The sequence below is a fragment of the Streptomyces sp. NPDC060035 genome, from assembly GCF_042736635.1.
Taxonomy (GTDB): Bacteria; Actinomycetota; Actinomycetes; order Streptomycetales; family Streptomycetaceae; genus Streptomyces.
The window spans coordinates 115344-171065 of sequence record NZ_JBHWVO010000017.1 but is presented as its reverse complement, the minus strand read 5'-3'; the positions used below and the strand labels follow the sequence as shown (position 1 = coordinate 171065).

50 protein-coding genes and 8 pseudogenes (1 of these 58 cut by a window edge) are annotated in these 55722 nt (G+C 69.7%); 20 read left to right on the top strand and 38 right to left on the bottom strand.

Annotated elements, in window-relative coordinates; genetic code table 11:
• Positions 1-10: 10 nt before the first annotated feature.
• The 9 genes and pseudogenes from ACFWBQ_RS25690 to ACFWBQ_RS25650 all read right to left on the bottom strand — a co-directional run.
• Complete coding sequence (locus ACFWBQ_RS25690; RefSeq protein WP_385496846.1) at positions 11-805, bottom strand: SDR family NAD(P)-dependent oxidoreductase; 795 nt, start codon at positions 803-805, stop codon at positions 11-13.
• 96 nt (positions 806-901) lie between these two features.
• A complete protein-coding gene (locus ACFWBQ_RS25685; RefSeq protein ID WP_385496816.1) occupies positions 902-1519 on the bottom strand; it encodes a DUF6629 family protein in 618 nt (205 codons plus the stop codon).
• Positions 1520-1683: 164 nt separating this feature from the next.
• Complete coding sequence (locus ACFWBQ_RS25680) at positions 1684-2181, bottom strand: peptidylprolyl isomerase (RefSeq protein ID WP_385496765.1); 498 nt, start codon at positions 2179-2181, stop codon at positions 1684-1686.
• Positions 2182-2362: 181 nt separating this feature from the next.
• Positions 2363-2899 (bottom strand): lamin tail domain-containing protein, encoded by a 537-nt coding sequence (locus ACFWBQ_RS25675; protein WP_385496738.1) that lies wholly within the window; start codon positions 2897-2899, stop codon positions 2363-2365.
• Positions 2900-3572: 673 nt separating this feature from the next.
• Positions 3573-3998, bottom strand: coding sequence for a DUF6221 family protein (locus tag ACFWBQ_RS25670; protein WP_385496733.1), 426 nt, complete (start codon positions 3996-3998; stop codon positions 3573-3575).
• Between the two features lie 211 nt (positions 3999-4209).
• Positions 4210-5016 (bottom strand): PP2C family protein-serine/threonine phosphatase, encoded by an 807-nt coding sequence (locus tag ACFWBQ_RS25665; RefSeq protein WP_385496699.1) that lies wholly within the window; start codon positions 5014-5016, stop codon positions 4210-4212.
• Positions 5013-5153 carry a hypothetical protein gene (locus ACFWBQ_RS25660; RefSeq protein ID WP_385496672.1) on the bottom strand — a complete coding sequence of 47 codons (141 nt, stop codon included), beginning with the start codon at positions 5151-5153 and terminating at the stop codon, positions 5013-5015. Before ACFWBQ_RS25660 ends, ACFWBQ_RS25665 begins: the two co-directional genes overlap by 4 nt.
• A 94-nt stretch (positions 5154-5247) precedes the next feature.
• Positions 5248-7698: a SpoIIE family protein phosphatase gene (locus ACFWBQ_RS25655; RefSeq protein ID WP_385497038.1), complete on the bottom strand. Its 2451-nt coding sequence runs from the start codon at positions 7696-7698 to the stop codon at positions 5248-5250.
• Positions 7699-7707: 9 nt separating this feature from the next.
• Positions 7708-8026 (bottom strand): annotated as a pseudogene (locus ACFWBQ_RS25650) (alcohol dehydrogenase); the annotation flags it as partial.
• Positions 8027-8367: 341 nt separating this feature from the next.
• Here ACFWBQ_RS25650 and ACFWBQ_RS25645 point away from each other — a divergent pair.
• From ACFWBQ_RS25645 to ACFWBQ_RS25635, 3 genes are all read left to right on the top strand, one after another.
• Positions 8368-10062 carry a lysyl oxidase family protein gene (locus ACFWBQ_RS25645; RefSeq protein ID WP_385496646.1) on the top strand — a complete coding sequence of 565 codons (1695 nt, stop codon included), beginning with the start codon at positions 8368-8370 and terminating at the stop codon, positions 10060-10062.
• 148 nt (positions 10063-10210) lie between these two features.
• Complete coding sequence (locus tag ACFWBQ_RS25640) at positions 10211-11029, top strand: SAM-dependent methyltransferase (RefSeq protein WP_385496632.1); 819 nt, start codon at positions 10211-10213, stop codon at positions 11027-11029.
• Complete coding sequence (locus ACFWBQ_RS25635; protein WP_385496621.1) at positions 11022-11654, top strand: class I SAM-dependent methyltransferase; 633 nt, start codon at positions 11022-11024, stop codon at positions 11652-11654. The genes ACFWBQ_RS25640 and ACFWBQ_RS25635 overlap by 8 nt, the downstream gene beginning before the upstream one ends.
• Before the next feature lie 53 nt (positions 11655-11707).
• Here ACFWBQ_RS25635 and ACFWBQ_RS25630 read toward each other — a convergent pair whose 3' ends face one another.
• From ACFWBQ_RS25630 to ACFWBQ_RS25610, 5 genes are all read right to left on the bottom strand, one after another.
• Positions 11708-14416, bottom strand: coding sequence for a SpoIIE family protein phosphatase (locus ACFWBQ_RS25630; protein ID WP_385496586.1), 2709 nt, complete (start codon positions 14414-14416; stop codon positions 11708-11710).
• 84 nt (positions 14417-14500) lie between these two features.
• A complete protein-coding gene (locus ACFWBQ_RS25625; RefSeq protein ID WP_385496558.1) occupies positions 14501-16651 on the bottom strand; it encodes an MMPL family transporter in 2151 nt (716 codons plus the stop codon).
• Positions 16652-16969: 318 nt separating this feature from the next.
• Complete coding sequence (locus ACFWBQ_RS25620) at positions 16970-17983, bottom strand: NAD(P)/FAD-dependent oxidoreductase (RefSeq protein ID WP_385496519.1); 1014 nt, start codon at positions 17981-17983, stop codon at positions 16970-16972.
• Entirely contained in the window at positions 17980-18507 is a 528-nt protein-coding gene (locus tag ACFWBQ_RS25615) for an isoprenylcysteine carboxyl methyltransferase family protein (protein ID WP_385496514.1), read from the bottom strand. The genes ACFWBQ_RS25620 and ACFWBQ_RS25615 overlap by 4 nt, the downstream gene beginning before the upstream one ends.
• A 13-nt stretch (positions 18508-18520) precedes the next feature.
• Positions 18521-19579: a type III polyketide synthase gene (locus ACFWBQ_RS25610; RefSeq protein ID WP_385496500.1), complete on the bottom strand. Its 1059-nt coding sequence runs from the start codon at positions 19577-19579 to the stop codon at positions 18521-18523.
• A gap of 119 nt (positions 19580-19698) precedes the next feature.
• Between ACFWBQ_RS25610 and ACFWBQ_RS25605 the strand changes: the two genes are divergently transcribed.
• On the top strand, positions 19699-20568 hold the full coding sequence (locus ACFWBQ_RS25605) for a UbiA family prenyltransferase (RefSeq protein ID WP_385496499.1): 870 nt from the start codon (positions 19699-19701) through the stop codon (positions 20566-20568).
• Between the two features lie 91 nt (positions 20569-20659).
• On the opposite strand, the gene ACFWBQ_RS25600 is transcribed toward ACFWBQ_RS25605, so the two are convergent.
• From ACFWBQ_RS25600 to ACFWBQ_RS25590, 3 genes are read right to left on the bottom strand one after another with little or no spacing between them, the layout of a single operon-like run.
• Positions 20660-21559, bottom strand: a complete 900-nt coding sequence (locus ACFWBQ_RS25600; protein ID WP_385496498.1) for a carbohydrate ABC transporter permease — start codon at positions 21557-21559, stop codon at positions 20660-20662.
• Positions 21556-22521, bottom strand: a complete 966-nt coding sequence (locus ACFWBQ_RS25595; RefSeq protein WP_385496497.1) for a carbohydrate ABC transporter permease — start codon at positions 22519-22521, stop codon at positions 21556-21558. The genes ACFWBQ_RS25600 and ACFWBQ_RS25595 overlap by 4 nt, the downstream gene beginning before the upstream one ends.
• On the bottom strand, positions 22518-23858 hold the full coding sequence (locus ACFWBQ_RS25590) for an extracellular solute-binding protein (RefSeq protein WP_385496496.1): 1341 nt from the start codon (positions 23856-23858) through the stop codon (positions 22518-22520). Before ACFWBQ_RS25590 ends, ACFWBQ_RS25595 begins: the two co-directional genes overlap by 4 nt.
• Before the next feature lie 522 nt (positions 23859-24380).
• On the opposite strand from ACFWBQ_RS25590, the gene ACFWBQ_RS25585 reads away from it, so the two are divergent.
• On the top strand, positions 24381-24533 hold the full coding sequence (locus ACFWBQ_RS25585; RefSeq protein ID WP_385496495.1) for a hypothetical protein: 153 nt from the start codon (positions 24381-24383) through the stop codon (positions 24531-24533).
• Positions 24534-24696: 163 nt separating this feature from the next.
• On the opposite strand, the pseudogene ACFWBQ_RS25580 reads toward ACFWBQ_RS25585, so the two are convergent.
• Positions 24697-24771 (bottom strand): annotated as a pseudogene (locus ACFWBQ_RS25580) (hypothetical protein); the annotation flags it as partial.
• Between the two features lie 92 nt (positions 24772-24863).
• Between ACFWBQ_RS25580 and ACFWBQ_RS25575 the strand changes: the two are divergent.
• Entirely contained in the window at positions 24864-25013 is a 150-nt protein-coding gene (locus tag ACFWBQ_RS25575; RefSeq protein ID WP_385497027.1) for a hypothetical protein, read from the top strand.
• Between the two features lie 76 nt (positions 25014-25089).
• On the opposite strand, the pseudogene ACFWBQ_RS25570 reads toward ACFWBQ_RS25575, so the two are convergent.
• A pseudogene (locus ACFWBQ_RS25570) lies at positions 25090-25191 on the bottom strand (hypothetical protein); the annotation flags it as partial.
• A 116-nt stretch (positions 25192-25307) separates the two neighbouring features.
• Between ACFWBQ_RS25570 and ACFWBQ_RS25565 the strand changes: the two are divergent.
• Positions 25308-25805: a hypothetical protein gene (locus tag ACFWBQ_RS25565; RefSeq protein WP_385496494.1), complete on the top strand. Its 498-nt coding sequence runs from the start codon at positions 25308-25310 to the stop codon at positions 25803-25805.
• A gap of 5 nt (positions 25806-25810) precedes the next feature.
• Here ACFWBQ_RS25565 and ACFWBQ_RS25560 read toward each other — a convergent pair whose 3' ends face one another.
• The 3 genes from ACFWBQ_RS25560 to ACFWBQ_RS25550 all read right to left on the bottom strand — a co-directional run bounded on the left by ACFWBQ_RS25560 (position 25811) and on the right by ACFWBQ_RS25550 (position 27587).
• Positions 25811-26011, bottom strand: coding sequence for a hypothetical protein (locus ACFWBQ_RS25560; RefSeq protein ID WP_385496493.1), 201 nt, complete (start codon positions 26009-26011; stop codon positions 25811-25813).
• A 198-nt stretch (positions 26012-26209) separates the two neighbouring features.
• The gene (locus ACFWBQ_RS25555; protein WP_385497024.1) at positions 26210-26281 is read right to left on the bottom strand and encodes a putative leader peptide; all 72 of its coding nucleotides are present in this window, start codon (positions 26279-26281) and stop codon (positions 26210-26212) included.
• 100 nt (positions 26282-26381) lie between these two features.
• Positions 26382-27587: an ROK family protein gene (locus tag ACFWBQ_RS25550; protein WP_385496492.1), complete on the bottom strand. Its 1206-nt coding sequence runs from the start codon at positions 27585-27587 to the stop codon at positions 26382-26384.
• A 514-nt stretch (positions 27588-28101) separates the two neighbouring features.
• Here ACFWBQ_RS25550 and ACFWBQ_RS25545 point away from each other — a divergent pair.
• Positions 28102-29067 (top strand): TauD/TfdA dioxygenase family protein, encoded by a 966-nt coding sequence (locus tag ACFWBQ_RS25545; protein ID WP_385496491.1) that lies wholly within the window; start codon positions 28102-28104, stop codon positions 29065-29067.
• 94 nt (positions 29068-29161) lie between these two features.
• Here the strand turns inward: ACFWBQ_RS25545 and ACFWBQ_RS25540 are convergent, their stop codons facing one another.
• The gene (locus tag ACFWBQ_RS25540; protein ID WP_385496490.1) at positions 29162-31654 is read right to left on the bottom strand and encodes an ABC transporter; all 2493 of its coding nucleotides are present in this window, start codon (positions 31652-31654) and stop codon (positions 29162-29164) included.
• 405 nt (positions 31655-32059) lie between these two features.
• On the opposite strand from ACFWBQ_RS25540, the pseudogene ACFWBQ_RS25535 reads away from it, so the two are divergent.
• Positions 32060-33910: pseudogene (locus tag ACFWBQ_RS25535) on the top strand (hypothetical protein); the annotation flags it as partial.
• Positions 33911-33964: 54 nt separating this feature from the next.
• Positions 33965-34573: pseudogene (locus ACFWBQ_RS25530) on the top strand (DUF6250 domain-containing protein); the annotation flags it as partial.
• A 344-nt stretch (positions 34574-34917) separates the two neighbouring features.
• Here the strand turns inward: ACFWBQ_RS25530 and ACFWBQ_RS25525 are convergent.
• Positions 34918-36372, bottom strand: a complete 1455-nt coding sequence (locus ACFWBQ_RS25525) for an MFS transporter (protein WP_385496489.1) — start codon at positions 36370-36372, stop codon at positions 34918-34920.
• Between the two features lie 163 nt (positions 36373-36535).
• Here ACFWBQ_RS25525 and ACFWBQ_RS25520 point away from each other — a divergent pair, with 163 nt between their 5' ends.
• Both ACFWBQ_RS25520 and ACFWBQ_RS25515 read left to right on the top strand, forming a co-directional pair.
• Positions 36536-36991: a MarR family winged helix-turn-helix transcriptional regulator gene (locus ACFWBQ_RS25520; RefSeq protein ID WP_385496488.1), complete on the top strand. Its 456-nt coding sequence runs from the start codon at positions 36536-36538 to the stop codon at positions 36989-36991.
• 158 nt (positions 36992-37149) lie between these two features.
• Positions 37150-38595, top strand: a complete 1446-nt coding sequence (locus ACFWBQ_RS25515; protein ID WP_385496487.1) for a glyceraldehyde-3-phosphate dehydrogenase — start codon at positions 37150-37152, stop codon at positions 38593-38595.
• A gap of 129 nt (positions 38596-38724) precedes the next feature.
• On the opposite strand, the gene ACFWBQ_RS25510 is transcribed toward ACFWBQ_RS25515, so the two are convergent.
• From ACFWBQ_RS25510 to ACFWBQ_RS25495, 4 genes are all read right to left on the bottom strand, one after another.
• Positions 38725-38991: a hypothetical protein gene (locus ACFWBQ_RS25510; RefSeq protein ID WP_385496486.1), complete on the bottom strand. Its 267-nt coding sequence runs from the start codon at positions 38989-38991 to the stop codon at positions 38725-38727.
• A gap of 167 nt (positions 38992-39158) precedes the next feature.
• Positions 39159-39956 carry a DUF5984 family protein gene (locus tag ACFWBQ_RS25505; protein ID WP_385496485.1) on the bottom strand — a complete coding sequence of 266 codons (798 nt, stop codon included), beginning with the start codon at positions 39954-39956 and terminating at the stop codon, positions 39159-39161.
• 65 nt (positions 39957-40021) lie between these two features.
• Complete coding sequence (locus ACFWBQ_RS25500; RefSeq protein ID WP_385496484.1) at positions 40022-40573, bottom strand: GNAT family N-acetyltransferase; 552 nt, start codon at positions 40571-40573, stop codon at positions 40022-40024.
• 69 nt (positions 40574-40642) lie between these two features.
• A complete protein-coding gene (locus ACFWBQ_RS25495) occupies positions 40643-41572 on the bottom strand; it encodes an oxidoreductase (RefSeq protein ID WP_385496483.1) in 930 nt (309 codons plus the stop codon).
• A 276-nt stretch (positions 41573-41848) separates the two neighbouring features.
• Here ACFWBQ_RS25495 and ACFWBQ_RS25490 point away from each other — a divergent pair, with 276 nt between their 5' ends.
• Entirely contained in the window at positions 41849-42388 is a 540-nt protein-coding gene (locus tag ACFWBQ_RS25490; protein ID WP_385496482.1) for an NUDIX hydrolase, read from the top strand.
• Positions 42378-42863, top strand: coding sequence for a hypothetical protein (locus ACFWBQ_RS25485; RefSeq protein WP_385496476.1), 486 nt, complete (start codon positions 42378-42380; stop codon positions 42861-42863). The genes ACFWBQ_RS25490 and ACFWBQ_RS25485 overlap by 11 nt, the downstream gene beginning before the upstream one ends.
• A 161-nt stretch (positions 42864-43024) precedes the next feature.
• Here ACFWBQ_RS25485 and argG read toward each other — a convergent pair whose 3' ends face one another.
• From argG to ACFWBQ_RS25465, 4 genes are all read right to left on the bottom strand, one after another.
• On the bottom strand, positions 43025-44470 hold the full coding sequence (argG, locus tag ACFWBQ_RS25480) for an argininosuccinate synthase (RefSeq protein ID WP_385496475.1): 1446 nt from the start codon (positions 44468-44470) through the stop codon (positions 43025-43027).
• A gap of 270 nt (positions 44471-44740) precedes the next feature.
• Positions 44741-45994: an MFS transporter gene (locus tag ACFWBQ_RS25475; RefSeq protein WP_385496467.1), complete on the bottom strand. Its 1254-nt coding sequence runs from the start codon at positions 45992-45994 to the stop codon at positions 44741-44743.
• A 172-nt stretch (positions 45995-46166) separates the two neighbouring features.
• On the bottom strand, positions 46167-46493 hold the full coding sequence (locus tag ACFWBQ_RS25470; RefSeq protein WP_385497020.1) for a peptidase inhibitor family I36 protein: 327 nt from the start codon (positions 46491-46493) through the stop codon (positions 46167-46169).
• A 526-nt stretch (positions 46494-47019) separates the two neighbouring features.
• Positions 47020-47217 (bottom strand): hypothetical protein, encoded by a 198-nt coding sequence (locus tag ACFWBQ_RS25465; protein WP_385496465.1) that lies wholly within the window; start codon positions 47215-47217, stop codon positions 47020-47022.
• A gap of 202 nt (positions 47218-47419) precedes the next feature.
• Between ACFWBQ_RS25465 and ACFWBQ_RS25460 the strand changes: the two genes are divergently transcribed.
• Both ACFWBQ_RS25460 and ACFWBQ_RS25455 read left to right on the top strand, forming a co-directional pair.
• Positions 47420-48331, top strand: coding sequence for a phosphotransferase family protein (locus ACFWBQ_RS25460; RefSeq protein ID WP_385496463.1), 912 nt, complete (start codon positions 47420-47422; stop codon positions 48329-48331).
• Positions 48332-48530: 199 nt separating this feature from the next.
• A complete protein-coding gene (locus ACFWBQ_RS25455; protein ID WP_385496462.1) occupies positions 48531-49067 on the top strand; it encodes an SMI1/KNR4 family protein in 537 nt (178 codons plus the stop codon).
• A 35-nt stretch (positions 49068-49102) separates the two neighbouring features.
• Here the strand turns inward: ACFWBQ_RS25455 and ACFWBQ_RS25450 are convergent, their stop codons facing one another.
• The 6 genes and pseudogenes from ACFWBQ_RS25450 to ACFWBQ_RS25425 all read right to left on the bottom strand — a co-directional run.
• Positions 49103-49465: a DUF6193 family natural product biosynthesis protein gene (locus ACFWBQ_RS25450; RefSeq protein WP_385496457.1), complete on the bottom strand. Its 363-nt coding sequence runs from the start codon at positions 49463-49465 to the stop codon at positions 49103-49105.
• An 84-nt stretch (positions 49466-49549) separates the two neighbouring features.
• Positions 49550-49650: pseudogene (locus ACFWBQ_RS25445) on the bottom strand (IS5/IS1182 family transposase); the annotation flags it as partial.
• Positions 49608-49976, bottom strand: coding sequence for a hypothetical protein (locus ACFWBQ_RS25440; protein WP_385496454.1), 369 nt, complete (start codon positions 49974-49976; stop codon positions 49608-49610). The pseudogene ACFWBQ_RS25445 and the gene ACFWBQ_RS25440, both read right to left, overlap by 43 nt.
• Positions 49977-50184: 208 nt before the next feature.
• Complete coding sequence (locus tag ACFWBQ_RS25435) at positions 50185-51330, bottom strand: SMI1/KNR4 family protein (RefSeq protein WP_385496450.1); 1146 nt, start codon at positions 51328-51330, stop codon at positions 50185-50187.
• Between the two features lie 571 nt (positions 51331-51901).
• On the bottom strand, positions 51902-53080 hold the full coding sequence (locus tag ACFWBQ_RS25430; protein WP_385496442.1) for an epoxide hydrolase family protein: 1179 nt from the start codon (positions 53078-53080) through the stop codon (positions 51902-51904).
• A gap of 425 nt (positions 53081-53505) precedes the next feature.
• A pseudogene (locus tag ACFWBQ_RS25425) lies at positions 53506-53985 on the bottom strand (short-chain fatty acyl-CoA regulator family protein); the annotation flags it as partial.
• Between ACFWBQ_RS25425 and ACFWBQ_RS25420 the strand changes: the two are divergent.
• The 4 genes and pseudogenes from ACFWBQ_RS25420 to argB all read left to right on the top strand — a co-directional run.
• Positions 53985-54278, top strand: a pseudogene (locus ACFWBQ_RS25420) (5-methyltetrahydropteroyltriglutamate--homocysteine S-methyltransferase); the annotation flags it as partial. The pseudogenes ACFWBQ_RS25425 and ACFWBQ_RS25420 overlap by 1 nt on opposite strands.
• A 218-nt stretch (positions 54279-54496) precedes the next feature.
• On the top strand, positions 54497-55153 hold the full coding sequence (locus ACFWBQ_RS25415; protein ID WP_385496437.1) for an isochorismatase family protein: 657 nt from the start codon (positions 54497-54499) through the stop codon (positions 55151-55153).
• Between the two features lie 55 nt (positions 55154-55208).
• A complete protein-coding gene (locus ACFWBQ_RS25410) occupies positions 55209-55415 on the top strand; it encodes a hypothetical protein (protein WP_385496420.1) in 207 nt (68 codons plus the stop codon).
• Positions 55412-55722: the 5' portion of an acetylglutamate kinase gene (gene argB, locus ACFWBQ_RS25405; protein ID WP_385496381.1), read on the top strand. The gene runs 598 nt beyond the window's last position; only the first 311 of its 909 coding nucleotides appear in the window; it begins with the start codon at positions 55412-55414; its stop codon lies beyond the right edge, outside the window. The genes ACFWBQ_RS25410 and argB overlap by 4 nt, the downstream gene beginning before the upstream one ends.

Here is a 55722-nt window from a genome sequence, read left to right as displayed (position 1 = left end):
GCACAGGGACTCAGGGCACGATCGAGTCGATGTAGCCGCCGTCCACCCGCACTGCGGCACCTGTGGTGGCCGATGCCTGCGGGGAACTGAGGTAGACGACCATGTGCGCGATCTCCTCCGGCTCGATCAGCCGCTGCAGCAGGGACTGCGGGCGGTGCAGCCGCATGAACTCGCGCTGCGCCTCGTCCCACGGCAGGTCGTTGCTCACCAGTTCGTAGACGAAGTCCTCGACACCACCGGTATGCGTCGGACCGGCGATCACCGAGTTCACGGTCACCCCGGTGCCCGCAGCCTCCTTGGCGAAGCCCCGGGAGACCGCCAGCAACGCGGTCTTCGACGTGCCGTAATGGATCATCTCGGCGGGGATCACGATCGCGGAATCGCTCGCGATGTTCTGCACCCGCCCCCATCCTCGCTCGGTCATTCCCGGCAGATAGCGGCGGATCAGCCGCACGGCGCTGAGGACATTGGTGTCGAAGTAGGTGCGCCACTCCTCGTCCGTGATCTCCAGGGGCGGCCTGGAACCGAAGATGCCCAGGTTGTTGACGAGAATGTCGGCGGCCGGCAGGGCCTCGTACAGCTCGGCCGCTCCCTGCTCGGTGGTCAGGTCGCAGGCGATCGTGAGGACCGCCGCGTCCGGCACAGCCCCGCGCAGCACGTCCGCCGCCGTCTCCAGACGGTCCAGGCCACGCCCTGTGAGGACGACGCGCGCCCCCGCATCGGCCAGCCCGGTGGCGATGGCGAGGCCGATGCCCTGCGAGGAGCCGGTGACGACCGCAGTCCTGCCGGCAAGATCGATGCGCACCTTACGGTCCTTCCCTCGCCCGTCCACGGTGTACGGGGCCGTCTCCACCCTGGCACCGCTCGGACCGGAACGCCTTTCGGGAGCGGCGACGCCGTATCAGCCCGCGGCGGCCGCGTGCCGTGCCCAGCCGAGGAGCACGACCGAGCACACCGCCGCGAGGGCGCACCAGGTGGAGATGAATTCCGTACGCCACAGCGCGACGCAGACTGCCGCACCCACGGCGATCAGGACGCCCAGCACCACGAGCCGCCGGTCTCCCGAGAGCAGCAGGGAGCCGACCGTCGCGAGCAGGTATCCCGCCACCAGCAGTTCCGGGAGGGCCAGGTCGAGGACGTAGCCGAGCGTGTGGCCGCGGATGTCGGCTGCGACGGGGCGTGTGGCCAGGCTGTACGAAAAAGCCGCCGACGTCGCGATTCCGGCCGCCAGAGGGACCGACAGCCGACGGCGGGCACGGCGCGGCGCCGCGCACAGCACACCCAGCGGCACCCAGAGCGCCAGCAGGGGAAGCGCGATGACCGCCCAGACGACGGTGGCGGTCCCGCTGCCGCCCCCGGAGCGCCAGATGACCGATTCGACGATCTGGTGCGCCCCGAGCAGCAGGGGCAGCGAGGCGAGCGGCAGATCTCGGGCCCGTAGCGGTCGCGCGACGCAGGCCACCCCGATCGCGATGACTCCCGCGCCCACGACGAGATCGGCGTTCGCACTCCAGCACATGGCGCCACCCGGGTCAGGAACCGCACGCGTCAGTGGTTGCCCGGGCCACGCTACGGTTCCACGCGCCCGCGATCGGGCCGACACGGCGGCCGCGACGTCTTTTCACCGGCTGCGTGCGGGGCCCCGGCCTGCGGCAAGCGCGGCCGGGAGCCCCGTTGCGAGCGTCAGAGGACCCCGGACGCGGAGACGGCGATGCTGGCCTTGGTCTTGCCGGTCGACGAGCCGTACGTCTCGATCTTGCGGACCAGCGCCATGCTGGGCTCGTCGGCGACCTCGCCGAACACCACGTGCTTGCCGTCCAGCCACGGGGTGAGGACGGTGGTGATGAAGAACTGCGAACCGTTGCTGTTCGGGCCCGCGTTGGCCATCGAGAGCAGACCCGGCTTGTTGTGCTTCAGGGTGAAGTTCTCGTCGGCGAACTTCTCGCCGTAGATGCTCTTGCCACCGGTGCCGTCGCCCCGGGTGAAGTCGCCGCCCTGCAGCATGAAGTCAGGGATGACACGGTGGAACGGCGAACCGGCGTAGCCGTAGCCGTTCTCGCCGGTGGCCAGTGCACGGAAGTTCTCCGCGGTCTTGGGTGCCACGTCGTCGAAGAGGTTGAACACAATCCGCCCAGCGGGCTGGTCGTCGATGGTGATGTCGAAATACGCCTTGATGGTCATGGGGCCATCCTGACATCACCGACCGCCTCCCGATGCACAGACCCCGCCCGACGCGGCCCGCTCCGCCGTCCGACGTACTCGCCCCCTCGTCCCGCGCGGCTCAGCATCTGCCCTCGCCGGTGGAACGGGCTGCGGCGTACCACGGCGGAGAGTCCGTGGTACGCCGCGTCAAGCCGTCGGCTCAGCGGTTGCCGCCACCACCGCCGTTGTGGTGGCCGCCGCCGTGGTGGTTGCCGCCACCGTGGTTGCCGCCGCCGTGGTGCCGGCCCCAGGACTCGGAGTCGACCTTGTGACCCCGGTTGTCGCGCAGGGTCGCGGTGTCACTGTCGTCCCAGATGTAGTGGCGGCGGTCCTGGTACACGTCGTGCCTGCTGTCCCTGCCGACACCGGTGTGGACCCGGACGGAGGAACGGCCGGGCAGGCGGAGGTCGAACCGATAGGAACGGCGGCTCTCGTCCGTGAGCGTCCAGCCACGGAGGTTGACGGCATGGCGTCCGGTGTTGGTCACGGTGACCCACTCCGCGTTCAGGCTGCGGTTGGACCCGTTGTCCCGGCCGGGACTGTCGTACTGGATCTCGCCCAGGACGACAGCGGAGCGCTGGGCCGGCCGGTTGTTGCCGTGGTCCCGGCCATCGGCGCTGGCAGGGAGTGCAGCCGCGGCAAGAAGAGCGCCTGAGGCGAGAACGGTAGCGGTGATCCGTCGTGCGGAACGGGACATGGAAACCCCTCATCGTGCGGGCCCGGAACGGAGTACCGGGCGTTGTTCGGCCCCGGCGTAGTGCCGGGAACGCAAACTTTGTCCCGCTTTCGAGGTGGCCGGAAGATGCCCTGGTTCGTGTGACAAAGTGCGGACATTTCTGTCACACACGACTGCACTCGGCACGGATCCCGCCGGTCGTATACCTGTCAACCGTTGATCCTTGCACCGACCCCTTCAGCAAGCCGTTCCCCTGGTCACAGCGCCCCCCGTCACTCCTCGCTCCGCCCCCGCACTCCCCCGCCCGGCCCGCACGCATCGTGTAACGAGAGCAATAGCGCTTTCCTGGACAGGAGTTCTATTCCGCCGAGCCAGCAGCTCACGCGTTCGAGCATTCAGCGCCCAGCGCGTCGGCGCGATACGGGCACGCTGCCCACCACTGGTGACCATCGCGTTGACAGATGTCATCGGATCCAGCGCCATCGTCCTGGCCAGCAGCACCCCGGCAGCCAGCGGGAGAAGGGTCACGGCCAGGGCCGTACCGACGGTCGTCAGATTCTGGATACGGGGGCGCCGCGGCGCGTCGGGGAGCATGGTTCCCATTCGATCAGCGGCGGTCGGCCGCGGGATCGGGCAAGGTACTCACTCCGGCCACTTCCCGTACTCATTCGCCGCCGCTGCGAGTCCCGACCGGTCACGCTCCGGGCGCAGCGGGCGGGCCCCAATGGGAGTACCTGGGCAGCCACTTCACCCGGTAGTCGGGGTGCCCGGCGTACTCCGCGGCCATCTGCCTGACGACGAACCCCAGCCCGACGGCACGGCCGGAGACGAAGTCCTGGCCCGGACGGTCCGTGTCCATGGACGCGATCTCCTCGTACTCGTCCAGCAGGACCCTGTTCGTCTCGATGCGGCGCAGCGTGCGTGCGGGATCCTGCAGAGCGATGTGCCGGTCATAACCGCGGGACCGCACGACGAACGCGATACCGCTCGTACGGTCGTGGACCTCACCGGGCGCCTCTGCCGGACACCGCCAGCCCTCGCCGCCGGCTTCCTGCGCAATGTGCTCCTCCTCGGAGAGGCGCGCCCGTACAAAGGCCAACAGTTCCGAGTTCTCTGCCATCTGGTTCCAAATCCTTCTCCGTCACGGGCACGTACCGGCGGCGCACTCGACGTGCACCCACCGCTCCGGGCCCGTTGTACCCAACCAGCAGAGGATGCCTCACGAGCACGTCCCCGGCGCAGTCCGCACCCGGCCCCGTCCGTATGACGGACACAGCGCCATGAAGGACACGGCGCCGCCGCGCGCCGCGCGGGTCGGCTGCGGAAGAGCGTCACATACCGACAGGAATCAGCAGTGCGGTGACGTTGTCGTGCCCTCCCGCGTCGAGGGCGAAGTCCACCAGGGCCCGCGCGTCCTCGATCAGGCCGTCACCCCGGTCCGATGCCCTGCGCCGCCGGTGCGGCAGCGCCGACCGCAGCGCCTCGGCGCCGGGCAGGTACCGCCACAGCCCGTCGGTGCACAGCAGCAGGCGGCCGGGCACCGACGGCCGGTAGCTCCGCACGTGCGGAGCCGGTTCCTCCGCGTCCGCTCCCAGCCAGGCGGCGAGCGCCTCGTGCTCACCGGTGTCGTCCTCGGTCAGCGCCATGCCCGGCCCCTCGTCCGGGAGCCAGTAGGCGCGGCTGTCGCCGATCCAGGAGCTCCAGACGCCCTGGGGACCCGCGATGCCGGCGACATAGGTACAGGCCGGGGCGGCGTCCTCCGATCCGTTCAGGGCCGCAACCGCGTGAGCCGCGCGGACGGCGGCGTCGTCGAGGGCGGTCTCCGGCAGGCCTCCGGCGAGCAGGCTCTTCGTCAGCCACCTCGCGCCGACATCGGCCGCGACCTTCGCGGCACGCTCCGCACGGGGTGACATCGACACGCCGTCGCAGACCACACCGATCGTCCACCGGTCGGCCCGGGTGAGCACCATGGCGTCCGCGTTGATCGCGCGCCGGCTACCGCGGTCGCTGATCCCCGCCGCACCGGTGTCCGCCGTGATCTCCACATGCGAGCGGAACCCCGGCTGGGCTGCGCCGCAGTCCCAGCAGTGGCCGTCGGGGGCTACCGTTCCGCCGCACTCGCCACATACCGAGGTCATCGCGCCACGCGCTGTCCGGGGAAGTCCGAGTGGTCGCTGATCGCGTCCACCGCCGGGAGCGGGTCGGTCTCCTCGAAGCCGACGCCCACGGGCGGGCGTCCCGGGCCAGGGGCCAGGATGCGCCAGGCCGGCAGCACTGATCCTCGACGGCGTCTCCCGAACCCGGTCGGCGCCGATCGATGCACCGGTTCGTGCGGTATACCCATCGGGCGAATCTACCCGGCCGATCGATCAGCCGGACGACATCTGGCGAGCGGCCAGCAGGAGCGCGATGTCGTCGGGCCGGTCCTCGTCCTGGCCCGCCTGCGCGATGACCCGGTCCGCCATCACGGCAAGGGGCGCGTGAGCCACGTCGGCGAGGGTGCTGCGCAGACGCTCGATCCCCTCGTCGATGTCTGTTCCCGCCTTCTCCACGAGTCCGTCGGTGAACAGGGCCAGCACGCACCCCGGGGTGAGCTGAAGTTCGGTCACCGGATACGACGCCTCGGGGTCGATACCGAGCACGACGCCGCCCGGGAGATCCAGGACCTCGGTCCGGCCGTCGGGGTGCCGCAGTACGGGCTGGGGGTGGCCGGCCCGTACGGCCTGGGTGAATCCGGTGCCGGGGTCGAGCACGACGTAGCAGCAGCTGGCGAACTGGCCCGGATCGAGGTCGATGAGCAGCCGGTTGGTGGCGCTCATGATCTCCTCAGGCTCGTGCCCGCTGAGGGCGAACGCCCGTACCGCGCTGCGCAGTTGCCCCATCGTCGCGGCTGCTGCGACGCCGTGCCCCTGTACGTCCCCGATGACCAGGGCCAGCCCGCTGCCGGTTTCGATGACGTCGTACCAGTCGCCGCCCACCTCCATGCCCTGGGTACCGGAGAGGTAGCGTCCGATGGTGTCGACGCCGTCGACCACGGGCAGCCGGTGCGGCAGCAGGGCATCCTGCAGCCCGCGTGCCAGGGCGGCCTCGGTGTCGTAGCGCTGGGCCCGTTGGAGCGCCTGGGCGATGAGTCCGGCCAGGGCGGTGAGCACGGTGCGCTCCTCGGGACTGAAACCCCGAGGCTGGTCGAAGCCGAGGATGCACGAGCCGACCGGTCGCCCGGAGGCGATGAGCGGCAGGAAAGCGCGCGCGCCGACGCTCGTGTCCATGGGAATGCCGGGGTAGGCGGCCGCCAGTTTCTCCATGGACTCGAAGAACAGCGGCCGGCCGGTCGTGAGTGTGTCCACTCCCGGGATACGGGCGTCGAGACCGACGCCGTCGAACCGGTCCAGGAAGCCCTTCGGGAAACCGGTCTCCCAGGCCAGGTAGAGGCGCCGCTCGTTCTGCAGGTAGATGGCCAGCTGTCTGCCGCCGAAGGCCGGCAGCAGTTCCTCCGTGACCACGGCGGACACCTGCCGGGCCGTGACGGCCTCAGTCAACGCGATGGCCAGCGCGACCGGGCGGTACAGGACAGCTGCACGGTCGCCCACGGATCCGAGTCCCGCACCCGGTGTGCTGACGGACTGCGGCGCGTAGTCGGGCTGCGGCGCGGGACTCACCGTGACCGTGACGCCGTCGCGGCCCGGGAACATCGCAATGGACAGCCATTCGGTCGGGGCGCGTCTGGCGCGGAAGTACACGGGGTCGTCGGAGAAGAGGGCCGCCCGGTGGTGGTCCTCGTACGCGGGGTTCGCGAGCCAGGGCAACGCATCCCACAGGAGCCGGCCGACCAGCTCCGCTCGCGTCTGCCCGAAGATCTCCTCCGCGATGCGGTTGACGTAGGTGATCCGTCCGAGCCGGTCGTGGGAGAGCACGCCGCGCGGGATCCGGTCGGCCGCCTCCGGGACGACCGGCTCGGCACCCAGGTCGAGCAGCACACCGGTCAGATGGTGTGCGGGCCCGGCACCGGGCCCGTGGCCCGAGAGCTCGAGCAGGAGCGACCGGCCGTCGGGGCCGCGCAGTCGCATCCGGCGTACGTGCGGCTGTGCCGACCGCGCGGCCCGGCTGCCCAGGGTCCACAGTCCGTACACGTCCTCCGGCAGCAGTCGGGCTGTCAGCGCGCCCACGGTGTGCGGCGGGAGGTCCGCGGGCTCGGTGCCGAGGATCACGCACGCCTCGTCGTCCGCGGTGACGGCTCCGCTGTCGAGGTCCCAGTCGAAGTGACCGAGCCGCATCGGCTGCGCGGTGTCCGCGGGCAGCCGGACGGTCATGGGTTCGCCTTCCCACTCGGCCGGCTGCCCGTTCCTCTCCAGCCCCGCGATATCGGCGCCGAGCTGTTCCGCGATTCCCTGAAGCCTGCTGCGGTCGGCCCCGCCGACGGGTTCCCCGCGGGTGGCGTAGCGCAGCACGACGAGCACACCGACGATCGTGCGCCCGCTCCTGACCGGTACGTACAGCGAGCCGAAGGGGAACGGCAGACCTGCCATGAGCTGCGGAAAGCGTCGCATGGCCTCCTCGGCGTCGCCGAGGTACACGGGCCCGCCCGAGCGGTACGCCTCGGCCACCGGGAAGGGGCGGTTCACGTGCATGCGCCACCAGGGACGCATGAGCGGGGCGGGCAGTCCGGCGAGGACCGCCATCAGCAGCAGCCCCGGAGTACGGGAGCGCAGGTAGATGCCGCCGGCGTACCCGCCGACGGCCTCGATCGCGCTGACAACGGCCTGGGCAAGGACCAAGGACGGCCCACCCGGCGCCCGGCCGCCGTCGGATCTCCAGGTCACGCATCCAGGATGCGCCACCTCCGTACCACCGCGCACCTCCGTGCCGCACGCAGTGATCCGGATGACCGCCGTCGTGGCGCGGCCGGCGACACCGAATGCAGGAAGGTGCCTCCCTCGGCGACCCGCCCCCGGCCGTCCTGGACGGCTCCCGTGGTGCCGGTGGCGTCGATGACGACGTCCCGGCCGCCGGGCCCGGTCGAGCTCCTCGGCCCGCCCGGGCAGCGGCCCGGGTGCGGCCGAGGAGGCCGGCCGTGGGGAGCCGTTCGGGATTGACGTCCAGGAACCGTTCGGCCCGCCGGCCAACGTCGACCGATCCGTCCCCCCGTCGGGCGGTCTCGGGAATTCGCCGTCGGAGTTCCTCGGTGCCCATGACGCCATCCCTGCGCCAGGCACCTCGGGGCCGGGGAACGGCCCCCGCTTTCACTCATGGGAGTGCCCGCATCGCGCCCGACGACGGTCATGAAGATCCCTGGGCCCTGCGCCACGTAACACACGTGTCTGACACTCCGGATGAAAACGCCGTAACAACGTCTCGTTCCACACCGTACGACCGGTTTTCGGCCAACGATCCGTGACTCCCGAGCCGCCGGACAACCTCCGGGGCCCTTCCCCGGCTCTCACAGGAAAAGATCCTCCACCGCCCACCGGGCACTCGGAAATCGAGGAACGATGACCACCAGAACCCCCCGCAGCAAGCTGTGGCGGCCGGCCGTCGCCGCCGCCGCAGCGATCACCGTGATTGCCGGTGTCGTCGCCGCGGCACCGGACACCAAGAAGGCACAGCCCGTGCCGGAGCTCGGCCTGATCGCCGCTTCGGCATCGGTGACGCTCGACTCGTGGAAGGAGGAGCCCGGCGTCTACCTGGATCTCGGTACCTACCTCACCGCCACGAAGGCCCCTCTGGAACTGAAGGTGACCCGCGCGTCCTACAAGGACCCGGTCGTCGCCACGCAGATCATCCGCGAGGGGAAGAAGACCCGCACCAAAGTCCTGCCCAAGGGGCTCGTGAAGGACTTCACGGGGCTGACGGACTTCGTCCGGGTCACGGTCACCGATGCCGCGGGCAAGACTGTGCTCAGCAAGACGGAGTCCTTCTGCCCGAACAACGCGTCGGGACGGATCCGCCCCGACGCGCCGGCCACGTCGAAGTATCCCGAGAGCTGTCCCGTCAACCCGTTCACGCTCGGTTCGGTCTGGGGTGTCGAGAACGGCTGGGCGGCCAACACGTACGCGGGCTACTCCTCGACGCCGGTCGCCCTCCCGGCCGGGAAGTACACCGCGAAGGTGTCCGTGACCAAGCCCTATCGCGACCTGTTCGGCATCGCCGACAAGCCGCAGACGGTCAAGGTGACCGTGCGTGAGCGCAGCTGGGAGGAGAACGCGGGAGCCCTGTCCGCGGGAGCCCATGCGTCCCACGCGGCCGGGCACTCGGGCCACGCGGCCCTACGCACGCCCGCGCCCGCGGCAGCCACCAGCGGCGCGGGTCCGTCGTACAACGTGGGCCACGGCCCCTACCCGCCCGCACCGGCGGCGCTGCCCTGGGCGGTCAAGCGGGAGAGCTTCCGGTCCGCGCAGGCAGGTGACGGGCCGGGGCGGACGGACGGTTCCCGGCAGGCGCCCGCCGCCCGCCCCAACGCGAAGCGGCCGGCAGGCCGGGCCGCGGTCCCGAACGTGCCCAAGCCCGACCTCCGTTCGCTGCCCGCCTACGGCATCACCATCGCCGAGGGCGACGCCGACGCTCCGGGCAAGGACTACCTGGCGTTCAGCGCCAATGTGTGGAACGCAGGCCCCGCGCAGCTGGTGGTGGACGGCTTCCGGGCACCCGGCAAGGCACTGATGGACGCCTACCAGTACTTCTACGACGCCTCGGGCAAGCAGGTCGGCTACACACCGACCGGCACCATGGAGTGGGATCCCCGTCCGGGCCATGAGCACTGGCACTTCACGGACTTCGCGAGCTACCGGCTGCTCAAGGCCGACCAGAAGGAGGCCGTGCGCAGTGGCAAGGAGGCCTTCTGCCTGGCCAACACCGACGCCGTCGACTACACGGTGAAGAATGCCAACTGGCACCCGGACAACACCGATCTGTCCACCGCGTGCGGCCAGGAGAACTCGATCTCCGTACGGGAGGTGCTCGATGTCGGCTCCGGTGACACGTACACCCAGGACCTTCCCGGTCAGTCCTTCGACATCACCGGGGTGCCCAACGGCACCTACTACATCCAGGTGCTGGCCAACCCCGAGAAGCGGCTGAAGGAGACCGACCTCGGCAACAACAGCGCGCTGCGCAAGGTCGTCCTGGGCGGCAGCCCCGGCGCCCGTACGGTGACCGTGCCGGCGCACGGTCTGGTCGACGCCGGCTGACGGCGGCCGTTTGCGAGCCGGCTCCCGGGAGCGTCTCCCGGGGGCCGGCGTCCGCCCCGGACAGCATCAACATCCGCTGATAGCGCGGGAGTTGCTGTGGCAGACTTCGCAGGCGGAGCGGTTCACCTCATCTGCAACGGAGCTCGTCATGACGACTGGGACGCCTCAGCCCCCGATCGACACCAGCAGGCCCCATTCGGCGCGCGTCTACGACTCGCTCCTCGGCGGCAAGGACAACTACCCCGTGGACCAGGCGGTGGCTGAGCACCTGCCGATCGAGGCGAAGACCGGCGCCATCCAGAACCGGGCGTTCATGAACCGCGCGACGGCCTGGCTGGCCGGTGAGGGCGTCGACCAGTTCCTCGATATCGGCACGGGGATCCCCACCGCGCCGAATCTGCATCAGATAGCCCAGGAGATCAACCCGGCCTCGCGTGTCGTCTACTGTGACAACGACCCGATCGTCCTGCGGCATGCGGAAGCCCTGCTGATCAGCCGTCCGGAGGGGGCGACGGACTACGTCCACGCCGATGTGCGCGAGGCCGGCACGATCATCGAAGCCGCCCACAAGGTCCTGGACTTCGACCGCCCCGTCGCACTCTCGCTCCTGGGCCTCCTCCACTTCCTGCCCGACGACGACGACCCGTACGCCATCGTGCGCACTCTGACGGCCTCGCTGGCGCCGGGCAGCCACGTGGTGCTGTCCCAGGGCGCGTCGGACGTGAACCCCGAGCGGGGCGAGCAGGGCGCGCAGGAGTACCGGAAGGGCGGCATCCGGCTCGCGCTGCGGACCCGCGCCGAGTTCGGGCGCTTCTTCGAGGGCCTGGACCTGGTCGAGCCCGGCCTTGTGACGGCCCCCGAGTGGTACCGCGGGACGCCCGCTCCTCAGCCGGAGCAGAGCGGCCTGTACGTGGCCGTCGCCACCATCCCGTACGTGCCGGCGTCGAAGGGATACCCCCATGACTGACAGCCACCAGCACCCGGCGGCAAGGGTGTTCGACGCCCTCGGGGCCGACTACGAGCGTGCGTTCGCCGACTCGGCTGCGCACCGTGCCTCACTGACGCGGCTGGTCGATCAGCTCGCACCGCACAGCCGGGTCCTCGACGTCGGCAGCGGGACAGGCCTCCCGACCGCCCGGACTCTGGCCGACGCCGGGCACCAGGTGCTGGGGGTCGACGTGTCGCCGGTCATGGTCGATCTGGCCTCCCGCCAGGTGCCCGAGGCGTCCTTCCGTTGCGCCGACATCCGTGAACTCCCCTTGAAGGAGGAGAGTTTCGATGCGGTCTGTGTCTACTTCTCGCTCCTGCAGATGTCACGTGAGGACCAGACCGCTCTGGTCCACCGGCTCGCGGGAGCGCTGCGGCCCGGCGGCCGCATGGTCCTGGCTACGGTGCCGCTGGACGTGCAGGATGTGAGCGTCGTCTTCATGGGACAGCAGGCGCGGGTGAGCAGTTTCGCCCCCGAGGCGTTCGCCGCTCTGGCGGCCGGCGCGGGCCTCTCGGTGGAGTGGGAACAGAACACGGTGTTCACCCCGTCCCACGCCGGGGCAGCACCCGAACCCCACGTGTTCCTGCACTGCCTGCGGAGCTGACGTACGCACGTCGGCCCGCACCGAGGACGGACGAAGCCGAACCGTCGCTCCGGTCAGCGTTCCGGCGGGACCTCCGGCGGCGCGGTGGCCGGCAGCAGCTGTTCCGTCCAGATGACCTTGCCTCCGTCGTCGGTGTAGCGCGTGCCCCACCGCTCCGCCAGCTGCGCCACGAGGAAGAGCCCGCGGCCGCCCTCGTCCATGGTGGCCGCCTGTCGCAGATGGGGCGAGATGCTGCTGCGGTCGGAGACCTCGCAGATCAGGGTGCGCTCACGGACCAGCCTTACGCGGATGGGGCCGGTGGCGTAACGGATGGAGTTGGTGACCAGTTCGCTGAGGATCAGCTCGGTCGTGAACGCCTCCTCGGACAGATCCCACTCCGCCAGCTTGCGGGACACCTCGGCCCGTACGCGGGACACCGCTGCGGGGTCGGAGGGTACCTCCCAGTCGGCCACGTCCTGCGCGGCGAGCCGGCGTGCGCGGCCGACGAGCAGCGCGATGTCGTCGCTGGCACGCGAGGGAACCATGACGCGCAGGACCGCCTCGCAGGTCTCCTCGGGTGTCCGGTCGGCGTAGTCGGCAAGGGTGCCGCGCAGGAGCTCCAGACCTTCGTCGATGTCCCGGGTCCGGTCCTCGACGAGCCCGTCGGTGTAGAGCACCAGCCGGCTGTTCTCCGGCAGCTGTACGTCCAGTGTCTCGAAGGGAAGACCGCCGAGCCCCAGCGGCGGCCCGCCGGGCACCTCGGCGAATGCCGCGACGCCGTCCGGGTGGACGATCACCGGCTGGAGGTGACCGGCCCGCGCCATGGTGCAGCGCCCGGACACCGGATCGTAGATGGCGTAGAGGCAGGTGGCCCCGGTGACTCCTCCTGCCGATTCATCGGCCGTCTCGTCCTGGTCGATCCGGGCCACCAGCTCGTCCAGGTGCCACAGGAGCTCGTCGGGGGGCAGGTCCAGCGTGGAGAAGTTGTGGACCGCGGTGCGCAGCCGTCCCATGGTGGCGGCCGCATGGAGCCCGTGTCCCACGACGTCACCGACGACGAGTGCGACTCGGGCGCCGGGCAGCGGAATGATGTCGAACCAGTCCCCGCCGACCCCGCCGAGGCCGCCGACCCCGGCCTGCGCGGGCAGGTACCGGTAGGCGGCGTCGATGGCGCTCTGGTCGGGGAGGCCGCGTGGCAGCAGGCTGCGCTGCAGGGTGACCGCCACGGTGTGCTCACGCGAGTAGCGGCGGGCGTTGTCGATGCTCACGGCTGCACGGGCGACGAGCTCTTCGGCGACGGACAGGTCCTCCTCCTCGAACCGTTCGGGCCTCTGCGCCCGCCAGAACATGGCCACGCCCAGGATGACGCCGCGGGCACGCAGCGGAACGGCGATCATCGAGTGGAAGCCGCACTCGACGAGCCGCTCGGCCCGTGCGGGATGCTCCTCCTGCCACCCCGACAGGGCCGGCAGATCCGTGTCGATGACCGCCTCGCCCCGGAGCAGGCCGGCACCGACGGCGGTGCTCGGCATGAAGCGGACCACCGAGCCGAGCGGGTAGAGCCCCGTGTCGTGACGGGAACCGCTGAACGCCGTGCGCCGCATGTCGGACACCGTGCGTGCCGCCGTCGGTTCCTCGCCGCGCAGTACGGTCTCCGCCACGTCGACGGTGGCGTAGTCGGCGAACCTGGCCGTGGCGAAATCCGCCAGCTCCTCGCACGTCCGTACGACATCAAGCGCTGTCCCGATCTCCGTACCGGCGTCGTACAGCAGTTTCAGTCTTCCCCGCGCCACGGCGGCCTTGCCCGTGAGTGCCTGCAGTTCTGTGGTGTCGCGCAGTGTGGTCACGCTGCCCGGCGGCCCGCCGTCCTGATCCGTCGACCGCTGGCTGACGGCGAGTATCCGGTTGCCCACCGAGAGAACCTCGTCGGTCGCGATGCGTCCCGAGGCCAGCAGTCCGGTGGTGAGGGGGTCGAGCCCCAGATCGGTGACCTCGCGGCCTTCCACATTCGCCGGAAGGCCGAGCAGACGCCGCGCCTCGTCGTTGGCCAGCAGGAGCCGGCCGTCGCCGCTGACGATGAGTACGCCCTCCCGCACGGCGTGCAGGACGGCGTCGTGGTGTTCGTACATCCGGGTCATCTCGGCCGGGCCGAGGCCGTGGGTCTGACGCCGAAGCCGTCTGCTGACGAGCGCCGTTCCGCCCATGGTGAGGAGCAGAATCCCCGCGGCGGAGCCGAAAAGAAGGGGGAACTGGTTCTCGACGACGCCGCTCACGCGGTCGATCGTGATCCCTGCGGACACCATGCCCACGACTTTGCCGTTCGCACCGAAGACGGGCACCACGGCCTGCACGAGGGGGCCGATCGTCCCGGTGAGCCTCTCGGTGACGACGCGGCCGTTGAGTGCGGGCGTCACATTGCCGACGAACTTTTTTCCGATCCGGTCGGGCAGCGGGTGGGTGTACCGGATCGAGTCGAGGCTCAGCACGACGATGAAATCGACTCCCGAGCCCTTCCGGGCCGCCTCGGCCTTCGGCTGGAGCACAGCGCTCGGGTCCGGGCTCTTCAGAGCCGCTTCCATGCCCGGGGCGTTCGCAAAGGTTTCGGCGACGGCGACGGAGCGGTTGCGAGCTTCCCGTGCGCTGTCGGCCCGGGACTGCAGCACGAGCGCGGCCACGGAGGCAGCGACGAGCAACACCACGATCGCCACCTGCAGGAGAAAGACCTGACCTGCGACGGTCCTCATCTTGAGAAACGAACGCGGGCGGCCGTAGCGTCCGGCCATGGTCCCCTTCTTACACCCTCGGCATGGACCGGGCGAGCCGTGAGCCGCGCGGTACGGCGGCCGGGACCGCCCCGGACCTGCACCCTACGGCTGCCCGGCCGGTGCCGCTGGTCTCCTCGCGGCGCCCCCGTCCTCGCGGGCGAGCCGGTGGGGCCACCACACACGGGGGCCGATGTCCAGAAAGAGGGAGGTGACCAGCACGGACCGTACGACCAAGGTGTCCAGGAGCACGCCCAGGGCGACCGCGAAGCCGATCTCCGCGAAGGCCACGACCGGCAGGGTCCCGAGTGCGGCGAAGGTGCCTGCAAGGACCAGTCCCGCCGAGGTGATCACCGCCCCGGTGGCGGCCAGCCCCGTCAGCACACCGGCCCTGGTGCCCTGGTGCAGGGCCTCCTCGCGGATCCGGGTGGTCAGGAAGATGTTGTAGTCGATGCCGAGTGCCACCAGGAACACGAACACGAAGAGCGGGAAGTCCGTCGTTTCGCCCGCGTAGTCGAAGATGTAGCGGAAGACGAGCGCGCTGATACCGAGGGCGGCGGCGAAGGACAGCACCACGGTCACGATCAGCAGCAGGGGCGCCACCAGGGCGCGCAGCACCAGCGTCAGAACGATCAGCACCACCAGCAGCACAAGAGGAATGATGAGCAGGTTGTCGTGCTTGGTGGCCGCGTCCATGTCGAGCAGCGCCGCGGTGTCACCGCCCACCCGGGCGTCCGCATCAGGCACCGCATGCACCGCGTCACGGACGCGTTCCACGGTCTGCTCGGCCCGCTCGCTGTCCCCGGGATCCGTCATGGTCGCCTCGAAGATCACCCGGCCGTCGTGTTCCGGCCCGGCACCGGGGGGTACGACGAGTGAGCCGGGCACCACACCACGGGTGGCCTCGACCGCGCTTCGTACCTGAGCACTTCGGTCCGCCGCCGCGATGACGACCAGCGGGCTGCCGCTGCCTGCCGGGAAGTACCGGTGCTGGATCTCCTGGCCGACGATGGAGTCGGGCTTGTCGGGGAAGGAGTCGGCATTGCTGAGACCGGCGGCGCGCAGCTGGATCAGGCCCAGGGACAGGGCGGCGAGCACGAGAGCGGTGGCCACCCAGACCCTGCGCGGACGCACGGCGAGCCGCTCTCCCATCCGTGCCCAGAATCCGTGCTCGGTCGGCTCGGCAGTGCCGAAGTGCGGGATGACCGGCCAGAAGACCCACCGGCCGAAGATCACCAGCAGGGCAGGCAGGAGCGTGATCATCGCCATCAGTGCGACGGCCACTCCGATCGCGGCAACCGGACCGAGGCCCCGGGTCGAATTCATCTCGGCGACCAGCAGGACGAGCATGCTCAGCACCACGGTGCCGCTGCTCGCCAGCACTGCGGGCCCGGCGCGGTGCAGCGCACGCGCCATCGCCTCGTGCCGGTCCTCGTGCCGCCGCAGTTCCTCCCGGTAGCGGGCCACGAGGAGCAGGGCGTAGTCCGTTCCCGCGCCGAAGACGAGGACGGTCAGGATGCCCGCGCTCTGCCCATTGACCGTGAGGCCGGCGTGCGCGGCGAGCAGGTAGATGAGGGCCTGCGCGGTGAGCAGTGCGGCGACGACCGCGAGCACGGGCAGCACGAGCAGGGTCGGGCTGCGGTAGGTGATCAGCAGCATGATGATCACCACGGCCAGCGCGGCGAGCAACAGGGTCGAGTCGATGCCCGAGAAGGCGTCGGCGGAGTCCGCGGCAACGCCGCCGGGTCCGGTGATATGGACCGCGAGACCTCCCCCGCTGCTGCCCACGACGTCCCGTACCGAATCGACCGCCGGGCGGATCCGCTCCCATCCCTCCTCGTCCATCGTGATGGGAACGAAGATCTGGGCGGCCGCGGGTTGGTTCCTCCTGTCGTAGAGCGGGCCGCGCGTCTCCGCGCCCCGCACACCGTGTGCGCGCAGCGTCATGAACTGCTGCTTGTCCTCGGCGATCCGGGCGCGGTCGGCCCCGGTCAGGCCGTCCTCCCGGGCGTACACGACGATCGCCGTGATGATCTCGGGCCGGAATTCCTTGGATTCCTCCCAGACCAGGGTGGACTCGGCGCTGCTGGGCAGCCAGGACGTGGCGTCGTTGTCCTGGGCATCCGTGAGCTTCCCGGCGAGCGGCGCCGCGACAACGAGGACGATGAGCCAGAACGCCACGACCAGCCACTTGGTGCGCCGTCCGCAGACCAGCCGGGCCACTCCTTGCCGTCGACGCTGCTGTACGTCCGGCATGCCACTCCCACCGCTTTGTCCTGGTTCCGTGGCGGCGACAGTAGAGCGGTGCCCGGCGGATCGGACGCGCGACATGCCGTACGGCCGTGGCCTGCGCCTCGGTCGGACCACGGTGGAGCGGTTCTACGGGGCGGGACGCCGCCGGGCCGGACGGCCGGTGCAGGAATGCCGGAACCAGCCCGGACTGTGTCGTCAGGGGGTTGGTACCCGGATGGGGAGAGTCGGCCGTGATGGCTTGGGGGACGGGGCGAGTGCGGCACCCGGCCGGCATCGCGGAGCGGGCCCCGCGGTTCGGGACGGGGCGGATTTGGGTTGCGTCTACTCCAGTGCGCGCACGGCCGTTTCGAACACCCGGGGCAGGCGGTGAGCGGCGGGGACGATCAGCCGCGCGATGCGAGGATGCCTCGCTGCCACCAACAGCCCCTGGGTGAGCATGCGGTGACGTCGCGTCAGCCGGGTCCACTGCGCGGGGTAGGCCTCTGGCCGGTCCGCGGTGAGGCATGCGACCGCCGCCGATGCGGTCGCCATGGCCAGTGCGATGCCCTCGCCCGTCAGCGCGTCGACGTAGCCCGCCGCATCACCGACCAGCAGGACCCGTCCGGCCCTTGGGCTGTGCGCGTCCTGGCGCAGGGGCCCCGCGCCGCGCACGGGACCCGCTTCCAGGCCCCGGAGCGCACCGGCCAGGGCGGGAAACGACGACAGGTGCTGTTCGTAGGACAGGCGGTCGCAGCTCAGTACGGCGACACCGACCAGCCGGTCCCCGAGGGGCGTCACATAGGCCTCGCCGTGACGGGACCAGTGGACCTCCACGAAGTCCGTCCATGGCGCGACCCGGTAGTGCCGGCGCAGACCGTAGCGGCGCGGGGCGGACCCGGGGCGGTCGAGCCCGAGTTCGCGGCGCAGCGGGGAGTGCAGTCCGTCGGCGGCGATCAGCCAGCGTGCCGTCAGCCCCGCCGTACTGACGCTGTCGTCGTCCTGCCGGAGCGCCCCGGCTCTGCCCGCGACGATACGTACGCCGAGTTCCACGGCCCGCCGGTGCAGAGCGGCGTGCAGTTCGGTACGTCGCACGCCGAGCCCCGGGTGCTCGCGAAAGGTCGCCTCCGCTCGGTGGGGGCCCTCGACGTACCGGATTCCGCGCAGGTCATGGCCGGCCATGCCGACGCCCAGCGCACGCAGGGCCGCCACGCCGCTGGGCATGATTCCCTCGCCGCAGGCCTTGTCCACGGGAGCGGCGCGTGGTTCCACCACGACGACTTCCCGGCCGGCTCCGGCGGCCCGGATCGCCGCTGCCAGACCCGCCGGGCCGCCCCCCGCCACCAGGACGTCGATCACGCGCGCGCGGCCGCCGGCCGGCCCGAGGCCAGCGCCCGGCCCTCGCACCGGACGCGCACTGCCATGAGCACGGCGTTGAGCACGGTGAAGACCACGGCGGTCACCCACGCGCCGTGGACCAGCGGCAGCGCCAGCCCTTCGGCGGCGACCGCCGCGTAGTTGGGGTGGCGCAGCCATCGGTAGGGCCCGCCCGTCACCAGAGGCAGGTCCGGGACAACGATGACCCGGGTGTTCCACCGGTGTCCGAGCGTGCGGATGCACCACCAGCGCAGCCCCTGTGCCGCAGCCACCACCGCCACCATGGTCCAGCCGAACCACGGCACGAACGGGCGGCCGGCCGACCAGGTTTCGGCGAGGCATCCGGCCAGCAGGGCGGTGTGCAGGGTCACCATCGCCGGGTAGTGTCCGCGCCCGGCTTCGGTACCGCCGCGTGCCAGGCTCCAGCGCGTGTTGCGCAGGGCCACGGCGAGCTCGGCGAGGCGTTCGCCCGCGACGGCCAGCACGAGAACGGTGTACCAGATCATGCGTTCCTCCCGACTACCAACGCAGCAGCACCAGTTCGGAGCAGAATCCGGGACCCATGGCCATCAGCAGACCGGGCGTGCCGGGCTCGGGCCGTCTCTGTTGCATCGTGTCCCGAAGGACGTGCAGGACGGAGGACGACGACAGATTGCCCACCTCGGCCAGCGAGCTCCAGGTGACGTCGAGTGCGCCCTCGGGCAGTGAGAGCACGTCGGAGACGGCTTCCAGCACTTTGGGGCCGCCGGGGTGGCACACCCAGTGGGCGATGTCCTTCGGTTTCAGCCCGTGCTCCTCCAGGAACCCGCGGACGTCGTCGGCGAGATACCGGCGTACGACGTCGGGGACCGCCGGATCGAGCACCACCTTGAAGCCGGAGCTCCTGATGTCCCAGCCCATCACGCGTTCGGTGTCGGGGTACAGACGGCTGCGGGTGTCCACCACCACGGGTCCGTCCGCCGACGCCCGGTGCTCGCCGCCGACAGCGACGACGGCCGCCGCACCGTCGCCGAACAGCGCGGTCGCGACCAGGTTGGCGGGCGTCGAGTCGCCCCGCTGGAAGGTGAGGGAGCAGAGCTCGACCGAGAGCAGCACAGCCACCTGGCCGGGCCGGCCGAGCAGGTAGTCGTGCAGCCGGGCCACACCGGCGGCGCCACCGACGCAGCCCAGGCCGAAGACCGGGAGCCGTTTCACATCGGGCCGCAGACCGAGGCGCCCCACGAGCCGGGCATCGACGGACGGCGCCGCCACTCCTGTGACGGAGGTGAACATCAGCAGATCCACGTCGGCGGGCCGCAGCCCCGCCGTCCGCAACGCCCCGCGCACCGCCTGGGCACCCAGATCGACTGCGGCGCCGATGAACACGTCGTTGGCTGCTCCGAAACCGTCCAGCTCGCCGTAGCGCTCGAGGGGCAGCACCATGTTCCGGGTGCGGACCCGGGCGTTCTCGTGGATCCGGTCCAGGACGCGGCGGTCGCCCCCCGCGGGCAGGCAGGTGCGCGCCACCATGTCGGTGACCGCCCGCTGGGTGTGGCGGTGCGGTGGCAGAACCCCGTGCACGGCTGCGATCCGGGTCATCCTGGCCCCCGCTTCGGAGAGGTCATGGCCCTCATCCTGCCCACAGAACCGGGTGAAACCCCGCACATCAGACGTGCGGCTGGCGTGTTCGCGAGATCCGGAGTACCTACGATCCCCTCGTGGACACCACTGACCGGCCGCAGGTGCTCGACTCCGCGAAGCGTCCGCCCCACCCGGCGGCGGGGCTGGCGCTCTCCTGTCATCCGGGCCCGGTCGCGGCGGTGACCGCCCTTGTCGTCGCACTGTCCGTCAGCTCCGGGCTCGGGGGTGCCCGCTGCGTCCTGATCGGCGGGGCCGTACTGACGGGCCAGCTGTCGGTGGGCTGGTGCAACGACGCCTTCGACGCCCGGCGCGACGTGGCCGCCGGGCGCCGCGGCAAACCGGTGGCCCGGGGCGTGGTGTCTCCGAGCGCCGTGTGGCGGGCGGCGTTCGCCGCATTGCTCCTGTGCACGGCCCTGTCGCTCGCGTGCGGTCCTGTCGCCGGTGCGGTGCACCTCGCCGGGGTCGTGGCGGCGTGGATGTACAACCTGCGGCTCAAAGCGACGGTGTTCTCCTGGCTTCCGTATGTGATCGGATTCGGCAGCCTGCCCGTCCTGGTCGCCCTGAACATGCCCGGTCGCCCCTGGCCCGCGTGGTGGGTCGTGACGGCCGGTTCCCTGCTGGGTGTCGGAGCCCATCTGGGCGATGTGCTCCCGGACATCGATGGGGATCTGAGGGCCGGCATCCGCGGCCTGCCCCAGCGGCTGGGCACCACCCGCACCCGGCTGTTGCTCCCCGTACCCCTGGTGGCGGCGTCGATGGTGCTCGTCCTGGGGCCTGCGGGGCCACCCGGCTGGTGGGGAGCGGTCACCCTGGCGGCGGTGGCGCCGACGGCGTTCGCCGGGCTTGTGCCGTGCCGGTCGTGGCGCAAGGCGGCCCTCGCGGGGGCGGTGGCCGCGGCGTCGGCGGACGTGGTGCTGCTGCTGATGCGGGGCACCGCCATCGCCTGACCGTCCGGCCGGCAGGCACAGTCGGGGCCGCACCCGCGTGGCGTACGGGCCGGAACAGGGCCGCCCGGCCGTTCCGCCACGCGTGGCCCGCCTACTGGCCGGCGAGGCCGGTGTGCGCGATACCGCGCACGATCTGCCGCTGGAAGAGCGCGAAGACGACCAGGAGCGGCAGCCCCGCGATCACGAGCGCCGCCATGATCTGCGCGTACCGCACCCCGAAGGACGACTGGACGTTGACGAGACCGACGGGCAGGGTCATGCCGTTCGGGTCGGTGGTCACGAGGAACGGCCACAGGAAGTTGTTCCAGGTGGAGATGAAGGTGAAGATCGCCACGGCGGCCAGCACGGGCCGGGACAGCGGGATCACGATCGTCCAGAACACCCGCCAGCGCCCGGCGCCGTCGACGAAGGCCGCCTCCTCCAGCTCTCTCGGTACACCTTCGAAGAACTTCACCAGGATGAACACCATGGCGGGCACGGCGACCTGAGGCAGAATCACACCCCAGTAGGTGTCGACGAGGCCGAGTTGCACCATCTCCTGGAACAGCGGCGCGATGAGTACCTGCGGCGGCACCATGATGCCGGCGAGCACCAGCCCGTAGAGCAGTCTGCGTCCGCGGAATTCGGTACGGGTGAATCCGTACGCGGCCATCGCGCAGGTCACGACGGTCAGCACGGTCGTCATGAGGGAGATGTATACCGAGTTCATGAGCCAGCGCATCAGTTCGCCGGATTCCCAGACCTTGGCGTACGCGTCGAACGTGATGCGTGAACCGATCCACTCGAGCGGCGTCCCGGTCGTCTCCCCCTCCGGCTTCAGCGAGGTGGCGACGGCCCAGGCGAGCGGGACGAGCCAGGCCACCGCGAGGACCAGGGCGATGACGAGCAGGACGACCCTGCCGGGTGTCCAGCGCCGGCGGCGGCCCTCGGATCCGCCCAGCTGCTCGCTCGGGTGTACGCGGCGGGTTCTGACGGTGACGGAACCGCTCACTTTGCGGCCTCCTCAGCTCGGCGCCGGGACAGCAACGGCTGCACCAGGGAGACGGTCAGGATCAGGGCGAAGAGGATGTAGGAGACGGCCGAGGCGTAGCCGATGCGGTAACCGGTGAAGCCCTGTTGGTAGACGTACTGCAGGATGGGCCGGGTGGAGTCGTCGGGGCCGCCGCCGGTCATGAGGTAGATCTGATCGAAGATCTTCAGCGAGGCGAGTACCTGGAGGACCACAACGAGTCCCGTGGTACGGCGGAGCATCGGCAGAGTGATGTGCCACAGCTGGTGCCGAGCACCCGCTCCGTCCAGCTCGGCGGCCTCGTACAGATGGGCCGGAACTGCCTGCAGAGCGGCGAGATACAGCAGGAAGTTGAAGCCGACGGTCCACCAGACGGTGGTGGCCACGACGGAGAGCATCGCGTAACGCTCGTCGCTGAGCCATCCGATGCCCGGCTCCAGGCCGACGGCGGCGAGCATCTGGTCGGCGAGGCCGAAGCCGGAGGGAAAGATCATCTGCCCGAAGAGCAGACAGACGACTCCGGACGGCAGGAGGAACGGGGCGAACCAGCTGAGCCTCCACAGCCACTGCACCACGCGCAGCTGATGGGCGAGCAGGGCGAGACCCAGGCCCACCAGGACGAGCGGGACGGTGGACAGGACCGTGAACCAGACGGTGTTCCACAGCGAGGACCACACCTCGGGGTCGCCCACGGCCTCCGCGTAGTTGTCGAGGCCGACGAACTCCCCTCCGGAGCCGGTGATGTTGTCGCTGGTCAGGCTCAGGCCAACGCCGGAGAGCAGCGGCCAGATCAGGAACATGGCGTACACGAGCAGGAACGGGGCGATGAACACCAGGCCGTGTTCGGTCCATTTCCTGTGCACGGAACGGGCCGGACGCCGCCCGGGGACGGTGTCCGTCCGCTTCGTCACGGGTGGCGGTGGCGCCGCGGTGGTGGAGGTCATGACGCGGCTCCCGGAAGGGGGTTGCGGGTGTCGAGGAGAGTTCTCAGGCGGGCCTTGGCCTCGGTCAGAGCGCCGCGCGGACTCCGGGATCCGGTGAGCACACCGGAAAGGACGGCGCCGAGCTCGATCCACATGCGGGAGGCGGAGCCGGCGAACCAGGCGGGCTCGTCCAGCGCCACCTCGTCGATCACGTCGCGGTACTCGGACTGGGGCTTCAGTTCGAGGTACGCCGGATCTTCGAGCACCGGCAGATAGGCAGGCACATGGCCGCCCTCGGCCCACGCGACGGAGTTGCGCAGCATCCAGGCGACGAAGGTGTGCGCCGCCTCGTTGGGCGCGCCGCCGCGGTCGTCCTGATGCGGCAGGACGAACGAGTGGCAGTCGGCCTGTGTGGCGGCACTGCCGAAGAGCGCGGGCACGCGGGTCATGGAGAACGGGAGTCCGGCAGTCCGGAAGGTGGTGATCTCCCATTCGCCATTGAGGTGGAAGGCGGTCTTCCCGCCGTTGAAGATGCCCACGGAGGCGCCGTAGTCGGCGCGGCGCACCATCAGACCCTCCTCGGCGAGGGTTGCCATGTACTCGAGCACGCCCAGAGCCTTGGCATCGTCGAGCGCGAGGCGCTTTCCGTCCTCGGAAAGGACCTTGCCACCGGTCTGCGCGTAGAACGTGGCGAAGAGGCGCCAAGGGGTGATGCAGTCGGGCCCGAGCGTCTCGGTCACCAGGCCCGGCTGTCCGGTCACCTTCTTCGCGGCGCGCAGCGCGTCGGCGAACTCGTCGGCGCCACTGATCGGCTTGAGCCGGCCGCCCGCCATGAGACCTGCCTGCTCGCACACCTCGGTCTGGTAATAGAGGACGAAGGGGTGGGTGTCGAACGGCACCGCGTACTGTTTGCCGCCCACTTGGCCGCGGCGCCAGATCTCCGGCGGGAAGTCCTTTTCCCGCACACCCTGTTCGGCCAGCAGATCGAGATCGAAGGGGTCGATGAGCCTGCCGGGGGCGAACCCGGCGAGCCGTGCGAGATGCAGTACCGCCAGCTCGGGCGCCCTGCCTCCGGCGCCGGCCATGCCGAGCTTCGTGTAGTACGGCGCACCCCACTGCAGAGTTGCGGCCTCCAGGGCTATGTCCGGGTGTCCGGTGCGGAAGTCGTCCAGCATTCCCTGCATGTTGACGCCGTCACCGCCGCCGAACAGATGCCAGAACCGCATCCGGGTCTGCCCCGGCCCGGCTGCGGTGGCGGGCGCGGCGCAGCCGGACAGCGAGCCCAGGGCTCCGGCGGCGGCCAGGGCCCCGATGCCGCCCGCGAGGGCGCGGCGCCGGCTGGGGTGGTGTGGGTGCATGGCGGCTCGTCTCTGAGGGGTACGGGTCGTTCACCACGGGTCGCGTGTTCGGTATGTCGAATCCCGCCCGTCACTTCGGACGGGACCGTAAGCGCGGGGCAACCCGGCGTCAATGACTCGCGCTGAAATTGCGAACGATGTTCGATACCCCGGACAGCGCGTCCTGTTGTCGGACCTGATGCCCCGCACACCGGTCTCCCGCGGTGCGCCGCGACCTTCTGCGGCAGCTCCGGCACGGAGTCGCAACGAGGCGAACCAGGCGTCCCTCCGGTGCGTCCACCCGGTACATGACGAGCGCGTCGTCACGCCGGCCGGAAGACGCAACCTGGCTGGAAGGGGCAGTAGTTGACGGATACGGACAGCACGAACGACAGCGCGGCGGAACGGAACACGGCCGCGGCGACCCGGCCCGGCCCGGCGCGAGATTCCGTCCGGCCGCGGCATCCGTGATCACTGCGCCCGATCCCGGCCGGCGAACGTCTTTCGGAGACCGATGGCCGTACGGTGCACCCTGCCGCGCTCATGGCGTGGGGCCTGGAGCGTGAGGCCGAGGAGGGGTTCGACAGGGCGGCGACGCTGCCTGCGGAACTCCCCTACCCCGAAGGCGCATTCAGGGTCGAACGGGCCCGCAGCGCGAGGACCGGTCCTCCGGGGGCACGGATCGCCGCCACGTGACGGACGCGTCAGCACCCACCGCGGTTAACCGATGGAGCTCCGGCTGCCGGGTGCAGTGAGCCGGGCGAGGCGTTCGGCATCCTCGGGGAATTGTTCGTAGACGCATCGTGCGGGACGGGCCGCGATCCAGCCCGGCCGGGCTTCCCCGGCCGCCCCTGCGCCACTATCGGCCGGGCTGCGGCATCCGGACCACTACGGTGCCACCCTCGAGGTCCACTGTTGTCCGGTTCGGCGGCGCCCCGTCCTCCTCGTCGTCCCGCATCAGCAGTGCCGACTGGCGCCGACTTCGCACCGATCCGGGTGGCTGTCGTCGGCACCGGGCCGGCCGGCATGTACGCCGCCGAGGACCTCCTCCTGCACACCAACGCCGAGGTGACGCTGATCGACCGGCGCGCGCGAACGAGGGCTCGCCCCAGGCGTGGAAGTTCGGTCCGGCAGGGGCCGGCAGGGACGGCCTGTCCGCGAAGTAGGCAGCGTTGATCTCGGCGTACTCCTTCTGGGCCCCGAAGAGGCTGTCCACCGGGATGATCGCGTCGACCGGGCAGGCGTCGGCGCAGGCACCGCAGTCGATACACGTCGCCGGGTCGACATGGAGCATCTCCGTGCTGCCGAACTCCCGTTCCTCGGGCGTCGGGTGGATGCAGTTGACGGGGCACACGGCGACACAGGCGCGAGCGGGTCGACTGGTCACGCCCCCCGGCAGCGGGTCGGCGCATCGTCTTCCGCTTTCACTCCGCGCCCGTGGAAGTGCTCGGCGAAGACAGCGTCGAAGCCGTGCGCGTGACGGCAGCGGCAGCGGCAGCGGCAGCGGCAGCGGCAGGCGAGCAGGACATACCCGCCGGCCTTCTCCTGCGGGCGGTCGGCTACCGCGGAGTTCCGGTGCCGGGCCTGCCTTTCGACGACGTGACCGGCACCGTGCCGCACAAGGACGGCCGGGTGACGGGCACGCCCGGCACGTACGTGGTCGGCTGGATCAAACGCGGGCCCTCGGGAGGCATCGGAGCCAACCGCACCTGCGCGGCCGAAACCGTCGGCGCTCTCCTGGCCGATGCCGTCGCGGGCGTGCTTCCCTCGCCCGCGCACACGTCCAAGGCCTTCCAACGCCTCGCCCGGCAGCGCTGCCGCCATGTCGTCAACGCCCGGGGACTGGCCGCCATCGACCGTGCCGAGCTGGCACGCGGTCGCGCCCTCGGCCGCCCGCGCGTCAAACTCGGCACCGTGCCCGCGCTGATCGCGGCGGCGAAGGGCGGGCGTCGGCGATCGTCCGGCTGACGCTGTTACGGGGACAGCGGGAACAGGCGGGCCAGTTCGTCGGCGAGGCCGTGAGCTGCGCTCGCCAGGGTGTCCGGAGACGTGCCGCCGAACGGTTCGCGAAGGCGGGAACCCCGCGCATCCCACACCGCTCGGGAGCAGCCGGAACGCACCAGTGGGTCCACGACGCACTCACGCACCGGCCAGGAACGGTACAGCTCGGTCATCGAAACCTGCCTGTGACGGTGAGGGACGGTGGAAGTGAGGGAAGCGGGTGCGAAGTCGGGGCTTCCCTCACATTCAATCCGCTGCGGGAGGAATTGAGGGCGTGAGGCGCTCAGCTCTGCGGGCGTACGGAATCAGCACGGTTCAGCTACGGAAGCTGCGCGTGGAGAGGGAACGGGACCGCGCGAGAGGCCGTCCGGTCAGTTCTGGACGGCACAGACCGCGCCGGCCTGTCGACAGAGGTCGACGTGCCTGCGGGAGGTGAGGCGCATGTCCGGGTTCACGACGGCAAATATGACAGCGGCTTCGCCGGGCGGTCAACCCGGCCTGTCCGGATCTTGGCACGCAACGCATTCCTGCCCCTCCGTCCGGCTACCGGCCGAAGGTCGCCAAAGGGCTCTTGAACAGCGGGTCCAGTAGAATTGTGCCCGCTGCGACGGGCAGGACGGCCGTCCCGGCATGCGGACTGACGATCCGTTCGGGGTCCCCGCAGACGTGGGACAGATCGATCGCCGCACCCCGGATCTCCTCGAGGTAGTCGGGATTGACCAGGCTGGAGTGTTCGGTGACAACCACCAGGTCGGGGTTGAGGACATCGAGCAGCAGGGCCGTCGCACGACCGACCGCCCGGGCCCGCTCGCGCAGCAGCCGGTCCGCGCGCCGGTCCCCGGCGGCCGCCGCGTCCACCACGAGGTGCACATCGGGTTCGGGCACGATCCCGCGCCGCACGGCGGTCAGCCCGACGGCTGTGTTGGAGGCCGTCGCCTCCAGGCAGCCGGACCGCCCGCAGGGGCAGACGGCCGTGGAATCCGGTACGGGCAGGTGCGCCACGTCCCCCGCACCGGACCCCGGCCCCTGATGGACGACCCCGGCGATGCCCAGGGCGGCGTCGACCACATTGCCGACGAAGAGATGGACCAGGCTGCGGCGCGCCGCGGGCCGGCCGAAGAGGATCTCGGACTGCGCGATGGCCCGGGCGTGGTTGTCCATGCGCACCTCAAGTCCGCCCAGTCCACGGGCGAGTTCAAGACCCAGCGGGCGCTGGTGCCAGCCCAGCGCGTCATGCCGCACGACCGTACCCAGGCCTGGATCCACCCAGCCGCCGAGTGCCGCGCCGACCCCCAGCAGACGACGGCCCCGGCCGGCGTCGGCGAGAAACGTGCGCAGGCCGCCGAGGATCCGGTGCGACAGATCCCCGGGGGCGATGCCGTCGTGCGAGAGCGTGCTGCGGGCCAGCAGCCTGCCTCGTAGGTCGAGCAGTCCGAACGTCGATGCGGGCACGCCGATGTGGACACCACCCGCCACCGGCCCTTCGGTCTCCCCGGTATGGAGGTCGACCGGGATCTGTGGTCTGCCCACACCGATGCTCTCGACCAGTTCGGGAAGCTCCCTCACCAGGCCGAGACGTACCAGGTCGGTGCACTGACGTGAGACGGCGGCCGGACTGAGACCGGAGAGTTCGGCAATCGTCCTGCGGGCGACAGGCCCGTGATCCAGCACGGCGCGCAGCACCGTGGCGGCGTTGGCCTCGCGCCGGCCGTCACCGGTCGTCCTGGAGATGTGAGGCGCTGCTGTCATGGGGACCTCCTTCGGTCCTGCGACACGGGGCGGTCGCAACGTTACGGCGGCGTGAAATCGCGCCGGGGCCTGTGCCCGGTGCCGCGGCAGGGTGCGCGACACCTACAGAACGGCCCGAAAAACGGCTGCTCAGAGACGGTTTGACGAGGCGTTGCCGGAGGGGGAACCGGTCTCACGCAAGCGCCGATTCAACCACTGCCGCACACCGTTCGGGGAGTGGATGTGTGCTTGACGTACGCCGCAGGCCACTGGAAGTCTCCGAGGCATGTTCGCGACGGCCGTTCCCGCTGCGCGGCCCGCCCACGCCGGCCGCGCCACAGTGCCCCAGGCGTGTCCGGGTCGCTGTACCGCCGTCTGACCTGCCGCTCCGGCCCCGTACGTCCGGCGACTCGGTCCCGCTTCCCCCCATCACCCGTATCGAACCGCGTCCTTGCCGGGCGTCTCGCTCCGTTCAATTAATTCCTCTCCAAGATTAACCAATGATTGATCTCGGCATCCGAAGGGAAATCCCGTTATGTCCTCGGCAACCACCGCCCCCGCGTCCACCGTCACCGTCCAGAAGGTCGGCGGCCGGCTCGGCGCCGTCATCTCCGGGGTGCGCCTCGGCGGCGATCTCGACCCCGCGACCGTCGCAGCGGTCCGGGCCGCGATACTGGCCAACAAGGTCGTCTTCTTCCGCGGCCAGGACCACCTGGACGAGGACAGCCACGAGGCGTTCGGCCGGCTGCTCGGTACCCCGGTCGCCCACCCCACCGTTCCCTCCGCCGACGGCCGCTACTCGCTCGGCATCACCTCCGACCGCGGCACCCGGGCCAACCAGTGGCACACCGACGTCACGTTCGTGCCCGCCTATCCGGCGTTCTCGATCCTGCGCGCCGTAGTCATCCCTCCGTACGGCGGCAACACCCTGTGGTCCAACACCGCGGCCGCCTATGCCGGGTTGCCCGAGCCGATTCGCGTACTCGCCGACAGCCTGCGCGCGGTCCACTCGAACGACTACGACTACGCGGCCCTGCGCCCCAACGCTCGGCCCGAGGCACTGGCCCAGTACCGCGAGGTGTTCACGTCCATCAAGTTCCTCACCGAGCACCCGGTGGTGCGCGTCCACCCCGAGACCGGCGAGCGCGTCCTGCTCCTCGGCAACTTCGTCCAGCGCATCAGCGGACTGACCGGCCGGGACTCACGGGCCCTGCTCGACCTGTTCCAGTCGCACATCGAGCGCCCGGAGAACACCGTGCGCTGGCAGTGGCAGACCGGCGACGTCGCCATCTGGGACAACCGGGCCACGCAGCACTACGGCGTGGACGACTCCGACGCGCACGAGCGCAAGCTCCGCCGCGTCACCATCGACGGTGACATCCCGGTCGGTGTCGACGGGCGCTCGTCCACCCTCATCAGCCCCGAAGAGGTGCCCGACCCTGCATTCGGCATCGCCTCCGGCGCCTCGGAAGACCCGGTGGCACAGAAGGCCGGCGCGTGAGCGTGTCCGGCCCGTACGGCGACGTACGCAGCCGGGCGGGCGGTGCCACGGCGCCGCCCGCCCGGGTGGGACCGCAGGCAGACATCGCGCCGGCTCAACCGCTGAACCGGCGTGCCAGGTAGTCGGCCGTCAGGCTCCCGCCCGCCCGGGCCACATCCGCCGGCCGCCCGGAGGCGACCACCCGGCCACCCGCATCGCCGCCTCCGGGCCCGAGGTCGAGCATCCAGTCGGCTCCGGCGACCACTCCCATCTCGTGCTCGACCACGAACACCGAGTGGCCCGCGTCGACAAGTCCGTGCAGCTGCGCCATCAGCAGCTCGACATCGGCCGGATGCAGTCCTGTTGTCGGCTCGTCCAGCACATACACCGTGTGTCCGCCACGGCTCCGCTGGAGCTCCGAAGCGAGCTTGATCCGCTGTGCCTCGCCGCCCGACAGCTCGGTGGCGGGCTGCCCCAGCCGCAGATATCCCAGGCCCACCTCCCGCAGCGTGCGCAGGCTCCGTGCCGCCTGCGGGACATCGGCGAAGAACTCCGCAGCCGCATCCACCGTCATGCCCAGCACCTCTGCGACGTTGCGCCCGCGATAACGGACCTGCAGGGTCTCCTCGTTGTAGCGGGCGCCACGGCATTGCGGGCACGGCGCATAGGTACCGGGCAGGAAGAGCAGCTCCACGGCCACCATGCCCTCGCCCTGGCAGGTCTCGCACCGGCCCCCGGCGACGTTGAACGAGAACCGTCCCGCGTGGTAGCTGCGCTGCCTCGCATCGTCGGTGGCCGCGAAGAGCTTGCGTACGGAGTCGAACAGGCCGGTGTAGGTGGCCAGGTTGGAGCGCGGCGTACGACCGATGGGTTTCTGGTCCACCTGCACCAGGCGGTCCACGCTCTCCACCCCCGCGGCAACGAAGCCCGCGCCGGCCCCGGCGCGCTCCGTCTCTCCTGCGTCGCCGGCATCGCCGGCGTTGTCCGGCGGGACTTCCGCGCCCAGATGCTCGGCGAGGACCCCGGCGAGCACCTGCGCGATCAGCGTCGACTTTCCCGACCCCGAAACGCCGGTGACAGCGGCGAACACCCCCAGGGGCAGTTCGACGTCCAGGTCCCGCAGGTTGTGCCGGTTGATGCCCCGCAGGTGGAGCCAGGCCGACGGCTCTCGCGGAGTACGTCCGGCCGCGGGGTCGGGACCCGAGGCGAACAGGAACCGGCGGGTGGCCGACTCGGCAACGGATGCCAGCCCGTCCACCGGGCCGCTGTGCAGGACCCGGCCGCCGAGCTCGCCCGCGTGCGGTCCGACGTCGACGATCCAGTCCGCCCTGCGGGCCACGTCCATGTCGTGCTCGACGACGTACACCGAGTTGCCTGCCTCCTTCAGCCGTACCAGCACCGTCAGCAGGGCCTCGGTGTCCGCCGGGTGCAGCCCCGCCGACGGCTCGTCCAGGACGTACACCACCCCGAACAGGCCCGATCGCAACTGGGTGGCCAGGCGCAGCCGTTGCAGTTCCCCGGGTGAGAGTGACGGCGTCGTACGGTCCAGACTCAGATAGCCCAGGCCCAGTTCGGTGATCACCGCGATACGCGCGACGAGGTCGGTGCACAGCGTTTCGGCGACCTGCCGCTGTGGCCCCTCGGGGAATTCACCGGCCTCGCCCCGGGCCACGGGCCGCAGCACTTCGGCCAGAGCGGCGAGCGACATCGCGTTGAGCCGGGCGATCGTCCGCCCGGCGAAGGTGACAGCCAATGACTCAGGGCGGAGCCTGCTGCCACCGCAGTCCGGACAGGCCGAGCTCTCCAGGTACCGTTCGGCGCGGGTGCGCAGTGTCTGGCTCTTGGAGTCGGCGAAGGTGTGCATCACGTAGCGCCGGGCGCTCTGGAAGGTGCCCTGGTACGAGCGCTGGATCCGGCCCGCCTCCCGCACCGGATCAACGGTCACGACCGGCTGCTCGTCCGTGAACAGGATCCACTCCCGTTCCCTGCGCGGCAGCTCCCGCCAGGGCAGGTCGATGTCGTAGCCGAGGGTTCGCGTCACATCCCGCAGATTCTTGCCGTGCCAGGCACCCGGCCACGCCGCGATGGCCCCCTCCCCGATGCTCAGCGACGGGTCCGGGACCAGCAGTTCCTCGGTCGTGCGATGCACCCTGCCCAGGCCGTGACACCCCGGGCACGCGCCGGCTGCCGTGTTCGGGGAGAAGGCATCGGAATCCACCGGCTCGGCGCCCGGAGGATAGGTGCCCGCGCGGGAGAAGAGCATCCGCAGCGTGTTCGACAACGTCGTCACGGTGCCGACGTACGAGCGGGACGTCGCCGAACCCCGTCGCTGTTCCAGTGCGACGGCCGGCGGCAGCCCGAGGATGTCGTCCACCGCGGGCACTCCCACCTGGTGGATCAGCCGGCGCGCGTACGGGGCGACCGACTCGAAGTACCGGCGCTGCGCCTCCGCGTAGATCGTGCCGAACGCCAACGACGACTTGCCCGACCCGGAGACTCCGGTGAAGACGGCCAGGACGTCCCGCGGGATGTCCACGTCGACGTTCCGCAGGTTGTGCTCGCGGGCGCCGCGCACCCGCACGTACGGGTCATCGGCGGGGCTGCTCATAACTCTCCGGACGGCATCGGGGAAGGGCGGGCACGCCGCCGCCCGACGCTCCGCCCAGGCGCCTCTCCCCCGCAGGCCATCCGCCTGGTGCCGAGAATATGGCCTCGCTGCGTCTCCTCCATCAGTGTGCGCTCGCCGCTGCTGATCCGCAGTCCGCGCTCCCTCGTCGCCTCGTCCCCATCCCCATCTCCATCCCCATCCCATCCCCGTCCCCGGGAGGGAACGAGCTCCGCAGGGCGATGGCCCGGCCTTTGTTAGCACCTCGTTGCGGTCGTGTGGCACCTCACCCGAAAAGATCGACACGGCACCTGGGGCCCCGCATCGTGTTAAGCGCTTACTACCTTCCGCTTCTGCCCTCGCGAACCCTGCACCCCGCACCCCCGCACCGAAGGAGTACCGATCGTCATGCACGCCATCCGTTCCGGATACCGAAGAATCGCCGCGGTGAGCGCCGCAGCGGTCCTCGCCGGACTCCTGTCGGTCCCGGCCGCAGCCGCATCCGGCCACAACGGCTCCCCGGAGCCCCGCCGCATCCTGGAGAATCTCGACCGGGGACTCGTCGCCGTCCCGTCCGGGAAGGGAACCTTCCTCAGTTGGCGGCTGCTGGGCACCGAATACGGCTCCGCCGTGGCGTTCAATGTCTACAAGGCCGGAAAGCGGCTCAACCGCAGGCCCGTCACCGAGTCCACCACGTACCAGGACAACAGCAGGGGTGGTGGTACGTACACGGTGCGCGCGGTCGTGGACGGCGGGGAGCAGCAGGCCGGCACCCCCGCCCTTTCCTTCGCCGAGGGCTACGCCGAGATACCGCTCTCCGGCGCCGACGGCTACACGGTGCAGCACGCATGGCCGGGTGACCTCGACGGCGACGGCCGTTACGAACTGGTCGTCAGCCGCCTCTCCGGTACCCGGGACAAGCCTGACCTGCTCGAGGCGTACACCCTCACCGGCCGGCGGCTGTGGCGCGTCGACCAGGGGCCCGGCTCGTACACCCAGGTCGCGGGCAATGGCGCCAACGACCCCGCGCCCGCAGCGATCAGCGGGTCGACCGCCATCGGTGGCTACCGCAACGACGACAACGTCACCGTCTACGACCTGGACAGCGACGGCAGGGCCGAGGTCCTCGTCCACACCGCGGACGGCACCACGTTCGCCGACGGTGCGCAAGTCGAAGCCGATTCACCCGCGCAGCAGTTCATCTCGGTCATCGACGGCGAGAGCGGAACGGAACGCACCCGGCAGCCCGTCCCCGAGGACTTCACCGCGGACGGCCCCTCCGGAGGCCAGTTCGGCGTCGCCTACCTGGACGGGGTGCACCCCAGCCTGGTGACCAAGCTGGTCACCCGGGTCGGCGCCAAGCGCGGTGCCTTCCGTACCCTCTTCCAGACCTGGGACTTCGACGGCCGCGAACTGAGCAGCCGCTGGAAGTACGTGGCCACTTCGCAGAGCGGCGCCACGAGCTTCCACCAGATCCGGGTCGTTGACGTCGACCAGGACGGCAAGGACGAGATCGCCGACGGCAATTACGTGGTCAACAGCGGGGGAACGCTGCGCTATGTCGTCGACGGCGCGGGCCACGGAGACCGATTCCATATCGCGGACCTCGACCCCGACCGCCCGGGACTCGAAGGGTTCGCGATCCAGCAGTCCGAGCTCGGTGTGGTGTCCGCGTTCCCCTGGTACTACTACGACGCCGGGACCGGCGAGCGCCTGACCACCGGCGCCCACCCCGAGAACCCGGCCGGTGAGGCGGACCTCGATGTCGGCCGCGGTACCGCCGCCGATATCGACCCCCGCCACCGAGGCCTCGAGTACTGGACCTCCACCGCCGACGTGACCGCGTCCGGCTCGGGCGTTCGCAACGTCCGGGACGGCAAGGTCTCCACGACCACTCCCAGCGTCAACTTCCGTATCTGGTGGGACGGGGACAAGGGCGCCGAGCTCCTCGACAGCACCCACGTCGAGAAGTGGAACCCGAGGTCCGAGACGTCCGCCAGAATCTTCGATCCGTCCGGTGTCGTTGCCGGAGCCCGCAACGCGACGCCCTTCTACGGCGACATCCTGGGCGACTGGCGTGAGGAGATCCTCGCCGAGACCGAAGACCACACCGCTCTTCGTCTCTACACCACCACCGAGCCCACCCGCACCCGGCTCTACACGCTCGCCCACAACCCCGCGTACCGGCTCGGCTGGACGGTACGCGGGTACCTCCAGTCGACCTTCACCGACTACTGTCTCGGCTTCGACTCCAGGAACCCGCCCAAGCCCGCTGTCCGTACGGACACCGGCCCCGACCGCGCCTGGACCCGCATCGCCGGCGACTCCTTCCGCTCCGGAACGGGCCGGTGGCGCTCCGAGCTCCAGGACGGTGGCTCGGTGACAGCCGCGGACGGAATCCTGGACATCGACGTTCCCAGCGGTGCGACCGTCTGGTTCGGGCAGAGGCTGAAGGGCCGGTACGAGCTCGAGTACACCGCGACGCCGGTCTCCCAGGGCGGTCCCAACGACCGGGTGTCGGATCTGAACAACTTCTGGAACGCCACAGATGTGCGCTCCCCCCACGACCTCTTCGCGACCGTGAGGGAGGGCCGGCTCGACGAGTACAACTACCTTCGGACGTACTACGTCGGATACGGGGCGAACGGCAACACCACCACCCGGCTGCGGCGTTACGTAGGAGATCCGGACAACCGCCCGCTGCTGTACGACTACACACAACCGCTGCTGACAGCGAACGAGCCCAACCGGGTCAGGATCGTCTCCGACGGCTCGAAGGTCCAGTGGTGGAACAACGGTCAGCTGGTCTTCGACCACCGCGACCCGGAGGCGTACACCAGTGGGTACTTCGCCTTCCGCACCGTCACCAGTCACTTCCGGATCAGTGACTTCACCGTGTGGCGCCCGCCGGCCCGTACCTGATCAGTGGGCCCAACCCTGCGGGAGAGGCGAGGACTGCCCCTCGGACCGCGGCAGGAAACAGGAACCGCACATCCGCAAGCTGTTCCGACAACTCCCGCAGGCGGCGGCCGGTTTCGGGATCGGCGGCCGCAGAGGACAGCTGTACGCGCGTCGGTCCTCCGGTCCCCGCAGAGGGCCGCCGGGACGGCGCTGACCGCCTTCGATGCCCTGCAGCGATGACGGCCAAGACCCCGACGAACTACTCGTCGGGGTCTTCGCCGTCATCACCCCATCGCTGGGAACCGCCGAAAGGCCCTAGCCGGCGTCCGCGCCGGGCCTGTACGCCGGGCGCGGAGGCCGGAGCGTCAGGCCTTCACCGTGGCCTGCTCCTCGACAGCGGTCCCGTCGGCCTTCTTGCCGAGAACAGCCGTACGGGCGGCCGGAATGACCGTCGCGATGACAGCAGCCACCAGAGCGACGCCGCCTCCGATGATCAGGCCGGCGCGGAAGCCGCTCTCCGAGGTGAGGCTGAAGCCGCCCATGGTGATGTTCATCTGGGACAGGACCACTCCGACCACCGCGGCACCGATCGAGGTTCCGAGGGATCGCATGAGCGTGTTGAAGCCGTTCGCGGCAGCGGTCTCGGAGAGCGGCACCGAGCTCATGATCAGCGCGGGCATCGAACCGTAGGCAAGGCCCACACCACCGTTGATGACCATGCAGACGAGCATCAGGCCCCAGGCGGAACCCATCAGGACCAGCGAGAGGCCATAGCCCGCGGCGATGACCAGGGCACCGCAGATCAGCGTGAACTTCGGACCGCGGGCGTCGGTGAGCTTTCCACCGAAGGGGGAGACGAGCATCATCATGATGCCACCGGGCGCCATCCACAGGCCTGCGGCAAGCATCGACTGACCCAGGCCGTAACCGGTGGCATCGGGGAACTGCAGCAGCTGAGGAATGATCAGCATGCTGGCGTACATACCGAACCCGATGAAGACCGAGGCGAGGTTGGTGAGCAGGACCCGGGGCCGGGCCGTGGTGCGCAGGTCGACCAGCGGATCCCGGGTGCGGGTCTCCCAGAAGCCCCAGGCCAGCAGGACCACGACGGAGGTGGTGAACAGGCCGAGCGTCGCTGTCGAGCCCCAGCCCCACTCGGCGCCCTTGGAGACGGCGAGCAGGAGGCAGACCAGTCCCACACCGAGACCGATCGCGCCGGGCGCGTCGAAGCGCTGGCCCTTGGCGCCGGCCGGAATGTCCGGGATCATGAACCAGATCAGTGCGGCGATCGCCACGGCGAGCACGGCCGAACCCCAGAAGAGCACCCGCCAGCTCGTGTACTGGGCGACCGCTGCGGAGATCGGCAGGCCGAGACCGCCCCCGATGCCCATGGAGGCACTGACGAGCGCAATGGAGGAGCTGAGCTTCTCCGCGGGGACCACGTCACGCAGCAGGGCGATACCGAGGGGCACCATGCCCATCCCCATGCCCTGCAGACCGCGCCCGACGATCATGGGGACGACGGAGGACGCGAGCGCGCACACCACCGACCCCACGATGAGGGGCACGGAACACGCGAGCAGCATCCTGCGCTTGCCCAGCAGGTCACCGAGCCGTCCGGTGACGGGCACGCACACTGCCGCCACCAGCAGGGTGACGGTGATCACCCAGGCACTGTTCGCGGACGAGGTGTGCAGGATCTGGGGCAGTTCCGCGATCAGGGGCGTGACCAGCGTCTGCATGATCGCCGCCGTGGTGCCGGCGAAAGCCAGCGTGGCGACCACGGCGCCTGCGCGGGCCGAGGGCTGGGGGGCTTCCATAGTGAAATTCCTCGCATATCTGTCGGGTTGCAATATGCATCGTACACATCGAATGTATTGCCCACATCATATGGGTGATGCACATTGCCGTGCGACACTGGAACCCCGGCCGCCGCGAACCGCAACGTGCCGGCCAGGCAGAAGTGCAGGAGGCAGCACGCGCATGAGCAGGCCGACGTACGAGGTCGAGTACGAGCAGATGCTGCTCAGCCGCCACGGTCTCCTGCAGCACAGAGACGGGCGCACCAAGGACGGCGGACTGGAGCGCAGCGCCTACATCCTGCTCAGCCGGCTTCGCGTCCAGGGGCCGATGTCGATCGGCGAGCTGAGCGACGCCTTCGGGCTCGACGCCTCCACCCTCAACCGGCAGACCGCTGCCGTGATGCACACGGGACTGGCGGAGCGCATCCCCGACCCCGCGGGCGGCATGGCCCGCAAGTTCCGCATCACCGACAAGGGCGCCCGCCTGCTCGACGAAGAACGTGAGCGCACCGTCCGCTCGCTGGGACGGGTCATGGCCGACTGGCCGGAGCAGGACATTGCCGCCTTCGCCGCTTACCTCAAGCGGTTCAACACCGGCATCGAGCGGCTCGGCGGGCGGCCCTGGCCGCGGCCGTGACCCGGTTCACCACCGGCCCGGACCGTCGGTGGCGGCGCTCCCGGTCACAGCGCCAGGAGCCTTCTCATGGCCGGCATCAGGCCGCCGCGGCACCCCTTGAACGATCAAAACGACGTCGGGTTAGCATATGAGCGCCTCCTAGCTCGAAAGATAAACCTGTGACTGTCAATGACGACTCGTTCACCAACTGGAAGATCCGCGAGGAGATCGCGGAATCGATGATCCCCATCATCGGGAAGCTGCACCGGGAGGGGGACGTCACCGTCCTGCTTCACAGCCGCTCCTTGGTGAACAAGTCGGTGGTCAGCCTCCTCAAGACCCACCGGTTCGCGCGCCAGATCGCCGGCGAGGAGCTCTCGGTCACCGAGACGCTGCCGTTCCTGCGGGCTCTCACCACGCTGGATCTCGGCCCTTCCCAGATCGACATCGGCATGCTCGCCGCGACGTACAAGGCCGACGACCGCGGCCTCTCGGTGGAGGAGTTCACCGCCGAGGCCGTCGCCGGCGCCACCGGTGCCAACAAGATCGAGCGCCGCGAGCCGCGCGACGTCGTCCTCTACGGGTTCGGCCGCATCGGCCGCCTCGTCGCGCGCCTGCTCATCGAGAAGGCCGGCTCCGGCAACGGCCTGCGGCTGCGCGCCATCGTCGTCCGCCAGGGCGGCGAGCAGGACATCGTCAAGCGCGCCTCGCTGCTGCGCCGCGACTCCATCCACGGCCAGTTCCAGGGCACGATCACCGTCGACGAGGCGAACAGCACGATCATCGCCAACGGCAACGAGATCAAGGTGATCTACGCCGGCGACCCGTCCGAGGTCGACTACACGGCGTACGGCATCAAGAACGCCATCCTCATCGACAACACCGGCAAGTGGCGCGACCGCGAGGGCCTGTCGAAGCACCTGCGCCCCGGCATCGACAAGGTCGTCCTGACCGCGCCGGGCAAGGGCGACGTCCCCAACATCGTGCACGGCGTCAACCACGACACGATCAAGCCCGACGAGCAGATCCTGTCCTGTGCGTCCTGCACCACCAACGCGATCGTCCCGCCGCTGAAGGCGATGGCGGACGAGTACGGCGTGCTGCGCGGCCACGTGGAGACCGTCCACTCGTTCACCAACGACCAGAACCTGCTGGACAACTACCACCCGTCGGACCGCCGCGGCCGCTCGGCGCCGCTCAACATGGTCATCACCGAGACGGGCGCCGCCTCCGCCGTCGCCAAGGCGCTGCCCGACCTCGACGCGCCGATCACCGGAAGCTCCATCCGCGTCCCGGTGCCGGACGTATCGATCGCGATCCTCAGCCTGAGGCTCGGGCGCGAGACCACCCGTGAGGAGGTCCTCGACTACCTCCGCAACGTGTCGCTGACCTCCCCGCTCAAGCGCCAGATCGACTTCACCACCGCCCCCGACGCGGTCTCGAGCGACTTCATCGGCTCGCGCCACGCCTCGATCGTCGACGCCGGTGCCACGAAGGTCGAGGGCGACAACGCGATCCTCTACCTCTGGTACGACAACGAGTTCGGCTACTCCTGCCAGGTCATCCGCGTGGTTCAGCACGTGTCCGGTGTGGAGTACCCGACCTACCCGGCGCCGGCTGTCTGACCGCGGCGGATCGTCCGGTCCGTTCCGGTGCCCCGGCGGACGGCGGTGTGGGAGAGCAACCGATCCGGTTGCTCTCCCACAGCCCTGCCCGCCCCGGCAGAACATCGCGTCGGACCACGGCCGGCACAGCTAAGGGCTGTCTCCGTGCCAGTGGAACCGGCGCCGCTCCGCTGCCCTCGGGGCGTACAGGGCGCGGCCGCCCGGACCGTAGCGGCCGATCTCCGTGGGCAGAGCGACGCTTTCATGACGGGCCGGGTCGGGCCAGTCGGTGACATCCAGGAGAAGGCCGTCCAACGGTCCGCCGACCAGCTCCACATACAAACGGCCCGGAAGCGGCCCCGCCTCCTCGTGGTCCGCTCCGTAGACCCTGCCGCGCATGAACTCCAGCTCATCCATAAGGGCAGCATCGCAGTCGGCACTGACAGCGACTGCTCGTGTTCCGCCGTTCGCCCTGCGCGAGGCAGGTCAGCTGTGATGCTCCGCAATCCCGCCCGTCCGCCCGGTGAAGAACCTGTCCTGACCCCGCCCGGGACCGCCTGACGCCCGCCGGCTCCCGACACCCCTCAGTCCTCCGGCAGCACCCCCGGGACAAGAAGGATGCGCAGACCCGCCCGTACGACGTCCCAGTCGGTACCGGGCTCGCGGTCACGTGCGCGCTGCAGCCACGTGGCTCGGTCCCGGTGTTCACGACGCAACTGCTCCATGTCCAGTTCGACCCCGGGCGGGGGGCCTGACTCCTCAAGCCGGCCGATGCGCTGATCCATCGCGGAGAACAGCGCCCGGTCCAGTTCGCTCACCGCCGCAAGGAACTCGCTCGTCGGCATGGTCACCCGACCCGCCTGCGGGCCGACGAACTCGATCACGCCCTCCGGGTCCGCCTGGTGCTCCCAGGCGACGGTCACGGTGTCGTCCTTGCCGACGACGGTACGCCGACAGCGGATGTGCGGGGCGACGCGCAGGTAGTCCGTGTACAGGTATCCGGCACTGTGCCAGTACATGGCGGCCTCGGCCTCCGGCGCGTCCTGCCATTCCCAGTCCGGCGAGATGTCGGCCGCAACGTCCGCCAAGTCGGGCGGCACCGGCTCCATCGCCCCCGACACGAGGGCGATGACGTCCTCCCACAGCCGGACGACGAAGTACTCCACGTACGGGTGTCGCGGCTCGGTGCCGGTATCGCTCCGCAGTTCCTGCACACTGCGCGCGGAGTAGCGCAGCACTTCATGACCCCCGAGGTCGATGCAGTACCAGCCGTCTGTCAGCCCGAACCAGTGAAGTACGGGACGCTCACCGCCCCAGGGCGTGAGCGTCTCCAACGGAGCCAGTCCGAAACGGAATCGAATCGCAGGTTCATGGTGGGTCACCGGCCCAGTGTCCCAGTTCGATCAACAGCCTTTGTATGACCCGGGCGTGCCTCCGACCCAGGTGGTCACCCGGCGCTCGCCCTGTACTGGGTGACCGCGCGCCACTCCTCCTCGAGGATGCTGAACATCTCGGAGTCCCGCCAGCCGTCCCGGATCAGCACGGTGTGACGATGACGTCCTTCCCATGTCATGCCCAGTTTGCGGAGCACCTGAGCCGACCCAGGATTTTGCGGGTCGCACGTGGCACGGATGCGGTGGAGGCCGAGATCCTCGAACCCCCACGCGAGCAGGTGCTTGCCGATCGCCGTTCCGATGCCCTGGCCCCGGACCCGGGGGTGCACGACATAGGTGATCTCGCCCTGACGGTGTCCTCGGCTCCGGACATGGAGCTCACCCATGCCGACCACTTCGTCCTCGACACGCGCCATATAGGAAAACCGATGCTGAGGGCGGTGCGACTGCGCCTCGACCGCAGCCGTGACGAAGACGCGCGTCTGCTCCTCGGTGTTCGGACCCCAGGTCTGGAAGCGGCAGACCTGGGCAAGGGAAGCCCAGGAGTGAACAGCTCGCCAGTCTGCGAGTTCGATTCTGCTCAGAGTCGGCGAATGTCGAGCCACGGAGCCGATCGTGCCAGGTGCGGTCACGCAAAAGCCATCGGTCCAGGAACTGGCACGTGGCCCGGCGCCTCAGACGACGTCGGCGGCCATCCCCGTCAGGCGCGACGATTCGTCCCACAGTGCGCGTGCCATGTTCATGTCCTGAGCACGGGCCGACGTGCGGGCGGGCGCGGGCCCTCCCCTGGTCTCGCCCAGGTGGCGGGGGCCGTAGTAGCTTCCGCCGGGCGCTGCCGGCAAGGTCGCCGCGTACAGCGTGGGCAGTGCGCCGACGGACGCCGGTTGCGTATAGAGGCGCGTCGCCCGTTCCAGTTTCGCCGCCCAGGGGCGTCCGGCCAGACGCGGGCCGGCCTGCCCGAGCTCCGTCGCGGACAGGCCGGGATGAGCCGCCAGCGCGACCAGTTGCCTGTCGGAGGCCTGGGCCCGGCGCTTGAGTTCCGCGGTGAAGAGCAGGTTGGCGAGCTTGGACTGCGCATAGGCACGCCACTTGCCGTAGCCGCGTTCGGCGTCGAGGTTGTCGAGGTCGATGTGGCCGATGCGGTGCGCCAGCGAGGAGAGGGTCACCACTCGTGAGGGGCCGCACGTCCCGAGGACGGGCAGCAGGCGGAGCGTGAGGGCGAAGTGGCCGAGGTGGTTGATGCCGAACTGCATCTCGAATCCGTCGGCCGTGTGCAGCAACGGCAGAGCCATCACGCCCGCGTTGTTCACCAGGAGGTCGAGCCGGCCGTCGACCTCCTTCGAGATGCGGTCGGCCGCCTCGGCCACCGCAGACAGGTCCGCCAGGTCGAGGCGGACGAGCCGGATGTCCGAGCCGGGAGCGGCACGGCGGACGGCGTCCAGCGCGCGCCGGCCCCGCTCGGGGTCGCGGCAGGCAAGCACCGTCCGGGCCCCGGAGCGGGCCAGAGCGAGCGCCGTCACCGCCCCGATTCCGCTGTTCGCGCCCGTGACCACCGCGGTGGTACCGGAGAGGTCGGGCATGTCGTCGAGACTCCATGAGTGCATGGCTCACACCTCCCCCGCGGGTGCCACCGCACACCCCGGATCTCTTCGGACAGCCGCTATGGGCTTTCGTTTTGGACCAGGCCGGACCAGGCCGGACCAGGGAGCGGGGTCTGGTATGTCTGCAGGGCGGAGAATTGCGGCAACGCAATGGAGTCTCGCCTGCTGAGCCCGTCCAAGCAGGACGATCAGGTAGGCGTTCATGAGGTCGGGCAAGGGTGGCTGGGTGCGCGCGACGGCCAGGACGGTCCGGCCGATGAGCGTCGTGGCGACTCGCACATGATCGACAGCGGCGTTCGGCACTGGCAGGCTGACACGATGCGGATACCCAGACAAGCAGCCAGAGTCGCAGTCCTGGATCCCACGGGGTCGGTCTTCATGTTCCGGTACGACAACGAGGAAGTCGGCGTCCACTGGGCGATGCCCGGCGGCGGTCTGGATCCGGGCGAGTCACCGCTGCAGGCGGCCGAACGCGAATTGCGTGAGGAGACCGGGTGGACCGACATCGAGGTCGACGGCACCACGCTGTGCCTGTGGGAACACGACTTCACGCGGGCTGGAGTGCCGGTTCGCCAGCACGAGCAGATCTTCCTCACGCATGCCCCTCGCCGGGATCCAGTCGGCGACCTCGCCGCTTCGCATGCCGCAGACAAGATCCTCCGATGGCGTTGGTGGTCGCCAGATGATCTGTCCGGTGATTCCGAGCCGTTGTGGCCGCCGCAGCTGCCTCAATTGCTCGCCGACGTGCGGATGGACGGTGCACCGGCGACACCCATCGACCTTGGCTATGTCCGGAGTGGGGCCGTCAGTGAGGGCTGAGCCGGAGACTCGGAAGCTGACGCAGCTGCACGCTCAGGAGATTCCGGAGCTGACTCAGGAACAGCTGCAGCAGGCCTCGGACCAGGCCGCACCACTCTTTGCGAAGTGGCCCCCCGCCGTCCGCCGGCCGCTCATCGAGCACCACGTCACGGCGGCGTGGAAGGCCGGCCTGTACGAGGACCGGAACCTCTACGACGTGGTCTCCGGCGAGCTCCGGCACGCATCGGACCTGCCCGATGTGCCGCTGATCGTGCTCACGGCCCTGGGGTACGACGCGGCGCAGGCGCATCTGTGGCCGGAAGGAGTGCTGCGCGAGATCAACGACGCCAAGACCACGCTGCACGAGCAACTGGCTTCCTCGGCCCGGCGCGGCGAGCGCCGGGTCCTGGAGAATGCCGGCCACGGCTGGCTCCACGAGGAGCGCCAGGACGCGGTGTTCCAGGCGATCACCGACCTCCTCGACAGAGCAGCGTGACGCGTGCGAGCTCGGCCAGGTGCGCGGCCAGCAGGACTGGGGCGGTTCCTGACCGCAGCCCCGGGCAACGGGAAAGGCCGGGTCGGCGCCAACGGCGTCGACCCGGCCTTCCGGTGGTGCTCCCCTTCGGGGGTGCCGAGCCTTCTGCTCGACGGAGCCGGTCAGTCCGTGCCGAACTCCATCGCCGCGCGGTCCAGCATCTCGTCGTCGTCGGAGACCTCGCCGCGCGAGGCGATGGCCTCGGCGCCGCCCTCCGGCAGGGTGCCGATCAACCCGGTCGCGGCCGCCTGGGCGGCACCGATGGCGGGGTTGGCGGTGCCGATCAGTCCGAGGCCTGCGTACTGCTCCAGCTTGGCACGCGAGTCGGCGATGTCGAGGTTGCGCATGGTGAGCTGGCCGATCCGGTCCACCGGGCCGAACGCCGAGTCCTCGGTGCGCTCCATGGACAGCTTGTCCGGGTGGTAGCTGAAGGCCGGGCCCGCGGTGTCGAGGAGCGAGTAGTCCTCGCCGCGCCGCAGTCGCAGCGTCACCTCGCCGGTGACGGCCGTACCGACCCAGCGCTGGATCGACTCGCGCACCATCAGCGCCTGCGGGTCCAGCCAGCGGCCCTCGTACATCAGCCGGCCGAGGCGCCGTCCCTCGTTGTGGTACTGGGCGAGGGTGTCCTCATTGTGGATGGCGTTGACCAGGCGCTCGTACGCGGCGTGCAGCAGGGCCATGCCGGGTGCCTCGTAGATGCCGCGGCTCTTGGCCTCGATGATCCGGTTCTCGATCTGGTCCGACATGCCCATGCCGTGCCGACCGCCGATGGCGTTCGCCTTCATCACCAGGTCGACGGGGGAGGCGAACTTCTCACCGTTGATCGTCACCGGGCGGCCCTGGTCGAAGCCGATCGTCACATCCTCGGTGGCGATCTCGACCGAGGGGTCCCAGAACCGCACACCCATGATCGGGTCGACGGTCTCCACGCCGGTGTTCAGCTGCTCCAGGGTCTTGGCCTCGTGAGTGGCGCCCCAGATGTTGGCGTCGGTGGAGTAGGCCTTCTCGGTGCTGTCGCGGTAGGGGAGGTCGTGGGCGAGAAGCCACTCCGACATCTCCTTGCGGCCGCCGAGCTCGGAGACGAAGTCTGCGTCGAGCCAGGGCTTGTAGATCCGCAGGTGCGGGTTGGCGAGCAGGCCGTAGCGGTAGAACCGCTCGATGTCGTTGCCCTTGAAGGTCGAGCCGTCGCCCCAGATCTGCACGTCGTCCTCGAGCATCGCCCGGACCAGCAGGGTGCCGGTGACGGCACGGCCGAGCGGCGTCGTGTTGAAGTAGGCGCGCCCGCCCGAGCGGATATGGAACGCGCCGCACGTGAGCGCGGCCAGGCCCTCTTCGACCAGCGCCGCGCGGCAGTCGACCAGGCGCGCGATCTCGGCACCGTAGGCCTGTGCACGGCCGGGCACGGAGCCGATGTCGGGCTCGTCGTACTGGCCGATGTCGGCGGTGTAGGTGCACGGGATGGCGCCCTTGTCGCGCATCCACGCGACCGCGACGGAGGTATCGAGACCGCCCGAGAAGGCGATGCCGACACGCTCGCCGGCGGGAAGGGAGGTGAGGACCTTAGACATAGGAAGATTATGCATCATCGCGCATGTCCATGCAAAACGTCCGGGTCACCCGCACCACTCAGACGCTCTGCGCGCCCGGTCGACCACCCCGGAAGCCGTGTGCCGCACGCCGCGGTGCGCACCCATAGGGCCGGCCTCAGGCAGGTGCAGTCTGACACTCCGTGGTCGCAACTGTCCGCCTGCGTCTCGTGCGAGTCGGCGGACGGGCAGATGCCCGGTCAACAGGTACGGGGCACTGACTATGCGCATGCGAGCACACGTCCGGCGCGCTCAGCTGCCGCTTCCGGGGGCCACCTCCGAGTGGTGGCCCTGCTGGCGCAGCGTCTCCTCACGGGATACCGGTGCAGTCCGCCCCGGCGGACGCAGGGCGGACGCGCCGAGCACCACGAACAGGATCAGGAGCGCGGGAATGCCCAGGGCCACGGGTAGTCCTGTGAAGGTGCTGACGCCGCCGATCACAAGTGGCCCGATGAGGAAGCCGACGTACCCGAGGCTGACGACGAGCGACAACGCAGCTCCGGCCCGTGCGGGATCACGTTGCCCCGCGGCCGAGTAGACCTGCGGAGCGATACACGACATCCCGGCGCCCAGGCATGCGAAGCCGATGACGCCGGCCACCGGGTGGCCGATCAGCAGGGCCGCGGTCATGCCCACCGAGGCCAGCACCCCACAGCCGCGGACGAGCCGCACAGGCCCGAACCGCTCGGTCAGCCGGTCGCCGAGCAGCCGCCCGATCGTCATGGTGATCGAGAACGCGGCGAACGCCACTGCGGCGAACGCCGGTGTGCTGCCGAGGCTCTCGTGCAGATAGACGGCGCTCCAGTCCGCGGCGGTCCCCTCCCCGACCAGCGTGCACATGGCCAGCGCTCCGAGAAACAGGAGGTAGAACGAGCGTGAAACGCCCTCTCCACCGGACCCGGCCGTGGGTTCGGGCCCTGCCCCCGGAACCCCCTGCGGCAGGGCCCATGCCGCTGCCCACACCGCGAGCAGAACGACACCGGAGCCCACGGCCGCGAAAGTGACTTCAGGACCCACGTCCCTATGGGCGAAGAGCCCGCCGATCGCGGCGCCCAGGAAGCCACCGATGCTGTAGACGGCGTGGAACGACGACACGATCGGGCGGCCCCAGGCTCGCTGGACCTCGATCCCGTTCGCGTTCATCGCGATGTTCAGGGTGCCGTGGACCAGGCCGAAGAGAAAGAGCGCCACCATGAGGGTGACCAGTGTCGGCATGAATGCCGGAGGTATGAGCAGCAGCCCTTCGAGGAGGGCCATCGGCACCATGACCCGAGTGCTTCCCCATCGGTCGACGAGTCTTCCCAGGCCCATCATTCCGGCGATGGCACCCACGGCAAAGGCCAGCAGGGCCAGGCCGAGCAGCCCGTCACTCAGCCCGAGGTCGCTCTTGATCGCCGGGATGCGACTCGTCCAGCAGCCAAGAGCCGTACCGAACAGCAGGAACAGCAAGGACGTGGCAACACGCCCTCGCACCAATGAGCCACGTGCTTCCGGCTTTGGGCTCACGCGGGGAATCTCCATCCGTTGACACACCTTTGCGACTGCTGCCCCGCTCCGGGGATCTGGTTGTCCGCAGGTGCGTCCCCCTCGCACGCAGACCGTCGATGTCTGGTTCCTACGGGTCCGAGGGGCGCCCGGCCACCGGGCCCGGCACCCCTCGGCGCACGGGAGCGACTCGTCAGCCGGCTACCCAGACGCTGACAGGCACGAAGGAGCCGAGGTCGGCGCGACTCGAACCGCCCGACACCTGGTCCGGCCCACCGGCACAGTCTTCGCTCGCGAACAGGGCGGCACTCTGACTGTGGGTATTGATCGCCGATCGTGCCGGGACCCCCCATCCGGACTCGTCCAGATTTATACAGGTCCCCCCGGGAGCCAGGGAACTGAGGGTGATCCTCTCCCCCGTGAAGTTCTCGCCCGAGAACAAACAGAGGGTTTTGGTGAACGAACAGTCCCCCGCACTCGCGGATGCCGGTGCCGCGGCCAGTCCCACTAAGGTGACCATCGAGGCCGCCAGTGTGGCGGTGCTCAGGTACCGCTTCCTACGGCCAGCCGAATTGGCCGCCTCGGCGGCTGCATTCTCATGACGTCGCTCGAACAAGACACTCCTCAAGGTCACATGCCCGAACGGGCACTGATTTCGACTCTTCGGCACGCCGCGGCCACACACCAGGACCTCTCCCCCTCACACCCGCAGCAGACATCGGCCTCACCACAACCCGTGACTCGGCAGAGCCGCGATCGCATCCTGGCCTTTTTCACCGTCGCGAAAGGGTGTAGCGGGAATGCTGACAGCGCGCGCGGTATTCGGTAAGCCCTTGAATACAGGCCCGGAATCGGCGTGATACGGCAGAGCAGAGAGCGCTCTCTACCCCGACCCCAACCTTAGAAAGTTCCTACGTGAGTGTCAACGGCCCTCATCCGTAAGCAAGTTGGCGCCGATCTGGAACGGGACCCCGATGCATCGAAACGCCGACGATCCCGTCAAACGCCCCACCTCATATCCGAACTGATTTCTTGGCTCGGGAGACTCAGGACGTGGCGCCGGTGTAGCGTTTCACGCCCTGGCGAAACGTGATCACCGATAGCAGGACAAAGCGCCCCGTCACCGCCGGACCTGCAGGCAGCGCCACCAGAAAATCAAGCCGCGCAAAGCGGCCGGCGGGAGCGAGCCCGAAGCGCACGGCCCGGAAATCGGGACCGGCCACCATCACGGACGTCGCCATCATGGATCTCGCCCACGAGATGGCGACCCCGCGCGATCGACGTCACCGCAACGATGCTGTTCACCGGTCCGGTGCCAGGAAGCCCCGGACGATACGGTGGACCATTTGAAATTCATGGGCAGATGGAATTCACCGGGCGGTCTCGATCGAAGCTGCCCTTGATACGCAAGCATTTTGGTCTCCGCCATGGGAAACGGATGTTCACATGCCGAATAGTTTTATCGCGACGGTGCTGCGGAAGTTCGGGGTGGTCACAGTGGATTCCGAGGAGCACCTCGAGTCCCGGTCGGGTGCGGGCATCCACGCCGTACGCACTGCCGACGGGCAGTCTGCGTACCTCAAACTCACTCCGGTCGCACAGGGACCTGACGCCCTGGCGGCCGCGCGGAGGGAGTTGCTCTTCTACCAACGCCTCGCGCCGACCGCTCCGGTGCTCTCGCCAAAACTTCTTCTGTCTGCGGACACCGATGACGGCCTGGCCATGCTGCTCACAGCGACGGGTAATCCCTTGCCCGCCACAGCATGGACACCGGGCATGTGGGCGACCCTCGGCCACGAACTGGCTTCTCTGCACAGCATGCCTCTCCCGGCGGATACGAGCTGGGCCCGGCCCGATGCGCTGCGGCAAGCCATGGTCTACCCGGATCTGCCGACGATCGAGGCCTTCTGGGCCCCGACCCTCCCGCTGCTCGCCGAGATCGTCGCCCGGCGCACCGAGCTGGAACAGCGGATGGAGGCACTCCCACCGGTGTTCGTCCATGGTGACTGCCACACCGACAACATCACGCACTCCGGAGAATCGCTGATACTTCTCGACTGGCAGGTATCGGGCTCCGGCCGCCCCTCATCCGACCTGGCCTTCCTCAACGTCCGCGCCGTGCCTGCCGGGGTGACCGCCCCACCGGAGTTGCTCGACGCGTATCTCAGCGGTAGTCCCCACGATCGTCGGGCACTGGAGTTCGCCTCGCTGGCCGAAGAGCTCGCCGTCTTCGTCTTCCAGTGGCCGCCCTTCGCCGCGTACAACAATCCGACGGGAATCGATCGCGTCCGGCAACGGACGCGTGACCTCTCCGAGCGGTGGTTCGACGCTCGGAACGGGGCGGGAGGAAACCGCTGAACAGGCGCGGCAGAGCGCAGCAGAGCGCAGCATCAAACGGCTTACGAACAACCGGGCCCTGCCATCCGTTTCGGCTGACTCGCCGCCCGCTCCACAGCCAACGTCCGGATAGCCGCCGTCAACGGGTGGCGTGACCTTGGGACAGAGTCGCCAAGATGCCAGGCCGGAGCGACTGTCTCAGAGCCGTAAACTGCGGGCCATGGCGCGATTCGATGAGGTGAAGACCGCCTTCTGGGGTGACGGCGAGTACGGAGTGCAGCCCGCATTGACCGATGAGGCCACTCACGAGGCCGAGCATCTACTCCGCGTGACCCTGCCCTCCGACTTGCTCGACCTGCTGCGAGTGCAGAACGGCGGCAGCGTGACACAAGAGCGCAATGCGTTCCCCGTCAGCACACCGAACTCGTGGAGTGAAAGCCACGTCCCCTTGGCGGACTTGATGGGTATCGGGCGACGCGACCGGATGTCCTCGCTGCTCGACACTCCGTACCTGGCCGAAGAGTGGGAGCTACCGTCGCCAGTAGTCCTCCTCTCCGGCGACGGTCACTTCTGGATCGGGCTCGACTACCGCGTCTGCGGCCGGGATGGGGAGCCTTCAGTTACCTGGTTCGACACCGACCACGCCGTGGAACAGGCACTCGCCGGTAACTTTCGATCGTTCGTTGAAGGCCTCACAGCCAGCAGTACGTTCGACACCCGACCTGGCGCTGAACCCGTGGTCCGGGCTCCACGTTGATGCCCGCTCTCAGGGGCTGTTTTTTTGACCCTATTTCAGAGGGAGTTCGATCCCTGCCAGGGCCCCTCCACGGCGGCCCCGCAGTCGCTCGGGAGGTGTGCGACGACGAGCGCGGCAGCCTCCTGGGGTGTGGCCACCTCGCCGAGGAGTTCGGCGTAGCAGGCGGCGTACACCAAGTAAGCCCCTTTTCCGCCAGCTATGCGGGGAAGATCGTTGCTCCACGGGAAGTCTGTGTTCCGGTGGAAGTTCAGGCAGCCGTGGCTCGGGAAGGGGAACAGCTGGCGCAGACGCGGCTCTGCGAACGCGGCTTCGATCACCTCAGGATCCCCGCGGCGGGCTTCGGGGTGGCGCTCCAACAACATGCGCCAGGTTTTCTCGACCACGGATTCCGTACTCATGTCATTGATCATCGCCAGTGGCGCCTGCCGGAGCAACCCTCAGCCATGTCGGCGGGTCGGTGTGCCGTAGTTTGCGGTACGTCGTCAGGTGTCGCGCCAAGTGCGTGTGGATTCGCGGTCAGGCGGCGGGTCATGAGGTTGATCATCGCGAGGTGGATCCCGGCTTCGGAGCGGTGGGGCTTGGCATGGAGAGGTCCTCCAGCAGCGGACTGCGGTTCAGCAGCAGCATCTGGCAGATCACCGCGGTCAGCTTGTCGGCGTCACGGCGATAGCCCCAGTCCGCCAGGACCTTGCAGATTCGACGGACGGCATCGTCGATGAGATCGTCCCCGAATACCCGACGGGCCAGGGGCGGCCGCATGAAGCGGCCGAGTCGGTCAAAGACGGTGAACTCGCCGAGCAGGTAGGCATGGACGAGCACGAACGGCCGGGCGTTGGGGCTGATCTGGCCGCCCCATGAGCGTCGGAAGTCGGAGCCGCCGGCGTTGATCAGGTCCACCCAGTCGTCCACCGACGAGCCCCAGAATGACCGGCGAAGCTCGCCGCAGCGGATCAGCACCAGCCCGGCCGCGTCCCGCGCGAACCGCCGCTGGTGACGGTCGTCCGGCGGCCAGTGCAGGCCGGCGAGGCATCTGCCGACGGCCGCACCAACCGGGCGACCGCCCTCAGAGGCGCCGCGTCGAGGCTGAGGTCGTCGCGCGGAACCGGAGCCCCCGGGGTCAGTCCTGATCTTGGGTGTACTGAGCTGCGTACCAACTGGAGTCGATGGCGGGGTTGCGCAGAGCCCCCCAGAAGCGCTCGTCAGGTATCGGCGGCAGCGGAGGATTGCCCAGGTCCGCATGCAGATCCGCACGCCAGTCGACAGTGAAATGACTTCGGATGTCCGCGCTCTCGCACACGGACCTGTAGGGGGACCCCCAGATCCCGAGGGCTATCTTCTCCGCGGCCCACCTGAGAGTGACGTCTCGGCCGGTGTTGGCCTGCACGAGCACCGCGCGGAGTCGCAAAGCGAGCGGCCCGGTCTGGTCCGGCTGCGGTGGAGCCACACCGCACTCCCACGCGTCCAGGGCTGACTTGACCTCCGGGTACTTGTTCAGACCCGATTCGACCGCCAGTCTGCGCAACTGCTTCCGCGCGGCCTCAACCACCTGCTCATACGGCAGGATCGCGATCAGTGCACCGAGTTCCTCATGCCCGTCCAGGTAGCTCGCGTGGAAGAGGTCGGTGGGACTGTGGGACAGGTCTAGCTCTGGCAGCTTCTCATCCGGTGCGGGAAGGGGCTCGTCGGCACTGCACTCCGGTCTGGGAGCCAGAGGCCCCTCCCAGAACAGCCGGCCGTTGAACGTGACGACACCACCGTCCTTGCCGCGCTCAAGCTTGCCGGCCAATTCGGACAGATACCCACCCAGCGAGTCGGCCTCCCCGAAACTGGTGCCGGTCTCGTCGAAGAACCGTCCGATCGCACCGAAGGAGTCCCGCCCGGTACGGCAATCCACCAGGAGACCGTCCGACGTCACGTCATAGGAACCGAACTTTACGTAGCTGCGAAGCCAGTAGCCCTCGACCTCCCCGTCGATGCCTTGGTCAAAGCCACGCATGAACCCGGTATCCCCGAGGATCCCGCTCACTCCGAGCAGCCGGTCGCCCGTGCTGAACCGGAAAGCCTCAGGTCCCTCCAGCGCCCCGTTGTGCCGGAGGAGCGAAGCGACCAGGTCCGGAGGAAAGGTGACACCCAGTTCCTCTTGCGCTGCCGCGATCTCCTCGTCCCTGGCGGGCGGCCGAAGCGTGGCGAAAGTGCGAGGCGCGTGCTCGCGCAGCCACGCGTCGATGCGGTTCCATGAGTCCTTGACCAGGTCTGCTGTCATAGGGCCGACCCTAGAGTCAGACACTGACAGCTTGATCGTCGCTCACCGGCCTTGCCCGACGTGTTTTGCGTTCAGTCCGGCCAAATCGAGTGTGACTCTTGTCCCGGCTCACCAAGCCGTCGACACCGGATGCTCCAGTCGCCAACTCACGCGCTCACTCGCCAAGCGAAGCGCTCAGTCACAATCACCCGATCGGTGGCCAACTCGAAGAAGCTCGGTGAGCGGCGTGTCGTCTTCGGTTCCCACACTGTCATTCTCTCCCCCTGCCGGCGGAGGAGTCTGCAGTGAGGGCCGCGACAGCACGGGAGTGGTAGTCGAGTGTCCCTCTCGGCATCAAGGCGGGCGGCCGTCGGCCGCCCGGGCCCAGATCCTCGTACCAGAGATACCGCGTCGCACGTGTGTCGAGCCCGGAGGCCGTGCCGGGCAGGATCCAGAAGACCCTTGAGACTGAGCTGCCGTGGCTCGTGGCTCACACCGTGCTGCTTGACCTGTTGGGGCGGCAGGGGGCCACTGGTCATGGTCGTGGACTGTGCGGGACCTGTCGGCCGCGCCCACGCGCGCGGCCGCGTCCTCAGTCCGTCACCGCCGCCCGGTAGGGGCGGAAGAACGCGCGCAACTCCTGTGCGTAGAGCTCGGGTTCTTCGAACGGCGCGAAGTGGCCGCCACGCGCGGGCTCGGTCACGCGCGCGACGTTCGCCGTGCGCTCGAGCCATGCCCGCGGTGGGCGGACGATGTCGCCGGGGAAGAGCGAGAAGCCGGAGGGTACTTCGACCCGGCGGGCGGGCTGGGCGGGCGGGATCGCGGCGTTCGCGCGGTACATACGCATCGAGGAGCCGATCGTCCCCGTGAGCCAGTAGAGGGTGACGTTCGTGAGGATCTCGTCCTTCGTGAAGCTCCTCTCGACCTCGCCGTCGCAGTCGCTCCACGCCCGGAGCTTCTCGACGATCCACGCGGCGAGACCGGCCGGCGAGTCGGTGAGCCCGAAGGCCGCGGTCTGGGGCTTCGTGCGGTGCATGGAGGCGTAGGCGCCCTCGGCCGCGCCCCAGGCCGCGGCTCCCTCGATCCAGGCGCTCTCCTCGGGCGCGAGGTCCGCCGGGTCGCCGGTGAAGACGGGCAGGCCCCCGTCGGTGCGGTGGACGGCCACGACCCTGTCGGGGTGGTCGAGTCCGAGGTAGCGGCTCACGTGGCTGCCGATGTCCCCGCCCGCCGCGCCGAAGCGGGCGTAACCGAGGACATCCATGAGCTCGGCCCACAGCCCGGCGACGGCGATGGAATCGAGGGGTGGACCCGTGGGGCGGTCGGAGTAGCCGAAGCCCGGCATGTCAGGCACGACGACGTCGAACGCGTCGGCGGGGTCGGCTCCGTGCGCGCCGGGGTCGGTGAGGAGCGGGATGACCTTCGCGTAGCGCCAGAACGAGTCCGGCCAGCCGTGGCTGAGGACCAGCGGCAGGACGGAACCGGCAGGTGCGGCGGCCGCCCGGACGTGCACGAAGTGGATCCCGAGGCCGCCGAGCGGGACACGGAAGTGGGGGAGCCGCGCGAGCGCCGCCTCCTGCGCCGGCCAGTCGAACTCGTCCGCCCAGTAGGCGACGAGCTCGCGGAGGTAGCCGAGGTCGGTCCCGAGCGACCACCCGGCGTCCTCGGGCGTGTCCGGCCAGCGTGTCGCGCGCAGCCGCGCCCGGAGGTCCGCGAGCGCCGCGGGGACGGTTTGCGGGGTGAACGGCTCGGGGCGGGGCAAGGCGTCCGGCATGGGACGCATGCTAGCGCCGGGGGGACGCCCGCCGGATCGGAGTACGCCGACAACACGCGCAAACTGGACGCCTCCAGCACGGTGAGCCTGAACGTCGATGCACCAGCTGCACCGAGTCGCGCCAGGACACCGCCCATGCGTCGGACCTTGCCCAGGGCTGGAACAGCAAGGGTCGGGTAGCGCCGGGCTTCCGCATCAACCGGGCAGCCAGGGACCGGTGCACGGGGCGTTTCGGTTTCCTCCGACACCGAGCCGACCGGTCTCTGGCCTACCTCTGGCACGGCTGTGAAGACGATCGATGGCGTTGAGCGGGAACACCTCGTACAGCTCACGTGGGAGCACGGTCGGTCCGGCCGCACGCTCGGCACACAACGGGGCCGCCCTCCATCGTTCGCCGCAGGACCGCTGTCCGCTCTCGTCGCGTGTCAGGCACGGTCTGCACGCTCCCCGGCCACGGGGTACGGGACAAATGTGCTGCTGTTCTCGTCGCTCGCCAGGCGGCGGTCGAGCGGCGGGACGGCCCGTTGGGGGCAGTCGGTGCGTTCGCAGAGGCGGCAGCCCATGCCGATGGGGACGGCGGAAGCAACGCTGCCGAGGTCGAGTCCGTCGGAGTAGACGAGCCGTGAGGCGTGCCGGATCTCGCAGCCGAGTCCGATGGCGAAGGTCTTGCCGGGCTCGCCCCAGCCGCCGCGGTGACGGGTGACGGCGCGGGCGGTCCACAGGTAGCGCTGCCCGTCCGGCATGGAGGCGACCTGTACGTGGATGCGGCCGGGCGCAGCGAATGCCTCGTAGACGTTCCACAGGGGGCAGGTGCCGCCCGCCCGGGAGAAGTGGAACGCGGTGGCGGACTGGCGTTTGGACATGTTGCCGGCCCGGTCGACCCGGACGAAAGAAGGCACACCGCGTCATCAGCCTGGAAGCCGCCCGCTCCCACATGCAGGTCGCCCGCGAACTGGCGGCTCACGGTTATCCGCGCGAGGCCGGACCCGGCATCTACGACATCCACTCCCCCCGCGTGCCGAGCGCCGAGGAGGCAGCGGCCCTCCTGCGCAAGGGACTCGAAGCCATCCCGGCGGACCGCCTGTGGGTCAACCCGGACTGCGGCCTGAAGACCCGAGGCTGGCCCGAGACGCGTGCGTCGCTGGAGAACCTGGTCCCGGCCGCCCGCACGGTACGGGCGGAGCTTTCCAGGTCCTGAGGTGAATCAAGGGCCGGGAGAGGGTGCGGAAGCGCCTGCCTCTCGGCCCTTTCGTCACCAACTCCGTGCACGGGCTCACAGTTGACCTCCGGGCACGCCCCGGCCGGGAGGCCCGCCCGACCGGATCGACGCCATTCAAGTTAGGTTAGGCTACGTTAAGCAAGCCGTGGAGCGGACCCGGCGATGCATGTGTGTCATCAGGGGAGGGAAAATCACCCATGGGCTTGCCCACCGTCGACTCCTACCCGATGCCGGCCGGCACCGCCCTGCCGCGATCGCATGCTTCCTGGAGGATCGATCCCGCACGCGCCGCGCTGCTGGTCCACGACATGCAGAACCACTTCGTCGGCACGTTCCCGGCGGGGCGTTCTCCCGTGGTGGAGCTCGTCGACAACATCGCGGCGCTCCGGGAACTCGCAGGGACGCTGGGCATACCGGTCGTCTTCAGCGCGGAACCGGCCGGACAACTGCCGGTACAGCGCGGGCTCGTCGGCGAGATATGGGGTCCGGGCGTCGGGGACGAGCCGGACGCCGCCTCGATCGTCGCGCCTCTCACGCCTCGTGCCGGCGAGCACCTGCTGGCGAATGTGCGCCCCAACGCCTTCCTGCGCAGCCATCTCGGCAGGCTGTTGCGCTCGAAGGCCCGCGACCAACTGATCATCTGCGGGGTGTACGCGCACCGAGGCGTCGTGGTGACCGCCGCGGACGCCTTCATGAACGACATCCAGCCGTTCGTCGTCGCCGACGCGGTGGCCGACTTCTCCGCGGAGGAACACGCCTCGGCGCTCCGCTGGGCCGCGCGCAGCGGCATGGTCTGCACGACGGACGGCCTGCTGCGTGACCTGCCCCCGCGCAGGGAGCCGAAGAACGCGTGACCACTGCGCGGGCGGCACGAAGCACACAACGGCGGCATCACGAGAGACGGAGACCATGACCGAACGGGCCGCGATGGTCGGGCCAGTGGCACTGTCGGCGGGAATCGTCCGTCTGCTGTCGCATCCGATGGTGAAGATCGGCGTGGTGACCACGCACACAGCGCGGGGCACGGACTCGGGGACGGTCGGCGTACCGTCCCGCGCCGCGTCGAGCGACGCACCCACCGCGTACGGCTCGCCGAGGGAGTGGGGACAGCGATGAGACCGGTCGTCACGGAGCGCGCGGAGGCGAATCCGTCCAGCGGGCCACGTCTCCGGCCGGAGCAACGGCGGAGCAGCGCGGTCGTCGTCAAGTTCGGCGGCAACGCCATGGTGGACGCGAGCCTGCAGCGGACGTTCGCCCAGGACATCGTGGAGTTGTGGCACGCGGGCCTGCGCCCGGTCGTCGTACACGGGGGCGGGCCGCAGATCAGCGCGATGCTCGATCGTCTGGGCCTGGAGACCCGCTTCGAGGCGGGCCTGCGGGTGACCACACCGGAGACCATGGAGGTGGTGCGCATGGTGCTGAC

Excerpts from the sequence above, each read along its gene's own strand:
- ACFWBQ_RS25685 (WP_385496816.1), bottom strand. The coding sequence starts at position 1,519 with ATGTGCTGGAGTGCGAACGCCGATCTCGTCGTGGGCGCGGGAGTCATC.
- ACFWBQ_RS25680 (WP_385496765.1), bottom strand. The coding sequence starts at position 2,181 with ATGACCATCAAGGCGTATTTCGACATCACCATCGACGACCAGCCCGCT.
- ACFWBQ_RS25675 (WP_385496738.1), bottom strand. The coding sequence starts at position 2,899 with ATGTCCCGTTCCGCACGACGGATCACCGCTACCGTTCTCGCCTCAGGC.
- ACFWBQ_RS25670 (WP_385496733.1), bottom strand. The coding sequence starts at position 3,998 with ATGGCAGAGAACTCGGAACTGTTGGCCTTTGTACGGGCGCGCCTCTCC.
- ACFWBQ_RS25665 (WP_385496699.1), bottom strand. The coding sequence starts at position 5,016 with ATGACCTCGGTATGTGGCGAGTGCGGCGGAACGGTAGCCCCCGACGGC.
- ACFWBQ_RS25645 (WP_385496646.1), top strand. The coding sequence starts at position 8,368 with ATGACCACCAGAACCCCCCGCAGCAAGCTGTGGCGGCCGGCCGTCGCC.
- ACFWBQ_RS25640 (WP_385496632.1), top strand. The coding sequence starts at position 10,211 with ATGACGACTGGGACGCCTCAGCCCCCGATCGACACCAGCAGGCCCCAT.
- ACFWBQ_RS25635 (WP_385496621.1), top strand. The coding sequence starts at position 11,022 with ATGACTGACAGCCACCAGCACCCGGCGGCAAGGGTGTTCGACGCCCTC.
- ACFWBQ_RS25630 (WP_385496586.1), bottom strand. The coding sequence starts at position 14,416 with ATGGCCGGACGCTACGGCCGCCCGCGTTCGTTTCTCAAGATGAGGACC.
- ACFWBQ_RS25625 (WP_385496558.1), bottom strand. The coding sequence starts at position 16,651 with ATGCCGGACGTACAGCAGCGTCGACGGCAAGGAGTGGCCCGGCTGGTC.
- ACFWBQ_RS25615 (WP_385496514.1), bottom strand. The coding sequence starts at position 18,507 with ATGATCTGGTACACCGTTCTCGTGCTGGCCGTCGCGGGCGAACGCCTC.
- ACFWBQ_RS25610 (WP_385496500.1), bottom strand. The coding sequence starts at position 19,579 with ATGACCCGGATCGCAGCCGTGCACGGGGTTCTGCCACCGCACCGCCAC.
- ACFWBQ_RS25595 (WP_385496497.1), bottom strand. The coding sequence starts at position 22,521 with ATGACCTCCACCACCGCGGCGCCACCGCCACCCGTGACGAAGCGGACG.
- ACFWBQ_RS25590 (WP_385496496.1), bottom strand. The coding sequence starts at position 23,858 with ATGCACCCACACCACCCCAGCCGGCGCCGCGCCCTCGCGGGCGGCATC.
- ACFWBQ_RS25585 (WP_385496495.1), top strand. The coding sequence starts at position 24,381 with ATGGCGTGGGGCCTGGAGCGTGAGGCCGAGGAGGGGTTCGACAGGGCG.
- ACFWBQ_RS25575 (WP_385497027.1), top strand. The coding sequence starts at position 24,864 with ATGTACGCCGCCGAGGACCTCCTCCTGCACACCAACGCCGAGGTGACG.
- ACFWBQ_RS25560 (WP_385496493.1), bottom strand. The coding sequence starts at position 26,011 with ATGACCGAGCTGTACCGTTCCTGGCCGGTGCGTGAGTGCGTCGTGGAC.
- ACFWBQ_RS25550 (WP_385496492.1), bottom strand. The coding sequence starts at position 27,587 with ATGACAGCAGCGCCTCACATCTCCAGGACGACCGGTGACGGCCGGCGC.
- ACFWBQ_RS25545 (WP_385496491.1), top strand. The coding sequence starts at position 28,102 with ATGTCCTCGGCAACCACCGCCCCCGCGTCCACCGTCACCGTCCAGAAG.
- ACFWBQ_RS25540 (WP_385496490.1), bottom strand. The coding sequence starts at position 31,654 with ATGAGCAGCCCCGCCGATGACCCGTACGTGCGGGTGCGCGGCGCCCGC.
- ACFWBQ_RS25525 (WP_385496489.1), bottom strand. The coding sequence starts at position 36,372 with ATGGAAGCCCCCCAGCCCTCGGCCCGCGCAGGCGCCGTGGTCGCCACG.
- ACFWBQ_RS25520 (WP_385496488.1), top strand. The coding sequence starts at position 36,536 with ATGAGCAGGCCGACGTACGAGGTCGAGTACGAGCAGATGCTGCTCAGC.
- ACFWBQ_RS25510 (WP_385496486.1), bottom strand. The coding sequence starts at position 38,991 with ATGGATGAGCTGGAGTTCATGCGCGGCAGGGTCTACGGAGCGGACCAC.
- ACFWBQ_RS25495 (WP_385496483.1), bottom strand. The coding sequence starts at position 41,572 with ATGCACTCATGGAGTCTCGACGACATGCCCGACCTCTCCGGTACCACC.
- ACFWBQ_RS25490 (WP_385496482.1), top strand. The coding sequence starts at position 41,849 with ATGATCGACAGCGGCGTTCGGCACTGGCAGGCTGACACGATGCGGATA.
- argG (WP_385496475.1), bottom strand. The coding sequence starts at position 44,470 with ATGTCTAAGGTCCTCACCTCCCTTCCCGCCGGCGAGCGTGTCGGCATC.
- ACFWBQ_RS25470 (WP_385497020.1), bottom strand. The coding sequence starts at position 46,493 with ATGGTCACCTTAGTGGGACTGGCCGCGGCACCGGCATCCGCGAGTGCG.
- ACFWBQ_RS25465 (WP_385496465.1), bottom strand. The coding sequence starts at position 47,217 with ATGATGGCGACGTCCGTGATGGTGGCCGGTCCCGATTTCCGGGCCGTG.
- ACFWBQ_RS25460 (WP_385496463.1), top strand. The coding sequence starts at position 47,420 with ATGCCGAATAGTTTTATCGCGACGGTGCTGCGGAAGTTCGGGGTGGTC.
- ACFWBQ_RS25455 (WP_385496462.1), top strand. The coding sequence starts at position 48,531 with ATGGCGCGATTCGATGAGGTGAAGACCGCCTTCTGGGGTGACGGCGAG.
- ACFWBQ_RS25450 (WP_385496457.1), bottom strand. The coding sequence starts at position 49,465 with ATGAGTACGGAATCCGTGGTCGAGAAAACCTGGCGCATGTTGTTGGAG.
- ACFWBQ_RS25435 (WP_385496450.1), bottom strand. The coding sequence starts at position 51,330 with ATGACAGCAGACCTGGTCAAGGACTCATGGAACCGCATCGACGCGTGG.
- ACFWBQ_RS25430 (WP_385496442.1), bottom strand. The coding sequence starts at position 53,080 with ATGCCGGACGCCTTGCCCCGCCCCGAGCCGTTCACCCCGCAAACCGTC.
- ACFWBQ_RS25415 (WP_385496437.1), top strand. The coding sequence starts at position 54,497 with ATGGGCTTGCCCACCGTCGACTCCTACCCGATGCCGGCCGGCACCGCC.
- ACFWBQ_RS25410 (WP_385496420.1), top strand. The coding sequence starts at position 55,209 with ATGACCGAACGGGCCGCGATGGTCGGGCCAGTGGCACTGTCGGCGGGA.